This is a genomic window from Corynebacterium sp. ACRPF (genome assembly GCF_022347395.1).
Classification (GTDB): domain Bacteria; phylum Actinomycetota; class Actinomycetes; order Mycobacteriales; family Mycobacteriaceae; genus Corynebacterium; species Corynebacterium tuberculostearicum_D.
In genome coordinates this window covers 1-46,828 of record NZ_JAKRNB010000018.1, presented here as the reverse complement: position 1 = coordinate 46,828, position 46,828 = coordinate 1, and the positions used below count along the sequence as shown (strand labels likewise).

Annotated in this window: 46 protein-coding genes, 1 tRNA gene and 1 other RNA gene; 32 read left to right on the top strand and 16 right to left on the bottom strand. The window is 60.6% G+C overall.

The window, feature by feature from the left end:
• Window positions 1-115: 115 nt before the first annotated feature.
• Window positions 116-934: a hypothetical protein gene (locus MHX61_RS09055; RefSeq protein WP_239194252.1), complete on the top strand. Its 819-nt coding sequence runs from the start codon at window positions 116-118 to the stop codon at window positions 932-934.
• 22 nt (window positions 935-956) lie between these two features.
• On the opposite strand, the gene MHX61_RS09050 is transcribed toward MHX61_RS09055, so the two are convergent.
• Window positions 957-1,364 (bottom strand): hypothetical protein, encoded by a 408-nt coding sequence (locus MHX61_RS09050; protein ID WP_239194250.1) that lies wholly within the window; start codon window positions 1,362-1,364, stop codon window positions 957-959.
• Window positions 1,365-1,390: 26 nt separating this feature from the next.
• Here MHX61_RS09050 and MHX61_RS09045 point away from each other — a divergent pair, with 26 nt between their 5' ends.
• Genes MHX61_RS09045 through MHX61_RS09035 form a run of 3 tightly spaced genes read left to right on the top strand, consistent with a single transcriptional unit; the run spans window position 1,391 to window position 2,707 of the window.
• On the top strand, window positions 1,391-1,927 hold the full coding sequence (locus tag MHX61_RS09045) for an HAD-IA family hydrolase (protein ID WP_370658417.1): 537 nt from the start codon (window positions 1,391-1,393) through the stop codon (window positions 1,925-1,927).
• A gap of 38 nt (window positions 1,928-1,965) precedes the next feature.
• Window positions 1,966-2,442 carry a hypothetical protein gene (locus tag MHX61_RS09040; RefSeq protein ID WP_239194262.1) on the top strand — a complete coding sequence of 159 codons (477 nt, stop codon included), beginning with the start codon at window positions 1,966-1,968 and terminating at the stop codon, window positions 2,440-2,442.
• Between the two features lie 16 nt (window positions 2,443-2,458).
• The gene (locus MHX61_RS09035; protein ID WP_005326568.1) at window positions 2,459-2,707 is read left to right on the top strand and encodes a hypothetical protein; all 249 of its coding nucleotides are present in this window, start codon (window positions 2,459-2,461) and stop codon (window positions 2,705-2,707) included.
• Here the strand turns inward: MHX61_RS09035 and rsgA are convergent.
• Window positions 2,704-3,729 carry a ribosome small subunit-dependent GTPase A gene (gene rsgA, locus MHX61_RS09030; protein ID WP_239194248.1) on the bottom strand — a complete coding sequence of 342 codons (1,026 nt, stop codon included), beginning with the start codon at window positions 3,727-3,729 and terminating at the stop codon, window positions 2,704-2,706. The genes MHX61_RS09035 and rsgA overlap by 4 nt on opposite strands.
• Window positions 3,722-5,023 carry a 3-phosphoshikimate 1-carboxyvinyltransferase gene (gene aroA, locus MHX61_RS09025; protein ID WP_239194246.1) on the bottom strand — a complete coding sequence of 434 codons (1,302 nt, stop codon included), beginning with the start codon at window positions 5,021-5,023 and terminating at the stop codon, window positions 3,722-3,724. Before aroA ends, rsgA begins: the two co-directional genes overlap by 8 nt.
• Between aroA and MHX61_RS09020 the strand changes: the two genes are divergently transcribed.
• Entirely contained in the window at window positions 5,022-5,669 is a 648-nt protein-coding gene (locus MHX61_RS09020; RefSeq protein WP_239194244.1) for an SOS response-associated peptidase, read from the top strand. The two genes, aroA and MHX61_RS09020, sit on opposite strands and share 2 nt — an antisense overlap.
• On the opposite strand, the gene ybaK is transcribed toward MHX61_RS09020, so the two are convergent.
• Entirely contained in the window at window positions 5,655-6,158 is a 504-nt protein-coding gene (gene ybaK / locus MHX61_RS09015) for a Cys-tRNA(Pro) deacylase (protein ID WP_239194242.1), read from the bottom strand. The genes MHX61_RS09020 and ybaK overlap by 15 nt on opposite strands.
• Before the next feature lie 37 nt (window positions 6,159-6,195).
• Here ybaK and MHX61_RS09010 point away from each other — a divergent pair, with 37 nt between their 5' ends.
• Together MHX61_RS09010 and MHX61_RS09005 are read left to right on the top strand one after the other, a co-directional pair.
• The gene (locus tag MHX61_RS09010) at window positions 6,196-6,798 is read left to right on the top strand and encodes a sigma-70 family RNA polymerase sigma factor (RefSeq protein WP_200436091.1); all 603 of its coding nucleotides are present in this window, start codon (window positions 6,196-6,198) and stop codon (window positions 6,796-6,798) included.
• On the top strand, window positions 6,798-7,070 hold the full coding sequence (locus MHX61_RS09005) for an anti-sigma factor (RefSeq protein ID WP_239194240.1): 273 nt from the start codon (window positions 6,798-6,800) through the stop codon (window positions 7,068-7,070). The genes MHX61_RS09010 and MHX61_RS09005 overlap by 1 nt, the downstream gene beginning before the upstream one ends.
• 267 nt (window positions 7,071-7,337) lie before the next feature.
• On the opposite strand, the gene MHX61_RS11400 is transcribed toward MHX61_RS09005, so the two are convergent.
• The gene (locus MHX61_RS11400; RefSeq protein ID WP_100067784.1) at window positions 7,338-7,412 is read right to left on the bottom strand and encodes a 50S ribosomal protein bL37; all 75 of its coding nucleotides are present in this window, start codon (window positions 7,410-7,412) and stop codon (window positions 7,338-7,340) included.
• Between the two features lie 83 nt (window positions 7,413-7,495).
• A complete protein-coding gene (locus MHX61_RS09000) occupies window positions 7,496-7,756 on the bottom strand; it encodes a WhiB family transcriptional regulator (RefSeq protein WP_204609890.1) in 261 nt (86 codons plus the stop codon).
• 498 nt (window positions 7,757-8,254) lie between these two features.
• Between MHX61_RS09000 and MHX61_RS08995 the strand changes: the two genes are divergently transcribed.
• Complete coding sequence (locus MHX61_RS08995) at window positions 8,255-8,743, top strand: hypothetical protein (RefSeq protein ID WP_239194238.1); 489 nt, start codon at window positions 8,255-8,257, stop codon at window positions 8,741-8,743.
• Window positions 8,744-8,818: 75 nt separating this feature from the next.
• Here the strand turns inward: MHX61_RS08995 and MHX61_RS08990 are convergent, their stop codons facing one another.
• Together MHX61_RS08990 and MHX61_RS08985 are read right to left on the bottom strand one after the other, a co-directional pair.
• Window positions 8,819-10,057 carry a hypothetical protein gene (locus MHX61_RS08990; protein WP_239194236.1) on the bottom strand — a complete coding sequence of 413 codons (1,239 nt, stop codon included), beginning with the start codon at window positions 10,055-10,057 and terminating at the stop codon, window positions 8,819-8,821.
• Window positions 10,054-11,379, bottom strand: coding sequence for a DEAD/DEAH box helicase (locus MHX61_RS08985; RefSeq protein WP_204609887.1), 1,326 nt, complete (start codon window positions 11,377-11,379; stop codon window positions 10,054-10,056). Before MHX61_RS08985 ends, MHX61_RS08990 begins: the two co-directional genes overlap by 4 nt.
• A gap of 71 nt (window positions 11,380-11,450) precedes the next feature.
• Between MHX61_RS08985 and MHX61_RS08980 the strand changes: the two genes are divergently transcribed.
• From MHX61_RS08980 to MHX61_RS08945, 8 genes are all read left to right on the top strand, one after another.
• Complete coding sequence (locus tag MHX61_RS08980; RefSeq protein ID WP_005322370.1) at window positions 11,451-11,675, top strand: DUF3107 domain-containing protein; 225 nt, start codon at window positions 11,451-11,453, stop codon at window positions 11,673-11,675.
• Between the two features lie 61 nt (window positions 11,676-11,736).
• Entirely contained in the window at window positions 11,737-12,675 is a 939-nt protein-coding gene (locus MHX61_RS08975; RefSeq protein ID WP_204609886.1) for a DUF3152 domain-containing protein, read from the top strand.
• Between the two features lie 9 nt (window positions 12,676-12,684).
• The gene (locus tag MHX61_RS08970) at window positions 12,685-13,470 is read left to right on the top strand and encodes a hypothetical protein (RefSeq protein ID WP_204609885.1); all 786 of its coding nucleotides are present in this window, start codon (window positions 12,685-12,687) and stop codon (window positions 13,468-13,470) included.
• A gap of 32 nt (window positions 13,471-13,502) precedes the next feature.
• The gene (locus tag MHX61_RS08965; RefSeq protein WP_239194260.1) at window positions 13,503-16,610 is read left to right on the top strand and encodes an ATP-dependent DNA helicase; all 3,108 of its coding nucleotides are present in this window, start codon (window positions 13,503-13,505) and stop codon (window positions 16,608-16,610) included.
• On the top strand, window positions 16,603-19,782 hold the full coding sequence (locus tag MHX61_RS08960; protein ID WP_239194234.1) for an ATP-dependent helicase: 3,180 nt from the start codon (window positions 16,603-16,605) through the stop codon (window positions 19,780-19,782). Before MHX61_RS08965 ends, MHX61_RS08960 begins: the two co-directional genes overlap by 8 nt.
• 72 nt (window positions 19,783-19,854) lie before the next feature.
• A complete protein-coding gene (locus MHX61_RS08955; RefSeq protein ID WP_370658416.1) occupies window positions 19,855-20,973 on the top strand; it encodes a TrkA family potassium uptake protein in 1,119 nt (372 codons plus the stop codon).
• Entirely contained in the window at window positions 20,974-21,705 is a 732-nt protein-coding gene (locus tag MHX61_RS08950) for an NAD(+) diphosphatase (protein WP_239194232.1), read from the top strand.
• Complete coding sequence (locus MHX61_RS08945; protein ID WP_239194230.1) at window positions 21,698-23,755, top strand: ATP-dependent DNA helicase UvrD2; 2,058 nt, start codon at window positions 21,698-21,700, stop codon at window positions 23,753-23,755. The genes MHX61_RS08950 and MHX61_RS08945 overlap by 8 nt, the downstream gene beginning before the upstream one ends.
• On the opposite strand, the gene MHX61_RS08940 is transcribed toward MHX61_RS08945, so the two are convergent.
• Window positions 23,733-24,620, bottom strand: coding sequence for a hypothetical protein (locus MHX61_RS08940; RefSeq protein WP_239194229.1), 888 nt, complete (start codon window positions 24,618-24,620; stop codon window positions 23,733-23,735). The two genes, MHX61_RS08945 and MHX61_RS08940, sit on opposite strands and share 23 nt — an antisense overlap.
• Window positions 24,621-24,681: 61 nt before the next feature.
• Here MHX61_RS08940 and MHX61_RS08935 point away from each other — a divergent pair, with 61 nt between their 5' ends.
• Window positions 24,682-25,203: a M48 family metallopeptidase gene (locus MHX61_RS08935; RefSeq protein ID WP_204609879.1), complete on the top strand. Its 522-nt coding sequence runs from the start codon at window positions 24,682-24,684 to the stop codon at window positions 25,201-25,203.
• Here MHX61_RS08935 and MHX61_RS08930 read toward each other — a convergent pair.
• A complete protein-coding gene (locus MHX61_RS08930) occupies window positions 25,200-26,621 on the bottom strand; it encodes a zinc-dependent metalloprotease (protein WP_204609878.1) in 1,422 nt (473 codons plus the stop codon). The genes MHX61_RS08935 and MHX61_RS08930 overlap by 4 nt on opposite strands.
• A 93-nt stretch (window positions 26,622-26,714) precedes the next feature.
• Here MHX61_RS08930 and MHX61_RS08925 point away from each other — a divergent pair, with 93 nt between their 5' ends.
• Window positions 26,715-27,779, top strand: coding sequence for a PDZ domain-containing protein (locus MHX61_RS08925; protein WP_239194227.1), 1,065 nt, complete (start codon window positions 26,715-26,717; stop codon window positions 27,777-27,779).
• 5 nt (window positions 27,780-27,784) lie between these two features.
• Here MHX61_RS08925 and MHX61_RS08920 read toward each other — a convergent pair whose 3' ends face one another.
• Together MHX61_RS08920 and MHX61_RS08915 are read right to left on the bottom strand one after the other, a co-directional pair.
• Window positions 27,785-28,456, bottom strand: a complete 672-nt coding sequence (locus tag MHX61_RS08920) for a beta-N-acetylglucosaminidase (RefSeq protein ID WP_239194225.1) — start codon at window positions 28,454-28,456, stop codon at window positions 27,785-27,787.
• A 46-nt stretch (window positions 28,457-28,502) separates the two neighbouring features.
• Window positions 28,503-29,039, bottom strand: coding sequence for a PPA1309 family protein (locus MHX61_RS08915; RefSeq protein ID WP_005322346.1), 537 nt, complete (start codon window positions 29,037-29,039; stop codon window positions 28,503-28,505).
• 123 nt (window positions 29,040-29,162) lie between these two features.
• Between MHX61_RS08915 and MHX61_RS08910 the strand changes: the two genes are divergently transcribed.
• From MHX61_RS08910 to MHX61_RS08880, 7 genes are all read left to right on the top strand, one after another.
• A complete protein-coding gene (locus tag MHX61_RS08910; RefSeq protein ID WP_239194256.1) occupies window positions 29,163-32,120 on the top strand; it encodes a UPF0182 family protein in 2,958 nt (985 codons plus the stop codon).
• 151 nt (window positions 32,121-32,271) lie between these two features.
• Window positions 32,272-32,348, top strand: a tRNA-Met gene (locus tag MHX61_RS08905).
• 151 nt (window positions 32,349-32,499) lie between these two features.
• Window positions 32,500-33,375 (top strand): ABC transporter substrate-binding protein, encoded by an 876-nt coding sequence (locus MHX61_RS08900; RefSeq protein ID WP_239194222.1) that lies wholly within the window; start codon window positions 32,500-32,502, stop codon window positions 33,373-33,375.
• Window positions 33,375-34,337, top strand: a complete 963-nt coding sequence (locus MHX61_RS08895) for an iron ABC transporter permease (RefSeq protein WP_150850478.1) — start codon at window positions 33,375-33,377, stop codon at window positions 34,335-34,337. The genes MHX61_RS08900 and MHX61_RS08895 overlap by 1 nt, the downstream gene beginning before the upstream one ends.
• On the top strand, window positions 34,327-35,310 hold the full coding sequence (locus tag MHX61_RS08890) for an iron ABC transporter permease (RefSeq protein WP_239194220.1): 984 nt from the start codon (window positions 34,327-34,329) through the stop codon (window positions 35,308-35,310). The genes MHX61_RS08895 and MHX61_RS08890 overlap by 11 nt, the downstream gene beginning before the upstream one ends.
• 2 nt (window positions 35,311-35,312) lie before the next feature.
• Window positions 35,313-36,125, top strand: a complete 813-nt coding sequence (locus tag MHX61_RS08885) for an ABC transporter ATP-binding protein (RefSeq protein ID WP_239194218.1) — start codon at window positions 35,313-35,315, stop codon at window positions 36,123-36,125.
• Window positions 36,126-36,149: 24 nt separating this feature from the next.
• A complete protein-coding gene (locus MHX61_RS08880; RefSeq protein WP_239194216.1) occupies window positions 36,150-36,878 on the top strand; it encodes a kinesin in 729 nt (242 codons plus the stop codon).
• A 66-nt stretch (window positions 36,879-36,944) separates the two neighbouring features.
• On the opposite strand, the gene MHX61_RS08875 is transcribed toward MHX61_RS08880, so the two are convergent.
• The gene (locus MHX61_RS08875) at window positions 36,945-37,388 is read right to left on the bottom strand and encodes a DUF1990 family protein (RefSeq protein WP_239194215.1); all 444 of its coding nucleotides are present in this window, start codon (window positions 37,386-37,388) and stop codon (window positions 36,945-36,947) included.
• A gap of 149 nt (window positions 37,389-37,537) precedes the next feature.
• On the opposite strand from MHX61_RS08875, the gene MHX61_RS08870 reads away from it, so the two are divergent.
• Entirely contained in the window at window positions 37,538-38,626 is a 1,089-nt protein-coding gene (locus MHX61_RS08870) for a S1 family peptidase (protein WP_239194214.1), read from the top strand.
• Window positions 38,627-38,861: 235 nt separating this feature from the next.
• Here the strand turns inward: MHX61_RS08870 and hisN are convergent, their stop codons facing one another.
• Both hisN and MHX61_RS08860 read right to left on the bottom strand, forming a co-directional pair.
• Window positions 38,862-39,644 (bottom strand): histidinol-phosphatase, encoded by a 783-nt coding sequence (gene hisN / locus MHX61_RS08865; protein ID WP_239194213.1) that lies wholly within the window; start codon window positions 39,642-39,644, stop codon window positions 38,862-38,864.
• Complete coding sequence (locus tag MHX61_RS08860; protein ID WP_204609866.1) at window positions 39,637-40,473, bottom strand: inositol monophosphatase family protein; 837 nt, start codon at window positions 40,471-40,473, stop codon at window positions 39,637-39,639. The genes hisN and MHX61_RS08860 overlap by 8 nt, the downstream gene beginning before the upstream one ends.
• Before the next feature lie 60 nt (window positions 40,474-40,533).
• Here MHX61_RS08860 and prfB point away from each other — a divergent pair, with 60 nt between their 5' ends.
• Window positions 40,534-41,637: a peptide chain release factor 2 gene (gene prfB / locus MHX61_RS08855; protein WP_204609865.1), complete on the top strand. Its 1,104-nt coding sequence runs from the start codon at window positions 40,534-40,536 to the stop codon at window positions 41,635-41,637.
• Window positions 41,638-41,720: 83 nt separating this feature from the next.
• Here the strand turns inward: prfB and MHX61_RS08850 are convergent, their stop codons facing one another.
• Window positions 41,721-43,340, bottom strand: coding sequence for an AbgT family transporter (locus MHX61_RS08850; RefSeq protein WP_239194212.1), 1,620 nt, complete (start codon window positions 43,338-43,340; stop codon window positions 41,721-41,723).
• A gap of 108 nt (window positions 43,341-43,448) precedes the next feature.
• On the opposite strand from MHX61_RS08850, the gene ftsE reads away from it, so the two are divergent.
• The 5 genes from ftsE (at window position 43,449) to ssrA (ending at window position 46,377) form a co-directional block, all read left to right on the top strand.
• Window positions 43,449-44,138 carry a cell division ATP-binding protein FtsE gene (gene ftsE, locus MHX61_RS08845; RefSeq protein ID WP_204609863.1) on the top strand — a complete coding sequence of 230 codons (690 nt, stop codon included), beginning with the start codon at window positions 43,449-43,451 and terminating at the stop codon, window positions 44,136-44,138.
• Entirely contained in the window at window positions 44,135-45,037 is a 903-nt protein-coding gene (gene ftsX, locus MHX61_RS08840; RefSeq protein ID WP_239194211.1) for a permease-like cell division protein FtsX, read from the top strand. The genes ftsE and ftsX overlap by 4 nt, the downstream gene beginning before the upstream one ends.
• Window positions 45,038-45,081: 44 nt before the next feature.
• Entirely contained in the window at window positions 45,082-45,585 is a 504-nt protein-coding gene (smpB, locus tag MHX61_RS08835) for an SsrA-binding protein SmpB (protein ID WP_005322310.1), read from the top strand.
• Window positions 45,578-45,934 (top strand): DUF488 domain-containing protein, encoded by a 357-nt coding sequence (locus tag MHX61_RS08830; protein ID WP_005326504.1) that lies wholly within the window; start codon window positions 45,578-45,580, stop codon window positions 45,932-45,934. Before smpB ends, MHX61_RS08830 begins: the two co-directional genes overlap by 8 nt.
• 62 nt (window positions 45,935-45,996) lie before the next feature.
• Window positions 45,997-46,377, top strand: a transfer-messenger RNA (tmRNA) gene (ssrA, locus tag MHX61_RS08825).
• Window positions 46,378-46,828: the final 451 nt, after the last annotated feature.

Below are 46,828 nucleotides of genomic sequence, written 5' to 3'. Positions count from 1 at the left end.
GCCCCGCCCCCGCTCGTGATAGTGGGCGCGGGGCAGGTTTCTTTTCAGGAAAAAATGAGTAGAATATAAGAAACCCGTCCATTCTGCTTATTTCCTGTGAGGAGCTCCACTGACGATGCGCCGCCGCTCTCTGCGTCTCGGTATTACGACGCTCCTGTCTGCCACCTTGCTCGGTGGCGCCACGCCGGCCGTGGCCTATGAGATGCAGCGTGATTCTGCCACCTCGTTGCGCATCATTTTGGATTCGGGCGAAACGATTGAGCAGGATAACGCGGCTGCGGCCATCCTGGCTATTGCTACCCAGCGCAAGGAAGCATTGGTGGCCGATGGAATTTTGTCTCAGGAAAAGGCGGATGCCGCCTTCGAGTACTACTTTGGCAAAGCCCGGCTCAATACCGCGCGCACCGATGGCAATATTTATTCCACTCCACTGGACTTCCCGTGGGAGCCAGAGGAGCGGACGCAATCCCTAGACGGCAAGGAGTACACCGAAGCGGCCGTATTGGATTACCTCGACATGCTGGGCGCCAACTATGCCCAGGCGGTAATTCGCGCCGAGCTGGGCGAGTTTACCAAGGACTTGCCGCAGGCCCCCGCCGGCAACGCGGCTACCTCTCAAAGTAGCCAGCTGCCGACCCTCGGGGAAACTGGCTCCGCCTTCCCGGATGAGTTCCCTTCCTATGCGGCGGCGCTGTGCGATATTGTCACCATCACCAAGCAGGTCAATGCACCCTTGGAGCAGGCCGCCGTCTCGCACCGTGATGCGGGAACCGTGCCTGAGGAGGCGACGGCGAACGAGCATTCCGGTCTATCCGCCTTTGAAGGCGGCCTCCTAGCCACCGGTTTGGCGGCGTTGACCAGCGCCGCCGGATTCGGATGGTCCGCACTCGACTGGTCCGAAATCCTTTCTCACCTGGGCCAGTTCTTTTCCTAGGCGTTAAGCCCTGCCCGCTGGGTTAGAGCAAGCGGAATGACGTTAAACCGGTGGGGCTCGCCGAGCCCGTAAATGCATGCTGCTGTTGGCCTATGTAGGCGGAGCCAAAGTACTCGCCATTGGGCCGTGCGTGCAGGCTGGTTAATTGCAGTCTGTCCGTGGCATAGGGGCTTGTGCGCCGGCGCACCCACGATCCAATGTGCAGGCGGATGGCATCCGAATAGCGCGGGGAATTGAGATGGGCTAGCGGGCGATAGCCGGCGGCTACCTCCAGCGCGAAGACTACCCAGCCTTGGATGCGGTGCTGGGCGGCGACTTCCGCGGACGTCGGCAAGCGGCCATAGTGCACGCGGTGGGGCGCAATGAAGAGTTTGAGGTGCGAGTAGCCAGGAATGGGCTCGTACATGGTGGGGAAGTAGTGCTCCTGCATAAGGGCAGGAGGCGGACGCGTGATAATTGTCTCATGCCCGCCCCAACCCCGCCATTTCTGAGGGTTTCCTGAAATGGATGGGCGCGAATGAGCGCGCGGTTCGCTATACTCTCGGGGAGTTAAAGAGAATCGTAACCAAAGGATTTAAGTACATGCGTGGTCTAATCGTTGACTATGTCGGCGTCCTTGATGGCACCGAAGAAGACAACCGCCGCTGGAAGGCGCTGCTGGCCGCCGCCAAGGCAAATGGCGCAGCAACCGCCATCCTGTCCAATGACCCAGGCGGACCAGGCGCGGAGCACATCCGCGAGTGGGAGTACCGCGGAAACGTCGACGCAGTTGTTCTCTCCGGCGAGGTGGGGGCGGAAAAGCCTGAGGTCGCAGCCTTCCAAGCGGCAGCGGATGCCCTAGAACTGCCGCTCAATGACTGTGTCATGGTTGATGATTCCATCCTCAACGTGCGCGCCGCCGTGGAATCCGGCATGGTGGGCTTTTTGTACACCAGCTTTGACCGCGTCTCCGTTGAAATCCAGGCAGTCTTCGATATTGAAGGTGAGTTTTAGTGGCTAAAGCCCGCGTTTACATCCCTGCGACCTACGCCATGCTGGCGGAACTGGAAGAAACCGGCTCGCTGTCCGCGCGCTCCGGCTGGGGCTTTATGGTGACCCCTGCGCTGCAGGAGTTCTATACCGAGGGCGATGAAGAAGAAATTGCCTACTCGGCCTTCCTCGAGGCCTCTATGGCCTCCATGCGCCTTTTGGCCATCGGCGATGAGGAGAAGTTCCCGCACCGCCGCGTGGTTATCTCGGTAGACTTGGATGATTCTGTCCTTATCCCGCGCCCGGATATGGGCGAGCCGGTGGTAGAGCTTAAGCCGGCACAGTTCAGCAAGGATGACCTAGCGTCCATCCACGTGGATATTGCGGAGTCCGAGGAAACCACCGCGAGGGCCATCGAGGCTATCGATACCGCAGACTTGGGCGATGAAGATGCGGAGCTGGCCGTGGGCGATGCACTGGATAAGTTCATGGCCTTTTATCACCCCACCGAACTCCCTTTCCTCGTAGAATTGCTCTAAAACTCAAGGAGAAAACATGACTCAGCGTTTCAAGAACCTCGCTGCGGCCACCGTTACCGCGGGCGCAGCCCTCATCGCCGCGCCTGCCGCACTGGCAGATACCACCCCAGCTGCGGATGCGGCTGCCGACGCCGTGCCCACCACCCCGTGGCTGGCGCTGCTAGAGACCTCGTCCCAGGGCACCTGGGGCCAGATCCTCGATGTATTCTTCGGCATCGTGGATGGCATTTTGGGTGTGATGGCAGATACCGGCTTCCACCTCTAATTTTCCCACTCCACGTTGGTGCGCAGGGCCTCGAGTAGGCCGCGCACCGCGTCGCGCCGCCGCGCACTGGCGGTATCAGGGGGGATCAGCGCAGGATCATCGAGGCCGCATTCTGGGTCCGCAGGCGGGCCCATGTGCGTACAACCGCGGGGGCAGTCCTCGATGGCTGCGGCAAGGTCTTCAAAGACGCCAAGCACGTCATCGGCATCCACGTGTGCGAGGCCAAAGGAACGAATGCCGGGGGTATCGATAATCCAGCCGCCGGTGAATGCATCCTCGGCGGGGAGGGGGAGCGCCACAGATTGGGTGGAGGTATGCCTGCCTTTGCCGACGCCCGATACTTCCCCTGTCTCCCTATCCGCATCCGGTACCAGCCGGTTGACCAGGGTGGATTTGCCCACGCCGGAATGCCCGATGAGCGCGGTGACGTGGCCGTCGATGTGGTTGCGCACCGCCTCGAGTCCGTCGTCGACGCCGGCTTCCACCACCGTGACATCGAGATCGGCGAACTCCGCCGCGAAGGGAGCAGGGTCCGTGAGATCGGTTTTGGTCAGGCAGAGGATGGGGTGGATATTACCCACAAACGCAGCGATGAGGGCGCGCTCGACAAACCCGGAGCGCGGCGGCGGATCGGCCACGGCGGTGACGATGAGCATCTGGTCCGCATTCGCCACCACGATGCGCTCATAAGGGTCGGTGTCATCGGCCGTGCGCCGGAGGACGGAGGTGCGCTCTTCCAGCTTCACAATGCGCGCCAGGGTGTCCTTCTTACCGGAGGTATCGCCCACGACGCCCACGCGGTCGCCCACCTCGATGGCGGTGCGGCCCAGCTCGCGGGCGCGCATGGCGGTGACCCGCGGGCCGTCGTCTAGCGCTACGCCCCAGCGCCCGCGGTCCTTGGTGATGACCATGCCGAACTTGGCATTTTCGTGCTTGGGGCGGTCCTTGGTACGCGGCCGCGAGCCCTTGCCGGGGCGCACGCGCACATCGGATTCATCGAAAGAACCGAAACGCCTAGCCATTGCTCTCCTGTTGCTCGGGGTCCACCATCGTCTCCCACATGCGGTCGAACCCAGGCAGGGTCTTCGCGGTGGTGGAAATGTCTTCTACCTCTACGCCCGGTACCCGCAGACCGATAATCGCACCCGCGGTGGCCATGCGGTGATCGGCGTAGCACGGCCACTCGCCGCCGTGGAGAGGGGCGGGGTCGATATGCAGGCCGTCGGCAAGCTCGGTAACCTTGCCGCCGAGGGCGTTGATATTATCCGCCAGCGCCTTTAAACGGTCAGTCTCGTGCCCGCGCAGGTGCGCAATGCCGGTGAGGGTAGAGGGGGTCTCCGCCAGGGCGCACAACGCCGCGACGGTGGGGGTGAGCTCGCCGATATCGCCCATATTGCGCTCGATGCCCTGCAGCGCGCCGTCCTTGGCGCCCTTGGCAGTGACAAAGCCCGGCTCTTGGGTGACCATGACGCCCATATCCACCAGAATATGGCGAATGGCGTCGCCCGGCTGAGTAGTATTGGCAGGCCAGCGCTTAATGGTCACGCGGCCGCCGGTGACGGCAGCGGCGGCAAGGAAGGGCGTGGCATTGGAGAGATCCGGCTCGATTGCCCATTCCCGCCCGGCAATCGGGCCAGGGTGCACGGTCCAGGTATTCTCGCCGGAATCCACGTGGACGCCGGCTTGGCGCAGCATGCCTACGGTCATCTCCACGTGCGGCATGGACGGTAGGGGACCGCCCTCGTGGGTGACGGTGATGCCCTTGGCAAAGCGCGCACCGGCCAGCAGGAGTCCGGAGACGAACTGCGAGGAGCCAGAGGCGTCGATAGTAACTTCGCCGCCTTCCGGCACTCCGTGCGAGCGGACGGTAAAGGGCAGGCTATCGCCGTCCACCTCGACGCCGAGCTGGCGCAGTGCATCCAGGGTGGTGGACATGGGGCGGGCGTAGGCCTGCTCGTCGCCGTCGACAAGCACGGCGCCGTCCGCCAGGGCCGCAACCGGCGGGATAAAGCGCATGACCGTGCCGGCCAGGCCGCAGTCCACCGTGGCACCCTTAAGCGGGCCGGGGGTGACGTGGATATCCTCGCCTTCGTGCTCGAAGCGCACGCCCATAGATTCCAGGGCCTTTTCCATCAGCTGCGAATCGCGGGAGACCAGCGGCGCGCGCAGGGTAGAAGGGCCATCGGCCAACGCTGCAAGAATGAAGGCGCGGTTGGTAATAGACTTCGAGCCCGGCACGTGCTGGGCCCACGTAATGGGGCCTGCCGCTTGCGGGGCGGACCAAGGTTGAGACATATCGTCCATAATAGAGGGCATGTGCGGAAGATTCGTTCTTTTTACCGAGTCCCTTCTCGATGAAGTGGGCGCACTGCCCGGAGTTACTGAGGTCCACGCCCCACAAGGTACCCCAGGCCCGCGCTACAATATTGCGCCCACCCAGCCGGTGGCGATGGTGCGCGTGCACGAAAGCCTCGCCCAAGTCGACCCTGCGCGGTGGGCGCTGCTGCCGCACTGGAAGAAGGACCTGGACGGCCCGCCGCTGTTTAACGCCCGGGCGGAGACGGTGGCCAGCAAGCCCTCCTTCCGGCATGCCTTTAAGGGGCAGCGCTGCCTTATCCCCATGAACGGCTACTACGAATGGCACCAGGAAGAAGGCGGCAAGCAGCCCTATTACGTCCGCGCGGAGGAGGGCCTGTTGTGGGCGGCGGGCCTATGGGACACCGGCCTGGACCGCCTGTCCGCCACGATTGTCACCACCGCCGCCACGGAAGAAATGGAGTGGCTGCACCACCGCCTGCCACGCTTCTTGGCGGCCGAAGAAATGCGTACCTGGCTGGAGGGCAGCCCCGAGGAAGCCGCTGAGCTGCTCTTGCCGACGCCCCTGCGTGGCTTCCACACTCACCCCGCCGACAAGGCTGTGGGCAGCGTATCCAACGATTATCCGGAGCTACTCGGCGAGTAGATCAGCAAAGCTAGCAGAGCACAGCTCTGCGAGGTCCTCCGCATTGAGCTCGATATCCAGCCCGCGGCGCCCGCCGGAGATAAAGACGGTATCGAAAAGGACGGCGGTTTCCTCGATTACCGTGGGCAGCGGGTTCTTTTGGCCCAGTGGGGAAATGCCGCCCGGGATATATCCGGAGGACTTGGACGCGTCATGCGGATCCGCCATGGCGGCCTTAGAAACGCCGTGGGCGGCCGCGGCCTTCTTGAGGCTCAGGTGGTGGGTGGTAGGGATGACGCACACCGCCAACTGCCGCTTGGGCCCTTTGCCTGCCGTTAAATCGATGACCAGGGTTTTGAGCACGCGTTCCGGCTCTACCTCGAGGGCCGCCGCGGCGTGATCGCCGAAGTGTTCCTTGCCCGCCTCAAAGGTGTAGACGTGGTGATCTACACCGGCGTCTTCCACGACTTTGAGCGCTGGGGTGGCTGCATGCGGGGACTTTTTAGACATGCCTGGGATTCTAACGCTACGCGTTAGGATAGAAATTGTGGCTAAAGAAACAATCAGCGAAAAGGAGCTGCAGCGCCGCTTCGAAGCGGAAGCGCTGCCCCTGCTAGACCAGCTCTACGGCGGTGCCCTGCGCATGACGCGCAATCCGCAAGATGCTGAGGACCTCGTGCAGGAGACCTACCTCAAGGCCTATAAGTCCTTTCATTCCTTCAAGCAAGGTACAAACCTTAAGGCGTGGCTGTATCGCATCATGACCAATAACTACATCAACTCCTACCGCAAGGCGAAGCGCCGCCCCACGGAGTCCTCGGCCGATGACCTAAGCGATTTTCAGCTGTATACCACTGCTGGGCACGATTCCACTGGCCTGGAATCCGCCGAGGTATCAGCGCTTAAAGACATGCCGGACGCCACCATTTCAGAGGCCATGAATGACCTGCCCGATGATTACCGGATGGTGGTGTACTACGCGGATGTAGAGGGCTTGGCGTATAAAGAAATTGCAGAAATCATGGATACTCCGCTGGGCACGGTGATGTCCCGGTTGCACCGGGGAAGAAAATTGCTCCGGAAAGCGTTGAAAGACGTGGCACGAGAACAAGGCATTGGATTAGAACACCCAGACATGGAGGAGAAGTAATGGACCACGCAACGGAACACAACTGTGGTGCGTGTAGCTCCCCAGAGGTACAGGCCCTCCTGTGCGAGCTTCTCGATGAATCCACCACCTATGCCCGCGCACTCGCCATCCGCGAGCACATTGCCCAGTGCGATTTCTGTCAACAGCGCCTCGAGAGCGAGGAGATTATCCGCTCTCTGGTGCGTAACTGCTGTAATGGCCAAGCCAAGGCGCCGCAGGCGCTGCGCCGCCGCATTTCGGTAGAGATCACGCGCATCGACACGGCGTGGTAGGCACTGTTGCTCACCCGCTGTCGTGGGGTCATGGTCTCCTGATCTTCCAACTTTTTGCTTGAGTCCATACTGATCGGGCCGAATTGAGGGTGGAAGGGCCGAATTGAGGCCCCAATGTGTTCAATTCGGCCCGATCACATTGGACTTAAGGCACGGAGAGGCCAGGCGGGGAGCTAGGAGGCGACATCGATTTGCGTCTGACATAGCAAAAGCCCGGTTCTACGGTCGAAGTGACCGAGGGAACCGGGCTTTGAGTAATGCTGTGCGTTATGCGCCAGGACGCTTGCCGTGATTAGCGGACTTCTTGCGGCGATCCTTGCGCTTGCGACCACGCTTGCTCATTGCGCACTCCTTCGTTGAGGGTATCTGAACTTTATTCAACTGTAGCGGCTAAGGGCGCCGAAACGAAAATTGGGGGCTGCTTATTAAGCAGAAACGCGGGCGCGGCCACGGCCGCGGTTGCGGCGACGCTTGAGGGCGCGGCGCTCCTCTTCAGACAGGCCGCCCCAGACGCCGGCGTCCAGGCCGGACTCCAGTGCCCACTTCAGGCAGGAAGTGGCAACGGGGCAACGGTTGCAGACCAGCTTGGCCTTAGCGATTTGGGTAAGTGCAGGACCAGAATTGCCTACTGGGAAGAACAGCTCGGGGTCTTCGTCGCGGCAAACAGCTTCGTGGCGCCAATCCATGATTGATATCTCCTAACAAAAATTCGACAGCAGTAAGCACAAGTGCTTTTCATGAGAAATGAAAAGCAACCAATGCCAGGGTGGGTGGTTGTGTGAACTGGTCTGCGTGCAGTGGGGCCCGGTCTCGAGGTCGGGCCAGCGTCGCCGCCGCCAATGGTTCACATTGTGGTTACTTGAAGTTTCCTTCAAGTTAAGAAGAGGTTTACGTCCTCTTTCTTTTTGCTACCCCAGAATCATGACATGTTTACTCAGACTCCGCTAGGGGTAGAGGCGAAATTGTGGTCAACCTCACGTGAATGAAACTAGTGTGGGGGTCATTTAGGTCGACGTATGAGTTGAAAGAAGCCTGTGAGAAACGCGCTGAACTGGCGTATTGTCCCAAAAACATTGAGTGCGGTGACTGAAGAAGCGTCAAATCTACCTGGCTAACCCCTGCCCCCGCGAAACCTGAGTGGCGCACAAGGAAATGGCCTCGACCGGTGAGTAGACTGTTGGTTTGTGTCTAAGCAGAAGAAAAAGCAGGTAAACAAAAAGCAAAGTGTTTCCTCCGCGCAGCCGGCGCGTGAGGAGAAGACCCAGCAGGGCGCGCCACAGCCGGTCCTCGTGGCCGCAGCGCTCGCCGTGGTTCAGTCCATCGCCGTCATCTGCTTCGGTATCTTTCTGATTGTGCGCGAGGTGACCGGCGCAGAAAACGGGTCCATGGTGTCGGACTCGGGCTCCGGAAGCTTTGTGGGGCTGGGCACCGCACTATTTATCTTCATTGTCTTTGGCTTTGTCATCGTCGGCGCTTGGGCCATGGTCAAAGGAAAGCGCTGGGGTAGGGGAGCCATTATCCTGGTCGAGCTCATCATGGCAGCGAGCTCCTTCCAGATGTTTAGCGGCGGATCGCCGCTACTTGGTGCGGTGACCTTGGCGAGCGCCGCAGTAGTCATCTTCTTGCTGATGTTCGTCCGCGCTTCCACCGAGTGGGCGGCAGCAAACTTCTAAATTCGCTGCCACGTACGCAAAGGGCCGCGTCCCGGGTAAATCCCGAAGGCGCGGCCCTTTGCGTGTTGCAGGGGTTTAATCAGCGCTTAGGCCCACGACCTGATCGCCGCGGGTTTCCACGATGGTGTCGCCCGCCAAGGTGAGGTAGACGGGGCCGTGGTAGCTGCCGCGATCAACCGGGATGGTTCGCAGAGCCTTGCCGGTGGACCAATCCACGACAGCGATGCCTTCTTGGGTAGGAACCAACATGTGCTCGTCGACGGCGATGGGGGTGCCGATGGCATCTTCTACCACGTGATCCACTGCGAGGTCGCTCGGCTTAAAGAGATAAAGGCGGGAGCCATCAAACCACGTCATATGGTGCGGCAGGTCCGCGGTTGCCGGGGCGAACGGGGAGGCGCCTGCGTCAATGTCAGGGGAGAGCTCTGCCGAAGTAGAGTCCAGCTTTTCGCCCTTATTGTCATAGGACTCGATCGTGGGGTGCGGGCCTGGGCGGTAGACGGCGGCGGCCTTTTGTCCCACAGCGACAAGCAGGGCGCCGTCGGTGGCTATGTCCACATCGGCAGCGATATCGGGCTCACGGGAATCATCGGGGGTGGTGTCCTGGAAGCGCAACCAGGTGGTGCCCGGTTTATCGGGGCAGGACTCGGTCAGTGCCAAATTCTCGGTACGGGTAAGGGCGGAGCTAATGGTGCAGTCCTCATGCGGTTGCTTGTCCGGCTCCTGCTTTGCTTCCACGTCACCGTATTCCACGGTGCGCACCATATCGGAGCGCCACAGATCAATCCGGTCGGTGGAGACCGTTCCTACCCGGTCATTGGAGGAAACGGGTACTACCTTCTCCGAGCTGACGGCGCTGCGGGTGCTGTCATACTCACCGGTCGCAGCCTCAATTGCCACGGTATCCCCGCAGCCCACGCCGGTTTTATACGACGCCACGATCTTGCCCCACGCAGTAGACAGCGAGCACAGATCGGCATCCGTGCGCTCATAAGTCCACGCCTCGGAACCGTCCGGGTTCGTGGCGGTGAGCGTGTGATCGGCGTGCGTGATGGTCAGGCCATGTGCCGAAACCGCCCGGTATTGGCCGGGTACTGCTTCGTTGGGAAGGCTGAAGGACTCGTGGAGGGCCTCGGGGACGTCGGCAAGCGCGGGTGCATCCTTATCCCCAGGAACGGCCGCTTGGCTGAGATGCGCCTGGTTAATATTGGCGGTAATAGCCGCCCCGCCGACCGCGATGGCGCAGACCACGGCAATAATGCCGGTAGCCCTCCAATCGGGGGGCGTCGAGCGCAAAATGGGAGCTTTAGTCATCGGCGGCCTCCTCGCCGGCGCCGGGAGCTGCCGCGGCGCGCGGTGGTACGGGTGGGGGATTTCTCGCGGACAGGAACCTGGCCCACGACCTTGGTCTCAGGGCCGACAGTCTCTTCTACATCCGCGGGGATGTCTAGAGCCTGGGCCAGCTCTGGGGACGTGGAGAACCACTGCGGCGGATTCGGCTCACCCAAATCCAGCTCATCATTAATAACCTGCCATTTGCCCAGCTCATCGTAGCCCACCAAGGTGATAGCGGTGCCCGTATGGCCGGCGCGACCCGTGCGGCCGATGCGATGGACAAAGGTCATCGGATCATCCGGAACCTGATAGTTGATGACGTGGGTGACATCATCAACGTCGATGCCACGGGCGGCAATATCGGTAGCGACCAAGATGTCCACCTGGCCGGTGCGGAAGGCATGCAGCGACTTCTCGCGCGACTTTTGCCCTAGATCGCCGTGGACGGCGCCCACGTGGAAGCCGCGCCGGGCCAGGTCATCGGCCAATTGGGCGGCCGCGCGCTTGGTGCGAGCGAAGATGATGGTGCGCCCGCGGCCGGCGGCCTGCAGGGCGTGGGCGACGACGGCAACCTTATCCATGCGGTGGGCCTGGAAGGTGACCTTGCGAGTGGAGGAATGGGTGAAATCCTGCTCGCCGGATTCGGCGCGGATATGGATGGGTTTTTCCATAAACCGGCGGGCGAGCGTCAAAATTGCGCCCGGCATCGTGGCGGAAAAGAGCATGGTTTGGTGGGCATTGCCATCGAGTGCCGTGAGGATAGCCTCCACCGAGGGTAAAAAGCCCAGATCCAGCATCTCGTCGGCCTCATCGAGAACCAAGATAGCCACGCGATCTAGCTGCAGTTCGCCGCGTTCGTGCAGATCGATCAATCGGCCAGGCGTGCCAATGATGACATCGACGCCCTTGTTGAGCTTTTTGATCTGCTCCTCGTAGGGACGGCCGCCGTAAATGGAGGCTAAGCGCACGGGCAGGTGGGCGGCAGCCACCTGCAGGTCCTCGGTGACCTGTTGGGCAAGCTCACGGGTGGGGACCACCACGAGGGCGCGCGGGGTGCCATCGAGCTCGTCGATATCGGCGTCATCAAAAACGCGGTCCAAAAGCGGCACGCCAAAGCCATAGGTCTTGCCCATGCCGGTGCGCGCTTGGCCTATCAAGTCCTGGCCGGATAGCGCGATGGGCAGGGTTAATTCCTGGATTGCAAAAGTACGCGTGATGCCACGAGTGGCGAGACCATCGCAGATTTCGGCCGCAACGCCGAGTTCCGCGAAGCTCGGTGGCTGGGATTTTATGTCAGACACACCTTGATAGTAGCCGGGATGGTTATAGTGGGGCCATTGACAATAAAACTCTAGTTAGAGGAGGAATCTTCATGGATATCAAGTTTGGCTTCGCGGATACCGCTCGCGAGCTGGTCATTAGCGCTGCAGGTGACCAAGCCGAGCTGACGCAGAAGATCAACAGTGCCCTGGCGGATAACTCCACCCTGGAATTGGAAGATGACAAGGGCCGCAAATACCTCGTGCGCACTGACCGCGTCGTCTACGTCGAGGTCGGCATTGCAAAGAAGCACGCCGTGGGATTCGCTGGCGCCTAAGGCGAGCGCATAGGACTGCTGATTCAGCTTTTTTAAATGCAAACGGGTAACCTAAGGCCCCATGGAAAAAAGGGAGACTCGCCACGCTCACCGGAGCCAGGGCCACGCACCTGACCACCCCAATGCGGTGGTCCGGTTTGCGCGTCAATATGGCTGGTGGCGCGTGGTGGCTATCCCCCTCATGATCGCGCTGACCATTTGGTTCATCGTCGATATCGCCACCAACTCTTCCTCTGAAGAAAAGGCGGAAGCCACTAGCGAGGCTGCCCCAACGAGTACGGAGAAGATGGGCCCTGACCCTGCCGATGCTGCAGCGGTGAAGCGGGAAATCAGCGAGATGCCGCCCGGTGGCTCCTATACCAAGCAGGGCAAGGGCACCTTCCACGAGGTAGGCGAGCCTGGCGCCGTCGCGGGTAAGGGTGGCGAGCACAAGGTGCGCTATTCCATCGAGGTAGAAGATGGCCTGAACACCGCACCGTATGGGGGCGATGAGTCTTTTGCCGCCATGGTGGAGGCCACCTTGTCTGATCCGCGCGGCTGGACCGCGCATAAGGACTTTGAGTTCGAGCACGTGGCCGCTGATGCGGAACCGGATACCCGCATCCAGCTGACTTCGCTCGGCACCGCCGCAGAGCGCTGTGGCGAGAAGATTGAAACGGAAACCTCCTGCCACACCACCATTACGGGCGAGTCCACCACCATTATCAACGAGGCCCGCTGGGTACGCGGCGCCACGCCTTTTGAAGGCGATATGGGCAATTATCGCCAGTACGTCATCAACCATGAGTTGGGTCATGCCATTGGCTATACGGCCCACCAGCCGTGTGGCGGCCAAGGCAAGCTGGCGCCGGTCATGATGCAGCAGACCTTGGACCTTAACAACAAGAAATTGCACGATCGCAATCCCAGCGAGGTCTATCCTGATGAGGACGTGACCTGCTCACCGAACCCGTGGCCTTATCCGAATCCGGATAATAAGGATCCCCACCAACCCGAATAGGAGTTAAGGATGCCGCTTCCCCCAGAGCATGTTTTAAGCGCCTTCCACGCGGAAACCGGTGCCACTGGTACCCGCCGCGCGCAGGGCGATCAATTGGGTCCGGTGTGGGATAACGGCATCAAGGTGGGTGACGTGGTCTATTCCCAGGCCGGTCCGTTTGCCGCCTGGTCCGCTAAGGTGCGCGAGCGCCTCAGCGTGCAGGGGGCCCGCGTTTCCCGGCCGGTACTGTCTAGCGATGGTCGGCACACGGCCGCAGGGTGGAAGGCTACCCAGTTTATTCCGGGCCATGTTCGCGGGCGCATTGATGAAACCGCACAGATGGCGTTGCGCTTGGATACGGCTCTGGCCGAGGTGCCCATTCCCAACGGGCAGCGCAGCGATGCCTTCGCTCGCGCCGAGCGCGCCGCCTGGGAGGAAACGGGCGAGGCTTATCGCCCAGCCCTGCTTGCCGACGTCCCCCTTATCCCCGCCCACACCGCTCTTCTCACCACCACGGTTTACCACGGCGCTAACCCGCCGGGCATTGTGGACATTGTGCCGAGTGAATCCCCGCGCCCAGCCGGCTGGACGGCCGCTTTGGTCATTGTGGATGGGCTCATTGGCCAGGCTGTTGATGATGGGATTTGCCAGCGCTTCAGTCACGTACCCGGTATGCAGGAATTGCTGTTGCGCGCGGTGTCATATCGCCGTCATGTCAATGACCTGCACTCCGCATCGCGTTCAAACACGCGTTCGCACATAGAGCGGGTGGAGCAGCATCTGGTGTCGCGGGCATCTGCCATACTGGAGCGGTGAGTTACGACCCCCATTCCACCGCGCGTGCGGGAGTGGTCCTTCCACCGTCCCCGCAGGTGCGCCTCGTTCCCCGTACCCAGTCCGCCACGACCCGCAGTTGGCCTGTTGACCTGCCCGAATCAGGTACCTGGAAGGTAACCGGTGCCGCCGGCACCGGTGTGTCCAGCTTCCTTATCGATACCGTCATTCATACCTTGGATAAAGCCCGGCAGACCGGCGCGGATCCCTCCGGCATCCTGGTTATCGCTCCCTCGAAGGAATCCGGCGCCCGGCTGCGCCGCGAGCTTTCCGAGCGCCTCGAGGATTACGCCGCACAAACTTCCATGGTGCGTTCCGTACACTCCCTCGCATTCGCGTTGCTGCGCACAGCGGCCGAGGAGGAGCTGCGCCTTATTACCGGTGCGGAGCAAGACGCCGTTATCCGCGAGCTGCTCACGGGCCAAGCAGAAGACGGACATGGCTCGTGGCCCGCGGAGATGCGCCCCGCGCTGGAATATGTGGGCTTCGCCCGGCAGCTGCGCGATTTCCTTTTGCGTTCCATTGAACGCGGCCTGGGCCCGGGCGACCTAGAACGCCTCGGTGCCGAGCACGGCCGCCCCATGTGGTCCGCGGCGGGTGAATTTCTGCGCGAGTACGAACGCGTGCAGCTCCTTTCCCGCGCTCATTCCTATTCCGCTGCGGAATTGGTGACCGCGGTTCTTCAGCGCCCCCAGCTCCTGCGCGAGCACCCCTTCCACACCATTATTGTCGATGATGCGCAATTGCTCGATCCCACTGCAGGCAAGCTCATCCGCGAATTGGCCCCACAAGCGGATCTCGTGGTGGTGGGCGGCGATGCCGATCAATCCGTCTTTGCCTTCCGCGGTGCTAGCTCGCGTTTCCTGCGGGACTTCCCAGCTGACCACGACATCGAGCTCACCGAGCCTCACCGCACACCCACACCGGCGTGCATCTCCATCGTGGATTCGGACGGCAGTCTGCGTGACGTCGTAGCCAATACCGTGCGCCGCCGCCACTTAGAAGACGACGTGCCCTGGCGCGATATCGCCGTCATCGTTCGTTCAACCGGTGATATCGGGCAGATGCGCCGCACCCTGTTGGCCGCCGGCGTGCCCGTGCACATTAGCCCTACCGACGTCGTCTTGGCCGAACAGCGTTTGGTTTCCGCCGTGCTGCTCGCCCTGCGTGCCTTGGAGGAAGACCTATCAAACTCGGAGTTGGAAGAATTGCTCACCGGCCCCGTGGGTGGTGCCGATCCCGTCACCCTGCGCCGCCTTATCCGTGGTCTGCGGCGCTGGGATTCCACCACCCGGGGCATCGATAGCCTCCGCGGTCTTCTCTATGGTGAGCTCCCAGATTTTAATGGACAACTCACTGAGCGCGAATACTCCATTCTGGAGCGTGTACGCGCGGTTCTGAGCGCCGGCCGGAACGCACTCGCCTCCGGGGACTCTGTGGAGGAAGTTCTCTGGGCTGTATGGAGCGCAACCGAGCTCGATAGCCGCCTCCAGGCTTCGGCGCTGCGCGGAGGTGCGACCGGCTCGCAGGCCGACCGCGACTTGGATGCAATGATGGCGCTTTTTGACGCCGCAGGCGACTACGTCGAGCGCCGCCCTGATTCCTCGCTACGCGCCTTCCTGACGCATGTCACCGAACAGGAACTTCCCACCGGTGTGCGTGACCGCCGCACCGCTATTCCGCAGGCAGTAGAGATCCTGACTGCACACGGCGCCGTGGGCCGCGAATGGGATACCGTCATCGTGGCCGGCGCACAGGAAGGAAGCTGGCCTTCGCTAGGGGAGACCGGCTCCATCTTTGGTCAAGAAGATCTCATCGATCTCCTCGACCACGATATTGATCCCGATACCCCCGTCAGCCACGTTGCCTCCCGTTTGGCAGAGGAGCGTCGACTCTTCCATGTCGCTACCACGCGCCACCGACAGCGCCTGCTCATTGCCGCTGTGGAGAACCCGGAAGGCGATACGGTCTCTGAGCCTTCGCGCTTCATCAGCGAATTCGCCGGCCGGGGAGTGGACGTGCCTGGTCAAGCTGCGCGTCGGCAAGCAAAGCGGGCGCTGCGCCGCACCCAACTCCCGCGCGAGCTGGGCCTCGATGTGCCCGAACCCGCACCCGTGTCAGTGCGCGATGGGCTCGAGGTGGATCCCCTCGATGTGGCGGTGCTGTCCGTGCCGGCCTTTGTTGCACAATTGCGCCGCGTGGTTACCAATCCGGAATCCGGTGAGGTTGAGCGCAAACAAGCAGCGCGCCAGCTCGCCCGCTTAGCGACAGCCGATATCCCTGGCGCCCACCCGGAGCAGTGGTGGTCTGCGCGCTCCGTTGCGGCTGAACTGCCGCTGCATACCAGCGGCAGTTTGTCACCATCCCGTGTGGAAGCATTGCTCAACTGTCCACTCAAGGCCGTGCTCGGCAATGTGGCCGAGGACCCAAGCACCGAGGAACACCTGCTCCGCGGTACTTTGGCGCACGCCTTCTTTGAAGCCATCGGCCGCGGCATGGATGCGGAAAAGGCCAAGCTATTGGTGATGGAGGCTTTCGAACGCATTCAGGATGTACCGCAGTGGCAATTGCGATTCAAGCTCGATGAGTTTTCCACCCTGTTGGACCGCGCTCAGGAATGGGCGCGCCAATCGGAGGTCAATCAAGAGCTTGCCGGTGTGGAGATCCCCGTAGGTGTACGTGTCAGCGAGGAGGTGCGCATCGGCGGCTATATGGACCGTCTGCTTCGCGACGAAGAGGGAAATTACTTGGTGGTGGACCTCAAGACGGGGAGAAGCAAGCCGGCTAAGAAAGAGGGCGAGGACCATGTGCAGCTGATGACCTATCAGCTCGCGCTTGCCCATGGCGCATTTGACGGACACCAGGTTCACGACGGCGAAGGCATGCCGCGCCAGGGCGGTGTGCTGGTGTATCCGGGTGCGACCACCAAAAAGATTGGTGAGCTTTGGCAAAGCGATAAGTCGCCGGAAGCCCTGGAAGAATTCGCCGCACTTCTGCCCCCGCTGGTGGAGGAGATGCGTGGCCCGCGCATCACTGCGCGCACCAATAAAGACTGCGATAAATGCCCAATTCGCTCCATCTGCCCCGTGCAGGAAGAAGGAAGGATGACCACCGATGCCTAAGAGCAATTTTTCCCCACAGCAGATCGCTGCCGCCTTGGGCAAGGACTTTCCGCCTACCGAGGAACAAGCCCATGTCATCGAAGGCCCCTTTAGCCCCAAACTCGTGGTTGCCGGCGCTGGTGCCGGCAAGACAGAAACTATGGCCTCGCGCGTGGTGTACCTGGTGGCCAATGGCTATGTGCGCCCGGAGCAGGTTCTCGGCCTGACCTTCACCCGTAAGGCGGCGCAACAGCTGGAGCAACGTATCCGCCGGCAGCTGATTAAATTGCGCGATTCCGGCCTCATCCCACCAGGCGGTGAGGTGACAGAAGCGCTAGAAAACATTGCGCCGAAGGTAGCTACCTATGACTCCTATGCGGGAGAACTCGTTCGCGAATACGGGCTCTTGGTTCCGGTGGAGCCCACCGCACGCATCATCACCGAGGCCGAGCGTTATTCCTTGGCCTACGATGTGGTGCGCAATTACACCGGCCAGCTGGAAGACGATCGCGCCCTAGCCACGATTACCGAGACCCTGCTGAAATTCAGCCAAGATATCGATAATGGGCTGAAAGGCACCGAACACATAGCGCAGCACGCCCGAGACTTCCGCGCGGATATCGATAACCTGGAAAAGACCCCAAAAAATGGACCTGAGTACAGCAATGACCTATTAAAATACCTAGCCACGCAGGACCGTCGCGTGCAGTACGTGCCGCTGCTGGAGGCCCTCCACAAGGAACAAACTGAGCGACAAGTCATCACCTTTGGCGAGCAGATGGCCGTCGCTGCCCGCGTAGCGCGCGACCATCCTGTGGTGGGCAAGCAACAATCCCAGCGCTATAAGGTCGTCATGCTAGACGAGTACCAAGACACCTCCTATGCCCAGCGTGTGCTGCTGCGCAGCCTCTTTGGTGGCGAGCAAGAAGGACTATCCGTTACCGCTGTGGGTGATCCCATGCAGGCCATCTACGGGTGGCGTGGTGCGACCTCTGAAAACCTCACTGCCTTCGTGGAGGACTTCCCGGTCGCGCCGGGCACACCCGCTCCGAAGGACCAGTTGACCACCTCTTGGCGCAACCCCTCTGGCGCGCTGGATTTGGCAAACTTAGTGGCTGAGGGGGTATTCGAGGGAGGTGAACGCCCCGTAGATGCGCTCTCAGCCGCACCGCACAAGGGCGAAGCTGAGATTCAGCTGGCTTACTTTGACAGCGAAGCTCGCGAGCGCGAATTCGTAGCCGAACATCTTAGGAAACAGTGGGAAAAGCGTGAAGGCGATATCTTCAGCGCAGCGGTTCTGGTGCGGAAGAACAAACAATCCGCAGCAATTGCGGCGGCTTTAGACAAAGCGGGCGTACCCAATGAAATCATCGGTCTCGGTGGCCTGCTGTGGCAGCCAGAAATCCAGGACCTTGTAGCTATTGCCACTATGCTCGTGCGACCAGAAGACTTGCCTGCGGCCGTGCGCGTGCTCGCGGGCCCCATTTGTGGCCTGGGAATTAGCGATATTCAAGCACTTGCTTCCCGCCAACGAAACCTGGCCGGCGCGAGGGAGGAGCGCTTGCGCTGGGAACCGGGAATGGACCCGGAAGAATACCTGCGCGCGCAGCTGGAAGATGTCACCGCTGAGGAGCCAGATCAGCGCGTCGGCCTTGCCGACGCCCTGGCCGACCTAGGTGAGAGGGACCGCTATACCCCGCAAGGCCTCGCCCGTATGGAAGAGGTTTCTGCCAAACTGCGACACCTGCGCACCTATTCTCTTTCCAAACCGCTGGTGGACATCTTCGCCGATATTGAAGCGTTGTTTAATATCCGCACCGAAGTCCTAGCGCGTGGAAGCGCAGGTGGTGCTACGCACTTGGACAAATTTGCCGATATTGTTGCTAGCTTCCATGGTGATTCCCTCTTTGCGCTCCTGGACTATTTCGCGCTAGCGCTAGAAAAGGAAGACGGTCTGGAACTCGGTGAGGTTCCTGCCGCTACCGACCGCGTGCAAATTATGACCGTGCATAAGGCAAAAGGCCTGGAATGGGAGCATGTGTGCGTAGTGCATGCAGATTCTTCGAGCTATAAAGCGCAAGCCGATACCTTCCTAAGAAGCGTGGATAAAGTCCCAGGCGATGATGACTACATCGAGCTGCCAGAAGATGCGGTGAAACGGTCGGATTTCAATAAGGCCTGCAAGGCCTTCGAAGCAGAGGATCGGGCTATTAAGGCTGAAGAATCGGCGCGCCTTTTCTACGTGGCTTTGACACGCACCGAATCCACCCTGACGGTGACAGGGTCGGGAACCAACAGGGTAGCTAATAGTTCGAAGAAGCGCCCTTATGAGTATTTGGAGCGCCTGAAAAAGCAATTCCCGCAGTACGTGGTCGAGTGGTCCGTCCCCGATGAGCCTTCCGAGGATGATTTTGGGGAGAGCGCACAGTTCCCAGCGCTTGAGGCCAGCCCTGAGGCAGTCGCCGGGGCGGACCTAGTCCTTGCAGCAATGGAGGAACTCCCAGATTTGAGCCGGGGTGAAACCTTTGAGCTGTGGGAGCAGGAAGCTGGCGCTCTCATTGAGGAGTACAAGGCCCTGCAACAGCCGGTGGTAGACGTTGAGCTACCCAGCGAGCTGACCGCCTCTGACATGGTTGCGCTGCGAGCAGACCCGCTGCAGTTTGCCCGCAGGCAACGCCGCCCCGTGCCGTTTAAGCCGAATTCCTATGCCAAGCGCGGTACCGCCTTCCACGCGTGGTTGGAGGACCGCTTCGGCAGCCCGGCGCTATTGGGCGAGGAAGAACTTCCGGGCATCGATGAACCGGAGGACTTCGATTTGGAAGAGCTCAAGCAGGCCTTCCTGAACTCCGAGTGGGCCGAGCGTCAACCGGAGCACGTGGAGGCGCCCTTTGAAATCACTATTGGTGAGTCTGTGGTGCGCGGGCGCATGGATGCGGTATTCCGCTTGGAGGATGGCACCTGGATGGTGGTGGACTGGAAGACCGGCCGCCCACCTCAGGGAGAAGCCATGGATGCTGCCAAGATACAGCTAGCGGTGTATGCAGAGGCCTGGCGCCGCATCCACGGCGGGGAGAAGATTCGTGCAGCGTTCTATTATGTGCACGATGGATATACCTTCGAGCCTGCCCGCCTGCCGCGTGGGGCAGAGCTGAAGAAACTCCTTGAATCGTCAGTTGAGTACCACAAGGGCTAAGGTATGTGGGCGGTTGCGTAAGCGCGCAATCTCTTGAGCAATCATTCGAGACTAGAAAAGAAGGCTGGGCTAGTGGCCAAAAAACGTGCGCAGGCAATGAAGTCACGCTTTAGAAGTCGCTTCTTGCCGCAGGTCGAGCTGTCCTCGCAGCCGGACCACGCGCTCATTGATGTCATTACGGTGCCGGGGGATGAAAATTCCAGCCCGTGGCGTCAGTTGGGCAAGCGTGTGCTGTGGGCATTTGTCATCGTTGTCTTCGTGACCACCGTGGTCTACTTGGACGGCGGTGGGTATAGCGAGGACATGTCGCTATTAGACTCCGCCTACTATGCGGCGGTGTCCCTGACCACCGTGGGGTATGGCGATATCGTGCCCGTGTCCCCGCAGGCCAGGTTCATTAACTTAACGCTTATTACCCCGGCCCGCCTGATCTTCCTTGTTTTATTGGTTGGCGCGACCTTGTCCGTGTTGACGGATAAGGCCCGCCGTACTTTCCAAATCCAGAACTGGAGAAAGCAATTGCGTAACCACACCGTCGTTATCGGATATGGCACCAAGGGCGCCGGAGCCGTGGCCGCGCTGCTGGCCGATGATGTTCCGTCGTCCCAGATCGTGGTCATCGATACCAACCGTGCGTCCCTCGCACACGCAGAGCACCACGGCCTAGTCACCATTTTTGGCTCCGGCACCAAGCAGGACGTGCTAAAGATCGCTGGGGTAGAGAACGCCAGCTCCATTGTCGTTACCCCATCCACGGACGATACCGCGGTGCTGTGTTGCCTGTCCGTGCGAGAGCTTGCGCCCAAGGCCAAGATCGTGGCGTCGGTGCGTGAGTCCGAGAACCGTCACCTCTTGCTCCAGTCCGGTGCGGATTCCGTGGTCACCTCTGCGGAGACGGCCGGTCGACTGCTGGGCCTAGCCACCGTGACCCCGACGGTGGTGGAAATGATGGAAGACCTGCTCTCACCCAACGAGGGTTTCTCCGTAGCCGAGCGCGCTGTGCGCGAATTCGAGGTGGGCTCCAACCCACGCCACCTGGCAGATATCGTGCTGGCTGTCCTACGCAATAACGAGCTGCACCGCGTGGATACTGCGGATGCCTCCGCGCTGAAGCCGGGCGACCGTCTGCTCTACATCAAGCATGAGATGGAGCAACCCATTGAGGTCATGGACGATGATGACGAGGATTAAATGTTCCTCCCAGTAACCCCTCATGGCCAGGTTCCGGTTACGGCAGCGGGGGAGCCGGTGCTGGTGGAGAAGGTTCCCGGGGGCGTCGGCAAGCACGCAGTAGTGGACCTAGGTACCCTGCAGGCGTGCGCGTATCCGGAGGACGGGGCTAGCGAGCTGGGCCGGCTAGAAAGCGCAACGTTCTTTGCGGACCAGCCGGTGATTTTGCAAGCCATTGCGCTGATCCGCAATCGGCGCGAGCAGCGCTTTGATCCGCGAACTGGCCACAAGCTGGATTACCCAGCACCGGGAATCGTTGGGCGCGATCCCTTGGACGAGCGCCGGATGGTTTTCCCACGCCTAGATCCTGCCGTCATCGGGCTTATTCGCCTCAGCGGCACCGACCGGATTTTGCTGGCGCGCAATCGCCGCCGCACTAGCTTCTTTTCGCTGATCGCCGGCTACGTTGAGCCGGGCGAGACCGCAGAGGCTGCTTTTGCACGCGAGGCCCTGGAAGAAACCGGGCGCAAGGTGGAAGATATTCGCTATTGGGGCTCGCAGGCGTGGCCGCCGAGTGGCTCTCTTATGCTGGGCTTTTGTGCGCGCACGGCTGATGTCCACCCCACCTGCCATACTGATGGGGAATTGGAAGAAATCCGGTGGGTGGAGCGCGCCGAGCTGCCTGAGCTTAAGCTTCCTCGTCCGGGTTCAATTGCACACACGATGATTATGGAGTGGTATCACGGTGACTAAGCCGGATTTGTCCCTGCTGGATGAAGATCAGCTGCGCGCGGCCACGGCGCCGCGCGGGCCCGTGTGCATCTTGGCCGGCGCGGGTACGGGCAAGACCCGCACTATTACCTATCGCATTGCCAACTTGGTGGACCAGGGTTTTGTGAGCCCGCAGCGTGTGCTTGCGGTGACCTTCACGGCGCGAGCGGCCGGAGAAATGCGCGATCGCCTGCGCACCATGGGCGTGGCCGGCGTGCAGGCGCAGACCTTCCACGCGGCGGCGCGCCGCCAGTTGAAGTATTTCTGGCCGCAGGTAGCAGGCGATCTTCCGTGGCAGCTGTTGGATAATAAATTCCCGCTGGTTGCCCGCGCGGTGCGCTCGGTGGGGCTGGATAATTCCAAGGACATGATTCGAGACGTCTTGGCGGAAATCGAGTGGGCTAAGTCCGCGCTGGTCAGCGCCGAGGATTATGAGTCCGTGATCGCCAATACGGACCGCAGTGCGCCGGCCGATCCGGCCAAGGTGGCAGAGGCCTTCCGCCGCTACGAGCAGTCCAAGGCCACGCCGGAGATGATGCATCTGGATTTTGATGACCTGCTCATGCACATTGCAGGTGCCATCGAGAATGTGCCGGCGATTGCGGAGACCTTCCGCGAGCAGTACCGGACCTTCGTCGTCGATGAGTACCAGGACGTTACCCCGCTGCAGCAGCGGGTGCTCAACGCTTGGTTGGGCGAGCGCGATGACCTTACTGTGGTGGGCGATGCTAACCAGACCATTTATTCCTTCAACGGTGCCTCCCCGGACTACCTGCTTAATTTCTCCCGCACGTATCCGGATGGCACCGTGGTCAAGCTGCAGCGCGACTACCGCTCCACGCCGCAGGTAACGGACCTGGCCAACCGGGTCATTGGCAAGGCCACCGGCCGCGCGGCGGGCACGCGCTTGGAGCTGCAGGGCATGCGCGAGCCCGGCCCAGAGCCCACCTTCAAGGCCTATGAGTCCGAAGAAATTGAGGCCCAAGAGGTGGCTGGCCAGGTCCTTACTCTGCTGGATCAGGGTGTGCCGGCCTCCGAGATTGCCATCCTTTACCGCATCAATGCCCAGTCGGAGCAGTTTGAGCAGGCGCTTGCCGACGCCGGAGTGGTCTACCAAGTCCGCGGCGGCGAGGGCTTTTTCCGCCGCCCGGAAATCCTGGAGGCGATCCGCGTGCTCATCGCCGCGACCCGCCGCGAGGACCTGCCGGATGACCCGGTGGCGATTGCCCGCGCCGCGTTTGTCGAGCTGGGTTTGAGTTCCACCGAGCCGCAGGGCGCCCAGGCCCGGGAGCGCTGGCAGTCCCTCAACGCACTGGTTGGGCTCATTGAAAAGATTGTGGAATCCACTCCTGGCATCGATCTCAACGGGGTGCTGGGGGAGTTGCGCCGGCGCTCTACCGATAAGCAGGCCCCAGCTATGGAAGGCGTGACGCTGGCTACCGTGCACGCCGCCAAGGGCTTGGAATGGGATGCGGTATTCCTCGTGGGGCTAACGGAAAAGCTTATGCCCATCAACCACGCCATCAAGGCTGGCGACGAACAGGTAGAAGAGGAGCGCCGCCTGTTTTACGTGGGCATTACCCGCGCTCGTGAGCACCTCGCGCTGTCGTGGGCGCTGGCGAAGACTACCGGCTCGCGGGCTTCGCGCGAGCGCACCCGCTTCCTCGATGGCATCGTCCCGGCGGCCGAAGATGCCGCCGGCGGTGGGTCTCGCTCGCGCCGCCCGAAGCGGTGCCGCGTGTGCTCTGGCCCGCTGGGAACACCGGCGGAAAAGGTCATAGGCCGCCATGAAGATTGCGAGGGCGGCGGCGACGAAGAGGTCTTTGCCGCCTTGCGCTCGTGGCGGTCCCAGATTGCGCGCCAGGAAAAGGTTCCGGCTTATGTCATCTTTTCCGATGCCACCCTGCAGGCGATTTCGGAGGAATTGCCCTCCGATGAGGCAGAGATGCTCTCCATTTCCGGCGTGGGGCCTAGCAAGCTGGAGCGCTACGGTGCCCAGGTGCTAGAGGTTATTCGTTCGGTTCGTAGCTAGCCAGGTTGGTCTTGCCGCCGAAGCACACGGGGCAGCGTGGATGCGCTATGACAGTGCGCTGCTGGTGGTGTCCGTAGACATCGACTTCCCATTGCTGCCCGGGGCGCGGCTTAGCGGTTGGCGCGCCCGGCGGCAGCGGCCGCCCCATCAGCCGCCGGATAATCACTTGCGTATGCGCCGCAACCGCATCGAGCACCACGGCTTCTGGGGTGCGGCGCACGCGGGTGAGCTGGGTGCTGATGATATTCCACAGCGGGTCCATATCCACGCGCGCCAAGTGCGCACACAATGGGCATGGGCCTTGACCGCGGATACGTACCGGCCCGATGACGCCACGATTGTCCAGCAAAGACACCGGAATCCACGTGGTTGCTGTGCCCGCAAGAGCATTCGCGCAATCCAGCGGGCAGTGCAGCTGGTCCACGGCGAGGACCGGATACATGCCGTCGAGGTCGTGGATATAGGAAAAGGCATTGTCCTCCTCCAGCGGGATGCGCACCTGGAAGCCATCCTCCTCAAGGCGCGCGCGAAGGCTGTGTGCCAAGGTGGTTTCTCCCATGAGGACAATGGTGTCCGTCTTTTCGGCGGCATCCCTGTGCGGCCAGAGGATGCCATAGTCCAGTGCGTCTTCAATGAGGCTCAGCGCCGCCGCTTCCTCAAGCCCTGCGGCACGCAGCCGGTCAGACAGTTCTTCTGGGGACACTGGTTCGCGAGCGGTGTTGAAAGCCGTCGCGACGGCGAGCGCGCTTCCTGTTTCCGCAACCCCGACGCGGGTGGCATCCATGCCAAATTGGATTACCGTTTCCTCGCGGCACAACACTGCGCTGCCGGGTGCTAAGACCACCTGGGTTGCAGAAATCCCCACGCTTTAACCCCTTCCCCCGAAGTATGTGGTCTCCATTGCACCACAGGTACAATCACCTGTCATGTCGAGCACGCAACCTACCGCACCGCAGTCCCCAGAGGTCAAAGTCATTCGCTCTGCCAAGCGGAAGAAAACCGTGCAGGCGCGCATGGTATCCGGGGTGCTCGAGGTGCGCATTCCCGCGTGGATGTCCGCGCGCGATGAGCGCGATGCAGTCGCGGACATGTTGGCGCGGGTGGAAAAGAAACAGGGCAGCGGGCGCCGCACGGACGCCCAGCTCGAGGAACGTGCGCGGCGGCTCAACGCGGCGTATTTAGATGGCCGCGCGACCATCGGTTCTATTCGGTGGGTGAGCAATCAAAATACGCGGTGGGGTAGCTGTACTACCTCCACCGCGGATATTCGGCTGAGCGACCGGCTGCAACACGTGCCGGACTATGTGCTGGATTCAGTAATCATTCACGAGCTCACCCACACCTTCATCCCACGCCACGGGCGGGATTTTTGGCAGTGGGCGGACAGGGCACCCCACGCTGAGCGGGCGAAGGGCTATCTTGAGGCCTATCAGCGCTGGGGCTGCTAGTTCTCCTCGTCCTCGTTGCCCTTCTCCTTCTTGTCGTCTTGGTCTTCCGGCTTCTCGGACTCCTTGGACTCGTCGCCCTGCGCCGCAGAAGTATCCTCGCCGTTCTTCAGCATTTCCTCCAGCTTGGCAAACTCTTCTTCAAAGCCCTCATCCGGGCCTTCGTCCAGCAGGGAGTCGATAAAGGCGGCCGGGTTATCAAGGTGCTCCGCAGTGGGCAGGAAGTCTGGGTGATCCCAGGCCTTATCGCGCTTTTCCGCGCCCACGGCGACGGTGGCGCGGCGCCATAGCTCAGCGGCCTCAGAGACCTTCGGGGCATTAAGCTCGATGCCGACCACCTTGCTAAAAGCGTTCTCGGCGGAACCGCCGGTGCTGCGGCGGTGAGCCCATGCCTGGGTCAGCTTCGAGGTCGACGGGATGCGCTCGCCCAGTGCCTCAGTAACGACGTGCTCGGCCCAGCCTTCCACCAGTGCCAGCAGGGTCTCGAGGCGGGATGCGGCCGCAGTGTTCTTGGAGGTAATGCGCGGGGAGAGGTCCATGCCCTGCAACTTGCTCATTGCATCCTGGATTGCCTGTGGATCGCCGGACTCGAGGTTGAGCTCGCGGGTGACTTCCTCCAGATGGGAGGTATCAATAACCAGGCCGATGGCATATTCCTCCACGGAGGAGACGATGCGCTCTACCAGCCAGGGCACGTGCTTGAACAGGCGCTGGCGGGCAGCCTCGCGGGCGGCAATATAAACCAGCACCTCCTGGCCAGGAACATTTAGCTCGCGGGCGACCTTCTGGATGGTCTGTGGCAACAGTGCCACGGTATTGGCTGGGGCGATGGGCAGGCCGAAGTCGGAGCCGGTCAGCGCCTGGGAGGCCAAATCGCCCAAGGCGTGGCCGAGCTGCATGCCAAAGTTCATGCCAGACATCTGGTTCATCATCTTGGTCATGGGGCCCATCATCTCGCGGGCCTCTTCCGGCATGGATTCCAGCTGAGCATCATTCATGTGCTCTGCCACCGGGGTGACCATGCGCTGCCACGCCGGCATGGTCTCCTCCAACCACTGCTTGGAATCCCAAGCCTTGGCCGTGCCGGAGGCGGTGGGCAAATAAGTGGCGTCATCAAGCCAGAGCTCCGCCAAGCGGACGGATTCCTCTACGGCCTTGGTATCGTCCGCGCTTACCGCCTTGGACTGCGAGATCTGCTGCAGGGCGATGCGCTTGGCCATGTCGTAATTGACTGGGCCGGAGTTTTCCGGCGAGTTCATGGAAGAGCCCATGCCGGACAGCATCTGACCGAACTGGTTCAGCATGTCACCCAGGCCGCCACCATTAGCGCCGCCGAATGCGCCGAACGGGTTCTGGTCACGACGTCCGTCATTATCGTCGTCATCGTTATTGGGGAAAGAAAAACCGAATCCGTTGCTCATGCGTACTAATCTACCGGCACCATCCGGCTACTTTCCATGATCCCCGCTACGCTGACAGCGAACACTACGGCAAAGGTTGTAGGGTATTGATCCGTGAATTCTCCTGCTAGCCGTCGCGTCCGCACCATCGCATGGGGTGCCATCCCCGTCGTCCTCACCGGTGCGTTGGTATCGCTTGACCATATCCCCGGCACCGATGTGTCTTTGACCGTGCCTTATGCCGCCGAGGGCCCAGGACCCACGGTGGACACATTGGGTGAGGTCGACGGCACCCAGGTCGTTGATGTCCAGGCGCCGAACACCTATGACACCGACGGCCACCTCAACATGACCACGGTCTCTGTGCGCACCAATATGACCCTGGCGCAGGCGCTAGGCCGCTGGATGATGACCGATGACACCATCGTGCCCATCGATACCGTCATTCCGCAGAACATGAGCGATAAAGAGGTAGAAGAGTCCAATAAGCAGGCCTTTACCCAGTCCGAGTCTGCCGCGACCGTCGCGGCAATGGATTACCTGCACCTGCCGGTAAAGATCACCATCGCGGAAGTCATGGATGAGGGCGCGGCGCAGGGCACGCTGAAGAAGGACGATGTCATTACCGCAGTAGACGGCAAGGAGGTCTCGGAGCCGGGCGAGGTCCAAGACGTCATCAAGCAGAAAAGCCCTGGCGATAAGGTCACGCTGACCGTCCAGCGGGGCGGCAAGGAGCAAGAAGAAGAAATCGAGCTAGGGGAGAACCCGAAGCAGAAGGGGCAGGCAATGCTGGGCATCGCCATGCTCTCGGTCCCGCAGGATGATATAAAGGTCAAATACAACCTGCAGGATATTGGCGGTCCCTCCGCCGGCATGATGTTCACCCTGGCGGTCATCGATAAGCTCAACGAGGAAGATCTCACCGGCGGCAAGTTCGTGGCCGGTACGGGCACAATTCAGGAAGATGGCAAAGTAGGCCCCATTGGCGGCATCCAACATAAAATCGCTGCGGCGCACGAGGCGGGCGCGGAGCTCTTCCTCGCGCCGAAGGATAATTGCTCCGAGGCCGCCGCGAGCGACCACGGCGATATGCCCATCGCGGAAGTTTCCACCTTGGATGAGGCAGTGTCCACGATGAAGGACTTCGCGGACGGCAAGGATATTAAAACCTGCCAGTAGTCGGCCTACTTAGCTAGGCCCAGCTCCTTGATCTTCTCTTCCGGGTCTTCCTGGTCGGAGGAGATCATCTGCTGCATGACCATGCCTTCTTTATTGTCCACCACGGTAATAACAGCGGTGGTGCCCAGCGTGGACCAGCCCACAACGCGGTCACCGCTATCTTCAATGACCTGCGAGCTGCGCAGCTCGGTAAGCACCTGCGTGGTCTGCTTTGCCTTGGAGTGCGAGCGGAAGAACTGGAACTGGCCTACCTTCGGCCCAGAGCAGTTATAAGAGTCATCCCCGCCCGTGGAATCGCAGCGGTCGAACTGCGCGAAGAGCTCCTGTGGTGCCACGGGTGCGAAGATGTCATAGGCCTTGGACACAGACTTTTCCAATTTTTCGTTGCCGGGCTCCTTGCTTGCCGACGCCCCCTCAGACGCCCCCGAGCTTTCCGCCGCGCTCGATTCCGCGCTGGACGCAACGGTGGAAGAGGAGCTAGAGGCGGTGCTGGTTTCCTCAGCGGTATCCGCCGCAGGGGCGGTGGACTCGGCGCCGGCGGTGGTGGTCTCCACGGGGGCGTCGGCAGGCGCGGCATCGTCCGAGGAACAAGCGGCAGTGCTCACGCCTACACCCAGCAGAAGCGCTGCTGCGGTGGCGCGGGTGGCGGTCAGGCGAGTGAGAGTAATGCGTCGCACGGTAGGAAAATGCTCCTTAGTCGCAGGCAAGAATTGTCACTTCAGTCTAATCTAGTTCATCCGGGTCTTGGTTCAGCCCATAGCGCAAGGCCGCAATGACCCCCGGAGCTACCTGCGGGCCGCCGCGCAGTTGGATGTCATCTTCCGCGAACGGGCCGGCCGCTTCCAGCTCTTCCTCGGTGGGGCGCAGCTGTAATAACGTGGTTTCGATGCCTTCCTCGCGCAGCGCACCGGAATAAAGGCGCGCCGGGCGAGGGGAGGGGTCCTCGCTGGAGGTATCGCGGAACTTAATCTCTTGGGCCAAGATGACGCCGGCAACCTCTCGCGGCCAGGCCAGGCGGGAGACATAATCGGCCAGCTGCTCTGAACCGGGCTCGATGTTTTCGGGCACATTATCTTGCACGATGAGGGTAAGCGGTGCGGCGTCCTCTTCATCGAGTGCGGCAAGCTGATCGGCTACCAAGTGGGTGGGAACCAGCGCGAAGATGGTGGGGCGGGCGTCCCAGCCTTCGGCGTGGACGAATTCCACGGCTTCGGTCATCGCGCGGTTTAAAGCTGGCTGTGATAATTCGGGGGAACTCATGAACATCCTTATTCGTTATCTGTGTATTGCTTCCTTAAGCTGGAAGAAGTCTACAGGTTTTAAATTCGCACTAGTTGATTGGAGCTGGCGTTGTCCTTAGGGTCATCCACACCAGCCGCCCCGTTGAAGCGGCCCCCGCGGGTCGCGACAATCATTGCGGCCATCATTGCCGTCCTCTTGTTCTTCGGCCCCATGCTCGTGGGCATGTACACGGATTGGAGGTGGTTTGGTGCGATTGAATACCGGAACGTCTTCACCACCGCGATTATTGCGCGGATAGTCCTCTTTATCATCTTCGGCCTTGTGGCCGCTGCAGTGGTGTGGGCCGCTGGCTACTTTGCTTGGCGCGGGCGCCCGGATTCGCTCGACCTGGGAGACCTGAACTCGCCGGTGTATCAATACCGCAAGTCCATTGAGAAGTCCATGGGCGTCTTCTTCAAGGTCATCCCCGCCGTGGTGGGCGTCATCGCCGGTTTCATCGGCCAGTCCAATTGGCGCACGGTACTGCTCTTCCTCAACGGCCAGGAATTCGGCGAACAAGACGCCCAGTTCCACCACGACCTAGGTTTTTATGCCTTCACGTTGCCAGTTCTCAAGATGGTGGTCAGCACCCTGTCCATCTTGTTGATCCTGGCCTTCCTCATCGCGCTTTTCGGCCACTACGTGCTGGGAGGCATCCGCATTGGCAATAAAGCCGCCGGTGTGCGCGGCTCCATCTCCCACCCCGCCCGCCTGCAACTGGCGATTACCGCCGGATTGTGGATGGTAGCCCAGGTCATTGGCTACTGGTTGGAGCGCTATGAGCTGCTTAATACCCAGCACGACCTCTTTACCGGTGGTTCCTATACCGATATTCACGCCTACCTGCCGGCGAAGATCATCTTGATGATCATTGGTGTCTTTGTGGCCGTGGCCCTGTTTATGGCCGTTGTCATCAAGGACCTGCGCATCCCCGGCCTGGCCGTGGTGCTGATGCTGCTGTCCTCGCTGGTCATTGGCCAGGCATGGCCGCTGCTGATGGAACGCTTTTCCGTACAGCCCAACCGCCAGGCGAAGGAAGAAGAATCCATCGCCCGCAATATCGAGGCCACGCGCTATGCCTATGGGCTTACGGATGAACACGTCACCTATGAAGACAACTGGGGCGGGGAGGAAGTCTCCGATGACAAGGTGGCCTCTGATAACGCCACCATCAATAACCTCCGCCTGCTGGATCCGGAGATCCTTTCTCCTACCTTTACGCAGATGCAGCAGCTGAAGAACTTCTACGGCTTCCCAGAGACGCTGTCGATGGACCGCTACGAGATCGACGGCAAGAAGCGCGACTTCGTCGTCGCCGCTCGCGAGTTAGATCCGAACGAGCTGCGGGAGAATCAGTCGGACTGGATTAACCGCCACACCGTCTACACCCACGGCAACGGTTTTGTGGCAGCCCAGGCCAATAAGGTCGACGAGGTAGCCCGCGATGCAGGTTCTGCCCGCGGTGGCTTCCCCATCTTTACCGTGTCTGACCTGCAGACCCAGGCCGGCGAGTCCGAGGGCGAAGGCGAGACCCAGGACGCCGAGAAGTCCCTTGGCATTAAGGTAGACCAGCCGCGCATCTACTACGGCCCGGTCATTGCCGGCGCGGCCGATGGCATGGATTATGCGATTACCGGCAAGACCGGCGATAACCCGGTCGAGTACGACACCGATAGCTCCACCTATACCTATGACGGCAAGGGCGGCGTTGGCATTGGCAATATCTTTGATCGCACCATGTATGCCGCCAAGTATCGCGAGCTGAACTTCCTGCTCTCGGACCGCGTTGGCAGCGAGTCCAAGCTGCTGTATGACCGCGATCCGCGCGAGCGCGTAGAGAAGGTTGCTCCGTGGTTGACCACCGATTCCGCTACTTACCCGGCCGTGGTTGATGGCCGCCTGAAGTGGATTGTGGATGGCTATACCACCCTGGAATCCTTGCCTTACTCCCAGCGTGCCTCGCTTTCCGACGCCACCCAAGACACCCTCAATCCCGATGGCACCACCCAGCGCTTGGTCAATGACAAGGTCGGCTATATTCGCAACTCGGTCAAGGCCACCGTCGATGCCTATGACGGCACTGTGGACCTCTACGAGTTCGACAAGAATGACCCAGTGCTCAAGGCCTGGCAGGGCGTCTTCCCGGACGTCGTTAAGCCTGAGGCGGAGATCTCCGATGAGCTGCGCCAGCACTTCCGCTACCCGGAGGATATGTTCAAGGTGCAGCGTGACCTCTTGGCGCGCTACCACGTGGATGACCCGAATGTCTTCTTCAATAACGACGCCTTCTGGTCCGTGCCGAACGACCCCACTGCGGAGGAATCCCGCCAGCTCAATCAGCCGCCGTACTACGTGATGGCCGCTGACCCGGAAACCGGCAAGCCGACCTTCCAGCTGACCACGTCTTACCGTGGCCTCAACCGCGAGTTCTTGTCTGCGCACATGGCCGTATCCTCCGAACCGGAAAACTACGGCGATATCACCGTGCGCGTGCTGCCCACCAACACACAGACCCAGGGCCCGAAGCAGGCACAGGATGCGATGATGTCCTCCGACCAGGTCGCCCGCGACCGCACCCTGTGGGAGGGCACCAATGACCTGCACAACGGCAACCTGCTAGCCCTGCCAGTAGGTGGCGGCGAAATCCTGTACCTCGAGCCGATTTACTCGCAGCGCAAGGACCAGGCTTCTGCCTTCCCGAAGCTGTTGCGCGTGCTCGTGTCCTATAAGGGCCGCGTGGGCTATGCCCCGACCATCGGCGATGCCCTCGAGCAGGTGGGAATCGACGCCAAGTCTGCCCAGAACATCGAGGAAGTTGACGGCGATTCCGAGGACAAGGACGGCGCCAAGGATGAGGAGAAGAAGAACGAGTCTAAGGACGATAAGCCTTCGGCCCCGGCTTCCGCTCCGTCTTCTTCCGACGAGGCGGGTGCCATCGATGACATCAACAAGGCCCTGAAGGGGCTTGAAGATGCGCGCGATGGCTCCTTCGAGGAATACGGCCGCGCCCTGGATGAGCTCGACAAGGCTGTGGAGTCTTATCAGAAGACGGACAAGTAGTTCCGGCTTATAATCGCGATCGATTAGGCACCTGCCCAGCGGATTTGGGTAGGTGCCTTTCCCTATGTATAGTTACATGAGTCGCCGGGACAGAGCGAATACACTTTGTGTTAACGCACTGTTCAAGCGCAGATGATGGAAGTCATCTCGACGCGGGGTGGAGCAGCTCGGTAGCTCGCTGGGCTCATAACCCAGAGGTCGTAGGTTCGAATCCTGCCCCCGCTACCAACTTCCAGGCCCTCATCGGTTCGCCGGTGAGGGCCATTTTTTATTTTTGCTTACTGGGCGGAATCTAGTGAACGTGCGGCGACACGGTCTGTAGCGGGAAAGTAGCAATCAGGCTCTAGACAGCAAACCCTTACCTAGGTAAGGTAAGCCTATGCAAAAGAAAGACTTCATGAATGTGCGTGCAGTTATCGCGCTCGTAGCCACCTTAGCTCTAGGCGCTGGCCTTGTTGCGTGTTCTTCTGATTCTTCTTCCAAGGAAGGAAACGGAGAAAAGAAAATCGAGCGAGTTGTGGCGCTCGATTGGCGCTATGAGGAAATTCTCAAGGCCCTCGATGTGGACCCAGTGGGAATCGTGGAAATCGGTAAGTCGGAGGCACCGACCACTTTGAAAGGCCAGCTGGGTCAGGCGACCTCTGTGGGCCAGGCCAAGCAGCCGAACCTAGAGATTATCCAGTCCTTGGAGCCGGACCTGATCCTGGCTAGCCCTACCCGTCAAGCCGATATCATGCCGCAGCTGGAAGAGATCGCGCAGACCGAATCCTACGCAGATGAGACTTACTCGGACGTGCTGGACTCGATGGATGAGATCGCGGCCAAGCTCGATAAAGAGGAAAAGGCCAAAGAAGTCCGTCAGCGCATCGAGGATAAGATTGCTCAAACCAAGGACGCGGTAAAGCCAGGCAGCCGTGCTGTTGTGGCCGGGTGGTCCAGCGAGATGCTCTATACCTGGGTCAATCCTTCCTTCCCCCAGTCGCTACTAAGTGAGGTCGGCTATGACTATGCCTTCGAAGGTGAGAAGTCATCCATCGAATCTAAGACTGATGTAGCGGAACTGACCGGCGATAAGCTCCCTGGCATGAAGGCTGACCGCGTCTTTATGTATAAGGACGTCGATGCGTTTAAAAAGACGCCCTATGTCAAGGGCAGCGGCGACATCGTAGAGGTAGACCAAGATATCTGGTCGCGTGCCCGCGGGCCGCTTTCCGCCGAGCACATGCTCGATGACATGATCGCCGCTGAAAAGTAGTGGCACCACGAACTAAAGCCGGCTCCTGCCTGGTCCTTGCAACCGCTGCCGCCGCTTTCGTGTGGTGGTGGCGGCTTCGCCATGTTCAGGTGCCAGCTGATGCCCCGTGGCTGGAAGAAGAGCTGCATAGCGTGGCCTTTGACCGTCTCCTTGCCACCACGGTCGTCGGTATCGCATTAGGGGTCGGCGGGTTATTACTGCGCACGGCAACCGCGAATCCGCTAGCCGGTCCGTCCATCACTGGTGTGAACTCGGGTGCGGCACTCGGCGCAGTAGCAACAGCAATGTTTATAGGAAGCGAAGCCTCGAGTGTTGACCAGTTACCCGGTGCGCTGTTGGGTGCGGGGATTGCTGTGGGGGTGACGGTGGGCGTCGGTAAGAGCGGTGCCATTCAGCGCATGGTGCTTGTTGGCGTTGCCGTTTCCGCGCTGTGTAGCGCCTTGACCTCCATTTTCTTGGTGATAGATGAAGCTCAACTGGCTACGGTGATGTCATGGCTTTCGGGCCGGCTTGCGGGTGTGCGCTTGGACGATATTATGCCGGCGCTGATTGCCGTGCTGGTCGTGGTTCCCTTGACCTTAGTCGGTGCAAAAATGCTGGACTTGCTCGTAGCAGGCGATGCCGTGGCCGGTGCTGTCGGCGCGAAGCCGGAGCGCATTCGGTTGGCTGCCATTGTGGCGGCGGTAGTGCTTATTGCTCCGGCCGTAGCTGCAACTGGGCCGATTGGCTTCTTGGGGTTGATGGCCGCGACCGTAGCGTGGCGGGTGTGCGGCCCGCACCACCGCATGGGGCTGTGCGTAGCTGGAATTGTTGGAGCAGCGGTGCTTCTGGTGGCCGATTCGGTTGGCCAGGCAATCTGGGCGCCGGCCGAGACCCCAGTGGGCATCGTGACTTCTTTGGCTGGCATGCCATTAGTGTTGTGGTCCGTCCATGCGTTGGGGAGGAGGAAGCATGCGGCATAAGAGATTTGTTGGCGTGCTAGTAGGACTCATCTTGGCGTTGGCGTTGAGCGCAATAATCGGCATGGGCGTCGGTGCGGTGATGAAACCGCCGGGCGAGGTGATTACCGCCTTCGTTACCGGAGAGCCGCTTATCTGGAAGTACCGCGCCCCGCGGATCTTGGTGGGAATCTGCGCAGGTATTGCCATGGCCGTTTCTGGCTGTCTATTGCAATCCGCGCTACGCAATCCTCTGGCCGCACCAGATACGGTGGGTATTACCTCCGGCGGCGGACTCGCGGCCGTTGCGGTACTTATGGGAGCAGGTGCCCTGCCGGCCCACCTGCTGACTTTTATTGCCTTTATTGGCGCGTTGGCGGGAACTGGGGTGGTTCTTCTCCTCGCCGGACGCGGGGCAAGTGATCCGGTGCGCCTGCCGCTTACCGGGGTGGCGGTATCCTTTGGACTGGGCGCCATCACCGAATTGCTCTTGGTGCGGGCCGCCCCAGAGGCAGGAGCGGCCATGACATGGTTGAAAGGTTCGCTTTACGCCCGCTCGCTTGGCGATGCCACCATTGTCGCCCCCTTTATCCTTCTCGCCCTAACCGTCTCGATGGTGGTGGCAAGACACCTGGATATGCTCGCGCTGGATGATTCGACCATGGCCGGCATCGGCGTGAGCACCAAGATGTGGCGCCTAATAGCAGTAGCATTAGCCGTCATCCTCGGCGCCGCGGGAGTCGCCGCGGCCGGGGTCTTGGGCTTCGCCGGACTCATCGTCCCACATGCTGCTCGCTTGGTTGTTGGCGCGAACCTGCGCCGGCAAATACCCGTGGCGGCCCTGGGCGGCGCGGTCCTTGTGACCGCATGCGATACGCTCGGTCGCTGGGCCTTCGCCCCCACGGAAATCCCCGTTGGCGCGCTCATCGCGCTGATCGGTGCACCGTATTTCATTTTCCTATTGACTCGGCTGACCCGAGTGCGAAACGGAGGCTAGACATGACCCTGACGTGTAGCGAATTAACCGTGGGCTACGGTGGCCCCGATGTGGTCAAGGATGTAAATCTTCACTTATCCAGTGGTCAAGTAACCGCTCTGATCGGGCCGAATGGCTGCGGCAAGTCGACGCTTCTCAAGACATTGGGCCGCCAGCTTACGCCCAGCGCAGGCGCGGTGTACCTCTCGGACCAAAATATCAGCAAGTATTCCTCGCGTGCCTTTGCCCGTGAAGTTTCTTTTCTGCCACAACATCCCGTGGCTCCGGAAGGGGTACTAGTGCGCGACGTCATCGGTTACGGCCGCTATCCCTATACAGGGGCGCTAGCGACGATGCGGGCCGGAGATCATGCAGCGGTTGAGCGTGCTGCCTCGCGTGCTGGGGTGAGCGAGCTTCTCGACGCCCCTGCGGCAGACCTTTCCGGCGGTCAGCGCCAGCGCGTCTTCCTCGCCATGACCTTGGCCCAAGAAACACCAATTACCTTGCTTGATGAGCCAACTACTTACCTCGACCCCGCGCACCAATTGTCCATTTTGGATCTGGTTCGAGACCTCAATGGCGCTGGGACCACAGTGGTCATGGTGGTCCACGATATGGTCCATGCCGCGCGTTATGCCGATCGAATCGTAGCCATGCGTGAGGGACGCATTGTGGCCGAAGGGCCTACCGAGGAGGTAATGACCGCTGAACTCGTACGCGAAACCTTCTATGTTGAGTGTTTAGAGATGACTGATCCATCCACCGGTCGACGCTTTCCCATACCCATTTCCGTGCACGCTCCTGAACTTTCTGGAACCCTAGAGGGGAGAAGATAAATCTATTTAAAGGAGTACGAAGCAATGGCGAATAACCTAGGCCACGAAGTCGACCTGGACCGCAACGAATACAAGTACCTGGCATCTGAAGACTCCGTGTCTTCGGCAGCTAAGTCTGGCACCTCCGCTCAGTCCGGTGCGGCTGCAGCGGGTGCAGGCGCTGCAGCGGCAGGCGCCGCGGGCGCTGCCGGCCTATCCACGCCGGTAGGCAAGCAGGCTGCAGATAATGCAGAATCGACCGCCAGCAAGTACGAGCCGCAAAACCACGTCGTCGCTGGTGCCGACGAAGAGCATGTAGGCTCCGCGCCGCAGCAGCCGGACCTGCAGGAGAAGTTGGACGAGGGTAACTCGGACTACGCACCGAGCCAGCACATCGTGGGTGGCGCGCAGGAAGAGCACATCGGCTCCGCGCCGCAGCAGCCAGATCTGCAGGAAAAGTTGGACGAGGGTAACTCGGACTACGCACCGAGCCAGCACATCGTAGGCGAAGCAAACGAAGAGCGTGTTGCTACTGCGCCGAACCAGGACAACGTCAATGGGCAGCAGTCCTCTGAGCGCCTGGATCAGCTAAAGGGCAAGGCATCCGAGGCTGGTAGCGCCGTCGGGGATGCTTTCCAGCGCGCTAAGGGCTTCGTGGAGGACAAGGCACACGAGTACCAAGAGGAGTCCACGAAGAAGGGCGGCTTCTTTGACCGCGTCAAGGGCGCTGTCCGCGATGCTCGCGAGTCTATTGAGGACAAGCGCAAGAACTAACCAGCGCTGAGATTGAGCCGCTTTCCCGGGTTCGGGGAGGCGGCTTTTGTCGTGTATGCAATCCTGCTAATCGTCCAAGGTGCGGAGGTAGAGTCGGCTAATCAGCAGGCGTCTTGGCACGTCCACAAGTGGGCGCAGGAAGGGGAGGAAGGGCTCGGAGGCGGCGTCGATAAGCAGCAGCGTGCGACCATCGCGCAGGCGCTCAAGGGTGAAGGTTTCCTCGCCGCGCTCGAGGTGTCCGGGGAGGGTGCCGTAGGTGAACCCGCAGCGGCCGTCTTCGTGGAAGACATCGACCACGCGACAGCAAAAATCCCATGGGCCGAGGCCCATGGTGACCTCCGCGCCGAGCTCCACAACGTCATGGGTGGGGCGCACGCGGAAAAGGCCGCTGCGTTGGATTGACCAGCGGAAAAGCCGGTGCGCGGCGGTATCAAAATCAGCGTCGATGACTCGTGACATGTGCAGCTGCGGGAAGCCAGAAGTATCGGAATAAGACAGCGGTGTGACCATGCGCCCAATGATAGGGGAGGGGTGATTACCCCCGAATTCTGGAAGAAATATAACGGCTTGGACACAGTCACAGGAGTTTGCTGATTCCACAAATTTTTCGTGCCAGTATCGAGCTTGCACGATGTTGACAACTGAAAGTAGGTACCTTGATGCTTCGCATTCCGCACCTTAAGAAAGTCCTGGTGGGCTCGGCTTTCGCTGGTGCGTTTTTCCTGGGATCCCCGGCCGCAGGCGCCCAGGAATTGCCCCAACCGGATTTCGATTCCGCAGGGATTATTGACCAGGTCCGAGATGGCCTGGCTGGGGTAGGCATCCAAACCCCGCAGGTGGATAAGAACGTCACCGACGCCGTGGATTCCTCTGTGCGCAACGCGCAGCAAGCCGTGCAGCACACGGTGCAGGAGGCGCAGTACGCGGAGCCGATGACCAACCCGAATCCCATCGGCCTAGCGGAACAGGCCACCCAGCCGGAGTTTAAGCCGCAGGGAACCAATCCAAACTATAAGTGGAAAAATGATGGATTTTCCAAGGTAGCTGCGGGCAAGCCACAGGCTGACTACGTGCTGCACCGCGTGCCGGGCTCGTTCTTTGATGCCCCACGCATTCCAGAAGAATCTGTTGCGGCCATGAATGAGGGCGAGTCGCTTTATGGCCCCGGCACCCCGGTTTATGTCGATGAGAAGATGATGTGCACCCTGACTGTGGCGGGCAACGATAATGCTGGCCGCAAGGTTGGGCTTACCGCTGCGCACTGCGGCAACGTGGGGGATTCGGTCACCTCCGCCGATTCGGAGCAGATTGGCCCGACGGGCACCGTGGTGTCCAAGAATGAGGACCTGGATTACGCCGTCATTGAGTTCGGCTCTAAGGCCAAGGTCTCCCGCTCCTACAATGGCGTAACCGTCAATGAGTTGGGCGGCGGCGTTAAGCCGGGCCAGCAGGTGTGCAAGCAGGGCGTTGCCACCGGAAAGACCTGCGGTGTGACCTATCAGCAGGCAAAGAAGATCCAGGTTAACCAGGTATGCGCCATGATGGGCGATTCCGGTGCACCGCTGTTTGCCAACGGCCGCCTCATTGGCTCGATTACCGGCGGTTTCCTGCCGGTGAATTTCCCGTGCCGCACCCCGCTGCAGGGGCCGGTTCATAACCCAACCGCCGCAAACACCATGGATGCAGTCTTGGCGGATATGAACCGTCGCGGTGGCGTAGGTGCTGGCTTTACATTGCCTGAGGACTAGCCTCGCCAAACCTTTGCCCGCTTTCCCAGCCTTGGGGAGCGGGCTTCGTGCATCTTTGGCTGGTGCTAAAACCACAGCCAGTGGGGTATAGCGTGAATTACTTGCGAGCCATATCCAGAAGCCAGTCAGAGAGCCGCGCGATAGTGCAGCCGTCCTTATTGACACGCATCCGCCGCTAACCCGGATGCGAAACTCTGGGTGGCAGGTGCGTGTTACTTCAGCTGCGCAGAAATTCCTAGCCCTGTATTGCGGCTAGGGCGTGCTTGTGGAGCAGGCCGTTGGAGGCGACGCCGGATCCGCCGTGGGGGCCAGGGTTTCCGTCCAGATCCGTAAAAGTACCGCCGGCCTCGGTCACGATGAGGGAGGGCGCGGCGAGGTCCCACAAGGACACCTCGGGTTCGGCGGCGATGTCTACCGCACCTTCGGCCACGAGGCAGTAGGACCAGAAATCGCCATAGCCGCGCAGGCGCCAGGTCTTGTCCGTGAGTGCGAGGAACTGATCGCGCAGGCCGCGTTCGGCCCATCCGGTCAGCGAGCTCATGGCCAGCGAAGAATCGGCGAGCTTTTCCACGTGGGATACGCTCAAGCGCTTCGGCTCGCCGCCGAAAACGCGGAAGGCACCAGCGCCCTTGGCTGCGTACCAACGGCGGCGCAGGGCGGGTGCGGAAACCACCGAAACTACCGGTTCGCCATCTTCCAAAAGGGAGATGAGCGTGGCCCATACGGGGACGCCACGCACGAAGTTCTTGGTGCCGTCGATGGGATCGATGACCCACTGGCGGCCCTTATAGCAGGCCTCGCCGCCGTATTCCTCACCCAGCACTTCATCGCGCGGGCGGGAGCGCTTAAGGGATTCGCGGATCTGCTTCTCACAGGTGAGATCCGCATCCGATACGGGAGACATATCCGGCTTTTCCTTGACGGAAAGATCCGAGGCCTCGAAACGATGCATGGTCACTACATCGGCATGGCCCGCCAGCTCGAGCGCGAGGCCCAAGTCTTCTTTGAACTTACCCACGGAGCCAATCCTCCATCTGATCCACTACCTGTTTATTGCCGGCCAAGCACCATTCGACGCCGCCGGCCTCTACCTTGCGGGCAGCACCGCCGGCCGCCTCCACGAGGGCTTTGCCGGGGAACCAATCCCAATCCGCCACCGAATGCTGCATCCATGCGCCCCATGTGCCATCGGCCACGGAGGACAGGTCAACAGAACCGGCACCGAGCATACGGACTGTAGCAAAGTTTTCCGCCACGCGCTGCCATGCCCCGCGGATATCCGCATCCACCAGCGAGGTTGGGTGCAGATACGTGGATAGTGAAATCTGCTCGGCCGGCTTCTCCTCTAGACGAGCCACCTCTTTCCCGTCGAGGGAAGTGGGGTAGTCTCGGCCGCCGAACCAGGTATAGCCCATGGCGGGGCGGTGGACGGCGCCGAGGGTGATCCCGGTGGCGTCGGTAAGCGCGAGCGCAGAGCACCAATAATCGGAGCCAGAAGAAAAGTTGTAGGTGCCATCGACCGGGTCAATGACCCAGGTCCGGCCGGACTCGGACTCGCGTGCCGCACCCTCTTCGCCGAGGATGCCGTCTTCCGGACGCACGGCCTCGAGCACGCCCGCAACGAAGCGCTCGGCCGCCCTGTCCGCATCCGTAACAACATCCGAGATAGAAGTCTTTTGCTCTACGTCGACGCCCATCTCGCGCAAGCGCCAGGCCAGGCGGCCGGCGTTATAGACAAGGGCCTGCGCAAGGTGCGCATCCCCGTCATCCGCGTGCGCGACAATGAAGGTCTTGATGACCGCGTCGATCATCTCCTGCAAGCTCGGCTTTTGATCCATGCCCACCATTGTCACCCTAAACGCGGCCGATGGCTAATTATGCCGGCCGGGTGGGTAGGATTGGGGCCTATGCGTCCCGAAGTAACAGCACGGCTCAAGCAATTGGAAACCACCCTGACCACCATCGAGAAGGTCATGGACCCGGAGGCTTTGGCTGCCCGCATTCGGGAACTAGAGGCCCAAGCCGGCGACCCATCCCTGTGGGATGACCCCGCCCACGCGCAACAGATCACCTCCGAGCTTTCCGCAGCGCAGGCCAAGGTCCGCAAGTTGGAATCGCTGCGCGGGCGCTTAGAGGACATGCCCGTGATGTACGAACTCGCGGAAGAAGAGGGCGATACCTCCCTGGCGGATGATGAGCTCGATTCCTTGGAGTCTGCCATCGAATCGCTGGAGGTCACCACCATGCTTTCTGGTGAGTATGACCCGCGTGAGGCGGTTATCAATATCCGCTCCGGTGCCGGCGGTGTGGACGCGGCCGACTGGGCCGAAATGCTCATGCGCATGTACACGCGCTGGGCGGAAAAGCACGGCCACAAGGTTGATGTCTATGACATCTCCTATGCGGAGGAGGCCGGTATCAAGTCCGCGACCTTTGTCGTCCACGGTGAATACATGTACGGTCAGCTCTCCGTGGAGCAGGGAGCGCACCGCCTGGTGCGCATCTCGCCCTTTGATAACCAAGGGCGGCGCCAGACCTCCTTCGCCGAGGTAGAGGTGCTTCCGGTGGTGGAGCAGACTGACTCGATTGAGGTGCCGGATTCAGAGGTGCGCGTCGATGTCTATCGTTCTTCTGGTCCGGGCGGCCAGTCTGTCAATACCACCGACTCGGCGGTGCGCCTGACCCACATTCCCACCGGCATTGTGGTGACCTGCCAGAACGAAAAGTCGCAGATTCAAAATAAGGCCTCGGCCATGCGCGTGCTGCAGGCAAAGCTACTGGAGCGCAAGCGTCAGGAGGAACAAGCTGAGCTCGATGCGTTGGGCGCCGGTGGCAACGCCTCTTGGGGCAATCAGATGCGCTCCTACGTGCTGCACCCGTATCAGATGGTCAAAGACTTACGCACCAATTTTGAGGTGGGCGATCCCTCCAAGGTGCTCGATGGCGATATCGATGGCTTCCTTGAATCCGGTATCCGCTGGCGCATGCAGCAACAAGAAGATCAAGCTTAGGTCCATACTGATCGGGCTGAATTGAACGTGAAAAGGCCGAACTGAGGGGAGAAAATCCTCAGTTCGGCCTGATCTCTATGGACTTAACCCGCGTAGTCCATCGGCGCGCCCGGTCCCAGCGGGATGCCGATGAGGTACCAGATGACGAAGAAGGCGAACCAACCCACGATCATGCAGAGGGAATAGGGCAGCGCCAGCGACATCAAAGTACCCACGCCTGCTGGCTTGTAATAGCGCTGCAGGAAGGTCAACGCCAAGGCGAAGTAGGGCGACATTGGGGTGATGATATTCGTTGGGGAGTCGCCGATACGGAAGAGCATCTGGGAAACCTCAGGCGAGACGCCCACATACATCATCATGGGCACGATGACCGGGGCCATCAGGGCCCACTGGGCGGAACCGGAGGTGATGAAGAGGTTGAGCAGTGCAACCATGGCCACGAGTGCCGCAAACATGACTAGAGGCGGCAGGGACCAGTGCTGGAGCAATTCGGATCCCTTAATCGCAGTCCATACGCCGAGGTTGGACCACTCGAACCAAGCCAGGAACTGGGCGACGGCGAAGAAGAGGACCAGCATGGGAACGAGGGTCTCGATGCCCTTGGCCATAAACTCCGGAACATCAGCAAAAGACTTCACGGTGCCTGCCACCAGGCCGTAGACGATGCCGCACACCAAAAATGCCAAGGCGATCGGCACCGCGATGGCGCTAATGAGCGGCGACTCCATGAAGCTATCCCCTTGGCTTGCCAGCGGGGAGCCGGGGATAAAGAGCAGGGCAAAGAAGGCGGCAAGGAAGAGCACGAGCGCGATGCCGGAAGCAATCAGACCGCGCTGCTCGTTGGGCTTGATGCGCATCGCCTCTTCATCATCGGTGAAGTCGTACTCCTCATCCTCCTCTGAATTTGCGCCGGCCCCACCGGCGGCCTTGGAGAAGGACACCTCTTCGTAATTAATGTGGTCGTGGTCCACGAGCTCGCGGGCTTTTTTGACCATGAGGAATTCCGTGACCGCGGTAATGATGAGGGAGAGCACCACGGCAGAAGGGATGACAAAGAAGATATTGGCCAGTGGGCTGACCTCATATTCTGGGGCCACAAACTGCGCGGCCGGGGTGGAAATACCCGCGAGCAGGAGGTCGGTGATATTCAGAATCAGCGAGGCATTAAAGCCGGCAGACGATGCCGCAAAGGCCACCATCGCGCCCACGATGGGGGAGCGGCCCACGGCGTGGAAGGCCATTGCGCCCAGCGGGATCAGGATGACGTAAATGGCATCAGAGGCCACGGAGCCGGTCACGCCGGCCAGTGCCACCACGAAGGTCAGCATCTTGGCGCTGACCTTGGTCACCATCGCGCGCACCAACGCGGAAAGCAGGCCAGACTGCTCCGCCACGGCCACGCCGAGCATCACGGCAAGGATGACGCCGAGCGGCGGGAAGCTGGTGAAGTTCTCCACTGCATCAGTAACCATGCGTGAGATATTCTCGGTGGTCAGCAGGGATTCCACTTCGATGGTCTCGCCGGTCTTGGGGTCCTCAGCGGTCATGCCAATGAGGTGCCCCAGCCACGAGGTCACAGCGACTATGGCTGCGAGGATGACGAAGAGCCAGAATGGATCCGGCAGCTTATTGCCAATCTTTTCTACAGTGCCCAGGAAGCCGCTTGCAGAACGTGGTTTTTCTTTAGTTTCGGTTTCGGCCATTGTATCGGCACTTCCTGTCGATCGGTCGGAACAAATTAGTGTCTTAGACCACATTACTTAAATACAGTTCACAGCGTGGTGTCAACTTTAGTTGCTACAGTGATTCGCGTGATTAGATTCGACAACGTGACTAAGGCCTACTCCGCCGAGTCTCGCCCAGCGCTCGATGGGGTGTCTTTCGAGATCGCTGATGGTGAATTCGCCTTTCTCATCGGCCCGTCCGGCTCCGGTAAGTCCACTTTCCTGGAGCTCATGGTGCGCTATAGCAATGTGACCAAGGGCGATATTTATTTTGATGACTTCCACGTCAACAAGCTTTCCGGCAAGCAGATTAACGTGCTGCGCCAGTCCATTGGCTATGTTTTCCAGGACTTCCGCCTGCTGCCCAAGCTGACGGTGTACCAAAACGTGGCCTTTGCGCTGGAGGTTATTGGCAAGAGCAAGTACCGCATCTCCACCTCGGTCCCGCAAGTCTTGGATCTGGTGGGCCTAGAGGATCGCCGCGATGCTTATCCGCACGAGCTTTCCGGCGGCGAGCAGCAGCGCGTGGCCATTGCGCGTGCGGTGGTCAATCGGCCGAAGCTGCTGCTTGCCGACGAACCCACGGGCAACCTCGATCCCTCCACCGCCGACGAGATCATGGACTTGCTGCTGGGCATCAACCGCCGTGGCACCACAGTGGTGATGTCCACCCACAATGCCCGCGCCGTCAATGGGGCACGCAAGCGCGTGCTGGAGCTGCGCAATGGAGTCCTCGTGCGCGATGAGCACGAGGCGACGTACGAGGGGGAAGCATGAAGCTAGGTTTTATTTTCCGCGAGGCCACCAAGGGTCTCGGCCGCAACCTGACCATGACCATCGCCATGATCATCACCACCGCTATTGCGGTAGGCCTCGTTGTTGCCGGCATCATGGTGACCAACCTGACCAAGGACACCAAGGAGATCTACCTCGACCGCGTTGAGGTTATGGTCCAGCTTAACGAGGATATTTCCGCTGGTGACCAGGATTGCGTGACCCCGGCCTGCGCGGATCTCCAGGGACAGCTCGACGCGGATGATTCCGTCGAGTCCGTGGAATACCGCAACCGCGCGGAATCCTATGAGCGATTCAAGGAACTCTTCCAAGACACCGACCCCGTCATGGTGGAACAAACCTCGCCCGATGCGCTGCCGGCAGCGTTCCACGTGCGCCTGAAGGATCCAGAAGACGCTTCTGCGATCGATGCGATTAGGGATAACCCGGCGGTAGAGGATGTCGTCGACCAGCAGCAAGAAGTGCGCGATGCCGCAAGCAACCTGGACTCTATCCGCAATGCCACCTTTGTGCTGGCTATTGTGATGTCCGTGGCGGCCATCTTCTTGGTGGCCAATATGGTGCAGATCGCCGCGTTCCACCGCACCCGCGAAACGGAAATCATGCGCATGGTGGGCGCGAGCCGGTGGATGACGCAGGCGCCGTTCGTACTGGAAGCAGTGCTGGCCTCGCTCATCGGCGTGGTCTTGGGTGGTGCCGGGATTTTCCTGGGCAAATCCCAGGTGGTAGACCCATCCCTGCAGGGACTGTACGAATCCCAGCTGCTCGCCCCCATGAAGTCTGGCGACCTCTGGATTGCCCTGCCTCTCGTGGGCTTGCTGGCGCTGGTGGTCACCGCCGTCACAGCACATATCGCCCTGCGGTCCTATGTGCGCAAATAGCCCGTTTGCCGGGCCGGCTAAAAGGGCACTACACTGCCATAATTATGGCTAAGAAGGGCAAGAAGAATAAGAAGGCGGCGTCCGGCGAGGCAACGCTCGCTACTAACCGCCGGGCCCGGCATGACTACAAGATCCTCGAGGAATACGAGTGCGGCATCGTCCTGCTCGGCACCGAGATCAAATCCCTGCGGGAGGGAAAAATCTCGCTTAATGATGCCTTCGCTACCATCGACGATGGCGAGGTGTACTTGCGTAACCTGCACATTCCGGAATATTCCATGGGCTCGTGGACGAACCACAGCCCGCGGCGCACCCGCAAGCTTTTGCTGCACCGCCGCGAGATCGACAAGCTTTACGGGCAGGTGCGCAACGGCAATAAGACCTTGGTCCCGCTCAAGGTCTACCTCAAGAATGGCTACGCGAAGCTTTCGCTCGCGCTGGCTCAAGGTAAGCAGGACTATGACAAGCGAGAGGATATTAAGCGTCGCGACCAAGACCGCGAAATTTCCCGCGAGCTCGGCCGCCGCGTGAAGGGCATTAATGTTTAAGACGGCGAAGGTTCACGACGTAGTAAAGGGTGAGGACACCATCCATGGCACTGGGGTGCTGGTGGATCGGATGTGGCCTCGGGGCGTCGCCAAGAGTGACTTGGCCTACGACGAGTGGTTCAAGGACGTCGCGCCGAGCCCCGAGCTGCGCAAGTGGTGGAACCACGACGAGGATCGCTTCGACGAGTTTGCCCGCCGTTACAAGGCCGAGCTCGATGACAATGACTCCGACGAGCTCGCCCAGCTGCGTGCGCTTGCCGACGCCACCCTCCTCTTCGCCGCCGCCAACCGCACGGTCAACCATGCGGTGGTCCTCAAGGAATGGTTAGAGGAGCACTTGAGGAAATAAAAGCGGGTGGGGTAGGGTTGAACGAACCGTAGGGAAGATGCACTATCCCGTCCCTACAGCATGGGGTTGATTTGGTTTCGACTTCGTGCACTGCGCCAGGGGAAGCGTGCCGGTGCAGGCTAACGACCACCGTATAAGCGTCGTAGCAACCAATAAACGCAGAGAAGAACTCTCAGCGTGACTACGCCCTCGCTGCCTAAATACAGCGACGCGTGTCTGTCAGCCTAGGTTTCGTTCCTGACCTAGATCCTGGCATCGACTAAGGAACTAGCCGGCTGGCTGTGTCATCAGGACCAGTCGGGACTCTTACTGGTGACTGGGCCCATCATCCGGACGTGTTCGCCCGATCCGGAGGGCCGAGCAGAGATTCTGTGCGGACTGCGCACGGAGAAGCCCTGGCAAGGTGACGAAGGACCCGGGTTCAATTCCCGGCAGCTCCACCGAAAGGCCCCCGAGAAATCGGGGGCCTTTTTCCATGCAATGGCTTTTAGATCTGCGAACCCTCTCCTGCAGCACTGAGAGGAGGCAATCTCGCAGTGGACTTGGGGCCTTCTATACGGCTTAAGTCGCCCACCGAATCCTGCCTACTGGCGCGGAGTAGTCGGCATGTAGTGCGGAAAAGCCCCGAAAAATCCGACCTGTACTGCGGGTTTGTGTTGTTTGGCGGGGTTGGACTACATTAATCGAAGTCGCCGCGAGGTAGCCGGGAGGTTACTGTTGAGCGAATTTCGTACGGACTTGGTTCGATGATTTGACAGGGTTCATTGAGTTGGGTAAGTTTGTACGAGCCGCCAACGAGAGGTTAACGGTAGGTTAATTTTTTGTGGTGTGCGGATGATGTTTGAGAACTCAATAGTGTGCCAATGTACTTTTTATTTTTTGTGTGCATGGTTG

Excerpts from the sequence above, each read along its gene's own strand:
- MHX61_RS09055 (WP_239194252.1), top strand. The coding sequence starts at position 116 with ATGCGCCGCCGCTCTCTGCGTCTCGGTATTACGACGCTCCTGTCTGCC.
- MHX61_RS09050 (WP_239194250.1), bottom strand. The coding sequence starts at position 1,364 with ATGCAGGAGCACTACTTCCCCACCATGTACGAGCCCATTCCTGGCTAC.
- MHX61_RS09040 (WP_239194262.1), top strand. The coding sequence starts at position 1,966 with ATGCTGGCGGAACTGGAAGAAACCGGCTCGCTGTCCGCGCGCTCCGGC.
- MHX61_RS09035 (WP_005326568.1), top strand. The coding sequence starts at position 2,459 with ATGACTCAGCGTTTCAAGAACCTCGCTGCGGCCACCGTTACCGCGGGC.
- rsgA (WP_239194248.1), bottom strand. The coding sequence starts at position 3,729 with ATGGCTAGGCGTTTCGGTTCTTTCGATGAATCCGATGTGCGCGTGCGC.
- MHX61_RS09020 (WP_239194244.1), top strand. The coding sequence starts at position 5,022 with ATGTGCGGAAGATTCGTTCTTTTTACCGAGTCCCTTCTCGATGAAGTG.
- aroA (WP_239194246.1), bottom strand. The coding sequence starts at position 5,023 with ATGCCCTCTATTATGGACGATATGTCTCAACCTTGGTCCGCCCCGCAA.
- ybaK (WP_239194242.1), bottom strand. The coding sequence starts at position 6,158 with ATGTCTAAAAAGTCCCCGCATGCAGCCACCCCAGCGCTCAAAGTCGTG.
- MHX61_RS09005 (WP_239194240.1), top strand. The coding sequence starts at position 6,798 with ATGGACCACGCAACGGAACACAACTGTGGTGCGTGTAGCTCCCCAGAG.
- MHX61_RS09000 (WP_204609890.1), bottom strand. The coding sequence starts at position 7,756 with ATGGATTGGCGCCACGAAGCTGTTTGCCGCGACGAAGACCCCGAGCTG.
- MHX61_RS08990 (WP_239194236.1), bottom strand. The coding sequence starts at position 10,057 with ATGACTAAAGCTCCCATTTTGCGCTCGACGCCCCCCGATTGGAGGGCT.
- MHX61_RS08980 (WP_005322370.1), top strand. The coding sequence starts at position 11,451 with ATGGATATCAAGTTTGGCTTCGCGGATACCGCTCGCGAGCTGGTCATT.
- MHX61_RS08975 (WP_204609886.1), top strand. The coding sequence starts at position 11,737 with ATGGAAAAAAGGGAGACTCGCCACGCTCACCGGAGCCAGGGCCACGCA.
- MHX61_RS08970 (WP_204609885.1), top strand. The coding sequence starts at position 12,685 with ATGCCGCTTCCCCCAGAGCATGTTTTAAGCGCCTTCCACGCGGAAACC.
- MHX61_RS08960 (WP_239194234.1), top strand. The coding sequence starts at position 16,603 with ATGCCTAAGAGCAATTTTTCCCCACAGCAGATCGCTGCCGCCTTGGGC.
- MHX61_RS08950 (WP_239194232.1), top strand. The coding sequence starts at position 20,974 with ATGTTCCTCCCAGTAACCCCTCATGGCCAGGTTCCGGTTACGGCAGCG.
- MHX61_RS08935 (WP_204609879.1), top strand. The coding sequence starts at position 24,682 with ATGTCGAGCACGCAACCTACCGCACCGCAGTCCCCAGAGGTCAAAGTC.
- MHX61_RS08930 (WP_204609878.1), bottom strand. The coding sequence starts at position 26,621 with ATGAGCAACGGATTCGGTTTTTCTTTCCCCAATAACGATGACGACGAT.
- MHX61_RS08915 (WP_005322346.1), bottom strand. The coding sequence starts at position 29,039 with ATGAGTTCCCCCGAATTATCACAGCCAGCTTTAAACCGCGCGATGACC.
- MHX61_RS08900 (WP_239194222.1), top strand. The coding sequence starts at position 32,500 with ATGCAAAAGAAAGACTTCATGAATGTGCGTGCAGTTATCGCGCTCGTA.
- MHX61_RS08890 (WP_239194220.1), top strand. The coding sequence starts at position 34,327 with ATGCGGCATAAGAGATTTGTTGGCGTGCTAGTAGGACTCATCTTGGCG.
- MHX61_RS08885 (WP_239194218.1), top strand. The coding sequence starts at position 35,313 with ATGACCCTGACGTGTAGCGAATTAACCGTGGGCTACGGTGGCCCCGAT.
- MHX61_RS08880 (WP_239194216.1), top strand. The coding sequence starts at position 36,150 with ATGGCGAATAACCTAGGCCACGAAGTCGACCTGGACCGCAACGAATAC.
- MHX61_RS08875 (WP_239194215.1), bottom strand. The coding sequence starts at position 37,388 with ATGGTCACACCGCTGTCTTATTCCGATACTTCTGGCTTCCCGCAGCTG.
- MHX61_RS08870 (WP_239194214.1), top strand. The coding sequence starts at position 37,538 with ATGCTTCGCATTCCGCACCTTAAGAAAGTCCTGGTGGGCTCGGCTTTC.
- MHX61_RS08860 (WP_204609866.1), bottom strand. The coding sequence starts at position 40,473 with ATGGTGGGCATGGATCAAAAGCCGAGCTTGCAGGAGATGATCGACGCG.
- prfB (WP_204609865.1), top strand. The coding sequence starts at position 40,534 with ATGCGTCCCGAAGTAACAGCACGGCTCAAGCAATTGGAAACCACCCTG.
- MHX61_RS08850 (WP_239194212.1), bottom strand. The coding sequence starts at position 43,340 with ATGGCCGAAACCGAAACTAAAGAAAAACCACGTTCTGCAAGCGGCTTC.
- ftsX (WP_239194211.1), top strand. The coding sequence starts at position 44,135 with ATGAAGCTAGGTTTTATTTTCCGCGAGGCCACCAAGGGTCTCGGCCGC.
- smpB (WP_005322310.1), top strand. The coding sequence starts at position 45,082 with ATGGCTAAGAAGGGCAAGAAGAATAAGAAGGCGGCGTCCGGCGAGGCA.
- MHX61_RS08830 (WP_005326504.1), top strand. The coding sequence starts at position 45,578 with ATGTTTAAGACGGCGAAGGTTCACGACGTAGTAAAGGGTGAGGACACC.